Raw genomic sequence first — 57,671 nt, 5'->3', positions numbered from 1 at the left:
GTGGAATCGGGCACGATCAGGCAAATCACCGGGGTGATCGGCGAGGGCCCCAGGGTTCGTACCGTGATACCGGATAACGGCCCCAACCCGTCCAGCCATTGGCGCGGCACGATACTGGCCCAGTGGCCGGTTGCCACATGCGAAAGCAGGGACAGCACCGAATCACTCTCGATCCTGGCAGTGGCCGTCAAGCCCTGGGCGGCCAGTGCCTCGTCCAGCACCTGGCGGCCACGCATGGAGGAGTTGAGCAGGCACAGTGGCAACTCCAGCGCCAGGTTCCAGTCGACGTCACCGGCAGGCAACAAGCCCTCTCCGGCAATCAGCACATGTTCCTCGGCGTACAGCGGATGGACGAGCACCCCCTCCGGCGCATTATCCGAGGCATAGATAATGCCCGCGTCCAGTTCGAAGTCACGCACCCGCGCGAGGATCTGGGTGGAACGCAGACTGGTTTCCAGTTGCATTGAGACTCCGGGGTGGGCCCGGGTGAAAGGGTCTGTCAGATGCACGAGGGTGGAGGAAACCGCTGGCACGGTTCCCAGCCGCAGGGTCCCGACCAGACCGGCCTGCACGGCATTGACTTCCTGGAGCAGTGCCTGGTGATCAGCAAGGATACGCCGGGCCCACAGCAGGGCTTTTTGTCCCTCGGCGGTCAGTCCCTGGAAGGAATGTCCGCGGCGTACCAACGGTACCCCCAGTTCGGCTTCCAGCTTCCGGATCGCTTCGGACAGCGCAGGCTGCGAGATCCCGCAGGTCTCGGCGGCCCGGGCAAAGTGTTCCTCCCGGGCCAGCTGAACGAAGTACTCCAATTGCCGTAACATCATCCGTCCATTGCACCACAGGCGACGCCGGCGGTGCATGGCCCCATGGGGGTTACGTAGACCGCGCTACTACTTGCCCACGTATTCGAAATGCCAGGCTTCAGCATAGGGGTTACGGGTGCCATTGGCACGGTATTCCTCCAGGTATGCACGGTGCACCCAGTTGTATTTGTGCGCATTGGCTTTCAGCCACTTGTAGTACTTGCCGCGGAAGGAGTAATCGTAAGTCTCCGGCACATCGATGGCCAGACCCCAGCCGTGGTTCGAGGTACCAGGCTTCGCCGCGATGAACGGCCCCAGATCACGGTAGTAGTATTTCTGGGTATCCAGGGTCCGGTACGCCAGATCGATGTCCAGGTTCTTGCCGAATTTCTTCTTGAAGGCGGTGTTCAACCTGGTCAGATCCGCTAACGCGGGAGCGGCGATTAATGTCTTTTCGGTATCCCACGGGATGGCGACCAGCATCGAGCTGGAAATCTGGCCGTTCTTCTGCTTGAGCACCTGGGCGCGGGTGTACCCCTTGGTGTTCTTGGTGCCGGCGTTGCTACTGCGTTTCAGATCGGAGGATTTCATCCAGCCGCTGATGCCCTGGGTGCGCACGAAATACCAGCCGGAAACCTGCCCGGCGTCTTTTTCCCATTTGGCGTCACGGTAGACGATCGAGTTCTTCGGGATGTCGCTAATGCGCCGCTGTCCACCAACCGAGGCATAGATATCCGCACCGTTGGACCTGGTGAAGTAGCGGTCGGTCAGCCCGGCGCGATTGCTGGTGTACTTGCCAGTGTCCACCTCGCAGCCCTTGGAGCAGGTGGTGACGTACGTGTTGGATACCCACCCGGTTTTGCCGCCCACGGTGACCCTGTACCAGCCATTGGCTGCCTGGCTGGTGGCCTTGGCGGTCTTGCCCTTCGCCAGTTTCGTCACCACGGCGTTACTGGTGCTGCTTCCTTTGCGCACGTTCACGGTGGAGGTGGCCTTCACCCACAACGTCACGGTCTTGGTGGCATTCTTCGGTGCGGGTTTCTTGGTTACGGTCTTCTTCGGGGTACTGCTGGCGACCACGGTCACGTACTTGTTGGATACCCACCCGGTCTTGCCCGAATAGCCCACCTTGTACCAGCCGTTGGAGGCCGTGGCCGAGACGCTGAGGGTCTTGCCCTTCCGAATGGTGAGTACCACCTTGTGGCCGGTACCCGCGCCCGTGCGCATATTCAGGTTGGCCGTGGTCTTCACCTTGGTCACGGTTTTCTTATTCGCCTGCACCTGTACGGCCGTGGTGATCCCGGCGGGGGTCGAGGCGGCGGTGGAGGCCGGGAGGTTGCCCATCACCAGTACGGCCGAAAGGCCCAGGACGGTGAGCATGCGAGGCATGGCGTGCGGGAATTGCGTGGGCATGGATGGGCCTTTCAGGAAGACTTGGCCGGTCAAGACCTGCCGAGCGGTCAACAGGCAGATGACCCGAATGTCTCATCCACTGCCTTGAGTATCGCCCATGGCCATCCATTTACGCAATGACCAGCGCTTTCATGACTGAGGTCCCGTATGCCCACGGACCAGGGCAAGGCCGGGACACGAACCCGCACCCCGCCCCACCCTCGGGGCCGATCAGCCCTTCGCAGCGGCGGTGACCATCTCGGGGAAGAACTTGCCATAGCTGATACCGGCGATCGCCGCGCCCACCAACGGGGCCACGATGAACACCCAGACCTGTCCCAGTGCCTCGGGACCGGCAAACCATGCCACACCCAGGGAGCGGGCCGGGTTGACGGAGGTGTTGGAAATCGGGATCGAGATCAGGTGGATCAGTGTCAGGCTCAGGCCGATCGAAATGCCCGCAAAGCCCTGCGGCGCACGGGTATCGGTCGATCCGAGGATGACGTAGAGGAAGATCGCGGTCAGTACGATTTCGGCAATAAGTACCGCAAGCAGCGAGTAGCCATCCGGCGAGCGCTCGGCGAACCCGTTGGAGGCGAACCCCGATTCAACGGCGTTGAAACCGTCCTTGCCGCTGGCAATCGCAAAGAGCACGCCACCGGCGGCGGAACCGGCAATGACCTGGGTGATCCAATAGGCGGGAACGGCTTTCCACTCGACCCGGCCGGCAATGGCCGCACCGAAGGTCACGGCCGGATTGAAGTGACCGCCGGAAATGTGCCCGACAGCGTAGACCATGACCAGTACGGTCAGGCCGAAGGCCAGTGCAACCCCAAGGAAGCCGATGCCCATGTTGATGGAGTCGTCCGCAACGACCTTGGCAGCGAAGATCGCCGAACCGCAACCGCCGAAGACCAGAACAAAGGTGCCGAGGAATTCGGCCAGGAGTCGGGAGGTCATGGTGGGTGATGATGAGTTAGCCATAGTGATGTGCCTTTCACATTGAAGTGACTGGAACCCCACTGCCAGCTTAGGGTCTGATCTGTCCTTTTTCGATAAAGAATTGATAAATCATCCCGCCGACCACCCTGTGGTCCCTCCACCAGCGCCCAGCGCATACATATTGATTCAGGCATATAGCCTGATCGGGCACTGGTTGTCCTTCAATCCCGTGCCCGACTCACCCGGGGCCGGCAGGTCACCTACTTACCTGCGGCAAGCACACCGTCACCGTGGTGCCCTGGCCTGGGGCGCTCTGCACCTCCATGCGCCCACCAGCGGTAGTCACCGAATACTCCACCAATGCCAATCCGATATGCCCCGCCCTGTCGCGTTGATGCGGGGTGAATCCCCCACCGTCGTCAACCACCTCCAGTCGGGTACCGGTTTTATCGGTGGTCACCCGGACCCCGATCCGGCGTGGGCGGGCGTGGGCCAGCGCATTGCGCAGGAACTCCCGGGCCGCCCGGTAGAGGATGGCCGCCGTCTCGTCACCCGGAGTCGCCTCCAACTGCGTCTGCAGCGTGATCTCCACATCCCCGGTGGCCAACCTGGTGGCCACCTCCTCCAGCGCCTGTTGCAGGGTCTGGCCTGTGACGTGGATGTCGTAGAACTCGCTGAGCAGGGAGCGCAGCTGGCGATTGTCCTCACCCAGAATGCCGGCAAGGCACCGCAACAGCTCCGGATCCACTTGTTCAGTGGCTGCCTTGTCCGCCGCGGACTGCAGCACCATGGCCGCTCCGGCAAGGTCCTGGATCACCCCGTCGTGCAATCGGCGGGCCAACTGCCGGCGTTCCTCGTCCCGGGCCGTCTCGGCGTAGGCCAGCGCATCATGGCGTTCGGCGGACAGTGCGTGCAGACGGCGGAACAGCGTCATGGTCAACGGGACTAGGACCAGCGCGAGCAACAGCAGTCCGCCGAACATGATCGGCAGCTGCAGGGCCAGGGAGCGTTCGGTCATCTCCCGGGCGTAGACCGGGGTGTACACCTCCAGGCGCATGGCGTTTCCTGCACGGTCGGTGAAACCGATGAAGGTCTCACGCAGTTCCTCCGGTGTCCCGTATTCGAAACGGTGCTCGATATCATCCGGGACCGGGAGCACCACCGCTTCCCCGGCATCCAACCGTTCTGCCAGTTCCCGGGAGAAGGTACGGCTCTCCCCCTCAAGGCGGGCCTCGTCGGAGAAGACCACCAGCACCGATTCGCCTTCCACCTTCCACACCTTGAGGCGCATGACCATCCCTGAATCGAAATAGCCCTGCAGGTCCGCCAGCAGCCGTTGCCGGTCGATCTGCTCCGGGTCACCGAAATCGGTGGTGGAGACGGTTTCGGTGACCGAGGCGGCCAGGTGGCGGGCTACCGATTCGGCTACCCTGTCCGCATCCTGGCGCGTGAGCTTCCAATCGGCGATCACCACCGCGCCGAGCACCAGAACCAGCACGATAGCGGTGGTAGCCAGGTACCAGCCAAGGATCCGACGTACCGCGGAGTCGATCCGCTCCCGGTTCTTCGTTGCCATCTAGGCCACGGAGACGAGCAGGCCAAGCCGCCGCGCCTTGGCCACGGCATCCAGCTGGGATCGGCAGTTGAGCTTGGCCAGGATGGACTTGATGTGGTCACGCACCGTATGCAGGGACAGTCCCAGGCTTTCGGTGATCTGCTGGGCTCCAAGCCCGGCCCCCAGCAGTTCGAGCACCTCCTGCTCCCGCGGGGTGAGCGGACGGCCGGCATCCTCGACCCTCACCAGGTTGCCGGTCAGGACCGGCTGCTTGGTGCTGGCGTGGCGCACCGCCTGGACCACTTCGCGCAGGCTGCCGTTCTTGGTAAGGAAGCCGCAGGCCCCGGCGGCCAGGGCAGCCCTGGCCAACTGGTCGCGCGGATGGGCGGTGAGCATGATGTACCGGGCCTCGGGGCGGAGTTCACGCAACCGGGACACCACGTCGATTCCGCTGCCGTCGGGTAGCTGGACATCGATGATGGCCACCGAGAACTCATGTCGGGCGGCCACCGCCACCGCCTCGGCGACACTGCGCGCCGTCAGCCGACAGCTGATGCCCTCGGAGTCGTTCAACGCCAGCTGCAACAACTCGGCGAACACCGTGTGGTCATCGACGACCAGGACTTCATGTGTCATCTGTAACGGTCCGTTCGTTTCGTGGCGATACTGAACATTTCCCCAATTCTAGGGATTCACCCCCCTTCAGGCCAAGGATAGCCTTATCTAAGTCGACACAATCCATCACTCGCGCACGCCCAGAAAGAATTCAATGCCACCTCAACGCAAGAAGTCCCTCACCCTGACCGGATCGCTGCTGGCCGCCACCCTGCTGCTGAGCGCCTGCTCCGGATCGCCGGGTACTTCCGGTGAAGCCGACACCGATAACGGCACCGGGACCGGAAGCCTGGTGGTCTACTCGGGCCGGGACGCCGAACTGGTGGACCCGCTCATCGAGCAGTTCGAGGAAGCCAGCGGCATCGAGGTGCGGGTGCGCTACTCGGGCACCACCGAGCTGGCCGCCCAGCTGCTGGAAGAGGGCAGCCGCACCCCGGCCCAGGTCTTCCTCGCCCAGGACGCCGGTGCCCTGGGCGCGGTAAGCGCCGAGGACCTGTTCAGCACCCTGCCCGAGGACGTCACCTCGCTGGTAGCCGAGGACTACACCTCGGCCGATGGCTCGTGGGTGGGTCTGACCGGCCGGGCCCGGGTCATCGCCTTCGACAGCGAAACCTACTCCCAGGACCAGGTCCCGGGAGATGTCTTCGACCTGCTGGATGAGCAGTACCGCGGACAGATCGGGTTCGCGCCCAGCAACGCCTCCTTCCAGTCCTTCGTGACCGCACTGCGCGTCGAGGAAGGCGAGGAACGGGCCCGCGAATGGCTGGAAGGGCTGAAGGCCAACGACGCCCAGGCCTTTGCCCGCAACGGCGAGATCCTGGAAGCCGTGAACAACGGTGCCATCGGCCTGGGGCTGATCAACCACTACTACTGGGCCCGTTCGGAACAGGACCCGACCACCCTGCGCGCACAGCTGAAGTTCGGGGATCCCGGCTCGGTCTCGGCACTGGTCAACGTCACCGGGGTGGGGATCCTGCAGAACGCTGCCGAGAGCCCCGAGGCCATGGAGTTCGTGAAGTTCATGCTCTCGGAGCATGCGCAGACCTTCTTCGTGGAGCAGACCGCCGAATACTCGCTGGTTGACGGAATGCCCGGCCCCGCCGGGGTTCCGCCGCTGTCCGAGCTGGGCGGACCCGATATCAACCTGTCGGACCTGTCCTCGCTGGAGCAGACCGTTGAGCTGATCACCGAGGTGGGGCTGCTCTGAGCACCACCATCAGCCGGCACCGTAGGGGGACGTCCAGACGACGTCCCCCTACGGTGCTGTTGTCACTAGCCGCCCTGGTGGCACTGGCCACCGTCCTGCCGCTGATCCAGCTGGTCCTCCGGGCCTCGGGAACCGGATTCGAGGCGTTCACCACCACCTTGCTGCGTCCCCGGACCCTGCACCTGCTGGGCAATACGCTGGCGTTGTGCTCGGTGGTAGCCGCAGGTTGCTTCATCCTGGGGGTGCTCACCGCGTGGGTGATCGTGCAGTACCGGCTGCCGGCCCGCCGCCTGTGGTGGATCCTGGCCTGCCTGCCGTTGGCGGTTCCCTCCTATGTGGCCGCCTTCGCCTGGCTGGCCACCTGGCCCGGAATCCACGGCTTCTGGCCGCTGTGCGCGGTGATGATCCTGACCACCGTTCCACTGGTGACGATCCCGACCCTGGGTGCACTGGTGCTGGCCGACAAATCGCTGGTGGATGTGGCACGGACTCTGGGACGCGGACCGATCCATACCCTCATCACGGTGACCCTGCCGCAGATCCTGCCGGCCGCACTGGCCGGGACACTGCTGGTGGTGCTCTATACGCTCTCGGACTTCGGCGCCCCGGCCATGCTGCGCTTCGAGACCCTGACCACCGGGGTATACGGTCTGTTCACCGGCGGGTTGAACCGCACCGCCGCCGCGTCCCTGGCCCTGCTCTTGGCGGCGGTGGCCCTGGCGTGCGTCAGCGGTGAGCGGGCCTTGCGCCATCGCACCGGCAACCCGGCCCGCTCGGCACGCACCGGCAGCTACGGGACCCGCCGGCTTCCGAGCTTCACGGCGATCGTGGTCCAGCTGGCCCTGGGCGCAGTGGCTTTTGCCGCCATCGGGTTCCCGGTGCTGGCTTTGCTGCTGCGGATGGCCGATTCGGTACGCTACGCGGCCGATTGGGCCCGGCTGCTCGAGGCGACCGCCAGCACCCTGGCACTCGGCGCGGTAGCCGCCAGCATCACTGTGGCAGTGGCCCTGCCCATCGCTTACCTGGCCTCGCGCTACCGCAGCAGGGTGGTGAACCTGCTCGAGTCGCTCTCTTTCCTGGGCGACGCCCTGCCCGGGGTGGTGGTGGCCTTGGCCCTGGTCAGTCTGGCCCTGCTGCTCGGTCCCGGCGCCTACCAGAGCACCGCGGTGCTGCTGGCCTGTTATGTCGTGCTGTTCGTGCCCAAGTCCATCGGTTCCTCGCGCAGCGCCTTCGACCTCATCCCGGTGCAGACCGAGGATGTCTCCCGCACCCTGGGCCGTTCGGCGTTCTCCACCTGGGTCTCGGTCACCCTGCGCGGGGCCTGGCCGGGGATCGCCTCCGGCTGGCTGCTGGTCCTGGTCTCGGTCTTCAAGGAACTGCCCGCCACCTTGATGTTGCGGCCGATCGGTGTCTCCACGCTGGCCACCGAGTTGTGGGGCAAGACCACGCTGGGAGCCTACGGTGCCGCCGCCCCCATTGGTATCCTGTTGATCCTCGTCGGGTTGCTCCCGGCCTGGTGGCTCAGTAGGAGTGTTAAAACGGAATGAGTATGCAGCTACACGCAATCACGGCCAGCCACATCCCCGGCCAGCCGGTACTTCAGGACATCTCGTTGACGGTGGCCCCCGGCGAACTGCTGGCCGTGCTCGGCCCGTCGGGCAGCGGCAAGACCACGCTGTTGCGGGTGATAGCCGGGCTGCACCGGGCCGATGCCGGAAACATCCGGCTCAACGGCCGGGACATCACCGGCCTGCGCCCCGAGGCCCGGCGTATCGGGCTGGTCCCGCAGGATGGCGCCCTGTTCCCCCACCTGTCGGTGGCCGCGAACATCGCGTACGGCATCCGCGGGCCGCGGACCCGCAAGGCCGCCGCGGCCCACCCACGGGTCCGCGAACTGCTGGCCCTGGTGCGGTTGGAGGCGTTGGCCGACCGGATGCCGCACCAGCTGTCCGGCGGCCAGCAGCAGCGCGTGGCGTTGGCCCGGGCGCTGGCCCCGCACCCCGACCTGGTGCTGTTGGATGAGCCGTTCAGCGCGCTGGATGCCGCACTGCGCCAGCAGGTGCGCGAGGAGGTCAGCGAGGTGCTGTCCCGCAGCTCGGTGGCCGCCATCCTGATCACCCACGACCAGGCCGAGGCGCTGTCGTTGGGGGATCATGTGGCCATCCTCCATGAAGGACGGCTTGTCCAGAGCGGGACACCCCACCAGATCTATACCGCACCGCGCGACCGCTGGGTGGCCGAGTTCGTTGGCGAGGCCAATTTCCTTGACGGCTCCCAAAGCGGGCAGCTGGTGCAGACCCGGTTGGGCTTGCTACCGGTAGCCGACTCCCGGGCTACTGACGGGCCGGTGCAGGTCATGGTCCGTCCCGAGCAACTCCAGCTGGAAACCGGTGACGGCACGGGGCATCCGGCCACGGTGATCACCCAACAGTACTTCGGCCACGACCAGCTCACCCGGGTGCAGCTGGCCGGATCGAACGGTTCTCCGGCCCCGACCCTGCTGTGCCGCACCAACCGGATCCACCAACCCGGCCAGGAAGTGCTGGTTCACGCCGAAGGCCCGTTCCACCTCATCGGGTAGCGTCCGCCTGGTGGCGTACCGTTCAGGGCAGCAGCTGGCGTTCGGCCTTCCCACGAATCGAGTCACAGAGCCCGGCCGGTCGCCCTCGGATGCGGTACGGCACCCAGGGTGTCATCCAGGTGCTCAAGAATCCCCCGGGCAACCGATGCCACCAACCCACGTAGCAAGGCGGGGTCCACTCTGCAGTTTCGGGCCTCGCTGTCCCAGGATTCCGCCCCCACATGCTTTGCTTGGCCGGCCCGGCCCACCGGCATTGACAACGACTGGTCGTATTCGGGGAACATGCCCATGGGAATGGCATCGTAGAGCGGGCTGATCTCGATTCGAGTGGCCGTATGGAGCACCGAATAGTTCTCGGCGTGGGCGTCCGAATTGCCGATCAGGACGTTGAAAGCGAATAGTTTCAGGAACGCCTCGAGCAGCTTCTCCGGCTGCGGCTGCTTCCTGAGCAGGGCAACGATGCCTTGGGCATGGATCGAGTATTTCTCACAGGCCGGGCGCCCGAGGGCCTGGGTCATATCCTCGGCATGCAATCGGGCCACCAGACCGTCCGGTCCTGGTAGGCGGTCGAAACGCTCGATAACAAAGCATGAATCACCGGCAAAGGTCTCCTGCCGGGCTACGGCTGCCCGCACCCCGGCCCGCCGGGCCAGATCCAGGGTAGCTGCCTCGATCTGTTCCAAACCGGTATGCGCCAGGCTTTCGGGCTTCAGGATATGAGTTGACGGGGTCACCGAATCCGACCAGAACAGCCTCTCACCATGCCTGGCCAAGGCGAACTTGGATTGCGTTCCGGCCAACGAAAAACGTGGAATCATCCCGGTGCGCGTGTATCCGGTTCCACCATGTCGAATCTCGCGAATCCGGTCGGCAATATCGTCATTTCGCACACGCATCAGGTACGGAACGCGTTGCGCGGAGCCGTCCTCATCCGGGTGCAAGACCACGCCCCCAGGCAGGTCACCACCAATTACACATAGCAGGCCCCAAGTAGAACTACGTAGTCCTTACTATCCACGGTCTTCGTGCTTCATGGGCAGCCTTCAACTTGCCAATCAGATAGTCATGACCGAAAGTCCGATCCCCGCTAACCACGGTTTTCGCGCATCCTTATGAATCTTAGGTAGGTTTATTTGTTCTAGATAAAGTAGCCTAAGAATTATAAACTGAAGTCATGGACCCACTTCTGAACCCTTATACTCCGAATGCTGGAGCGAAACCACCAATTGTCGTTGGAAGAGATGATCAGCTGGCGAATTTCGACTTACTATTGGCTCGACTCGTTAGAGGCCGAACCGAACAGTCGATGATCATCACAGGCCTTCGCGGAGTCGGGAAGACGGTACTGCTGGGCCAATTCCGTTCTAAAGCCCTAGCAGCTAACTGGGTTACCGTTGAAATCGAGGCTTCCAAACATGAAGAAGACGCATTTCGACGCGACCTGTTCTTTAAGATTCGTTCAGCACTATTCGAATTGTCCCCGAAAGCCCGCTGGGACGATCGCTTGCGAAGAGCCGCAAGCGTATTGAAATCATTCAGTTTTACGTTTGATCCCTCAGGGAGCGTATCAGCCAGTCTCGATGTAGAAGCAGCTGATGGCTCAGCCGATTCTCATGTTCTATCCATGGACTTGACCGAATTGGTCTTGGCTATCGGGGAAGCCGCAAGTACCCGTGACCGGGGCATAGTTTTCCTAATCGACGAGATCCAGTTCCTACAACGCCCTCAGCTGGAAGCCTTGATAACAGCGATACACAAAACTGTTCAACGCACCCTCCCCGTAACTTTGGTGGGAGCGGGGTTGCCTCAGATTGCTGAGCTGGCAGGGGATGCCAAGTCTTACGCCGAACGCCTATTCAAGTTCCCTCAAATCGGTGTCTTGAACTCTCAGGACGCACAGACAGCCATTAGTCGTCCCGCGAGCGAGGAGAACGTCGAGTTTACGCCTGAGGCTCTGGCCCTTGCCGAAGAAATCACGGGCGGTTACCCGTATTTCATTCAAGAACTAGGTTCAGCGATTTGGTCAGTTGCGGAAACCTCACCAGTGACGAAGCAGGTTGTACAAGAGGCCGAACCTGCGTACGTCGCGAAATTAGATGCTTCTTTCTTCAGAGTGCGTCTTGACCGGGCAACTCCATTGCAAAGCGCCTATTTGAGGGCGATGGGAGGTTTAGGTCCCCAGCCACAGAAGGCTAGCGACGTGGCCGCTCAAATGGGGAGAACATCTGAGAATCTCGCTCCTACACGCGCCGAACTAATCAATATGGGCTTGCTCTATACCCCTGAGCATGGGTATGCCGCGTTTACCGTCCCGCACTTTGACAAGTTCATACTTCGCGCAATGCCAACTCTTGAGGTGCCGGAGAAACGGAACTCGGGTCGAAAAGCTCGATAATACGGCTACGTCTAGTGCGCAACGAGATGAAACTAATTGCGGCTGACACCTATAAGGCACGATTCGGTTGCTCCGTTTAGGCGAGTACAGTACCCCTGAATTATGGGCCCGTGAACAACAAAGCCGTGGCCTGGGAGTGCTTCCCACCGACCACGGCATTGTCGTTATATCCGGAACTATTCGGTTGATGCCTCGGCATCCGGACCCGGGATCTCCGCCACCGGGATCCCTCCGGTCGCAGCCGGTACCGCGGAGGTATCCGGATTGGCATCCACATCCTCGGCCGGACCGGAGAACTGCGACTGGTACAGCCGGAAGTAGGCACCTTGGCGGGCCAACAACTGCTCGTGATTGCCCTGTTCCACGATCCGCCCGGATTCCATCACCAGGATGGTATCGGCATCACGGATGGTGGACAGCCGGTGGGCGATCACGAAGCTGGTACGGTCGGTGCGCAGCGCCGCCATGGCGTGCTGCACCAGCAGTTCGGTACGGGTATCCACCGAGCTGGTGGCCTCATCCAGGATCAGCAGCGACGGATTGGCCACGAACGCCCGGGCGATGGTGATCAACTGCTTTTCACCGGCCGAGACGTTGGTGCCCTCCTCGTCGATGATCGTGTCGTAGCCCTCGGGCAGGGCCCGCACGAAGCGGTCCACGAAGGTCGCCTTGGCGGCCTCGATGACCTCCTCGTCCGTGGCATCCAGACGACCATAACGGATGTTCTCCATGATGGTCCCACCGAACAGCCAGGCATCCTGCAACACCATGCCGACCTTGGAGCGCAGATCGGCGCGGGACAGATGGGTGATATCCACATTGTCCAGCATGATCCGTCCGGAGTTCAGCTCGTAGAAACGCATCACCAGGTTCACCAGCGTGGTCTTGCCCGCGCCGGTAGGCCCGACAATGGCCACGGTGTGTCCCGGGTCCGCGTCGAAGGACAGGTTCTCGATCAGCGGCTTGTCCGGGGTGTAGGAGAAGCTCACGTTCTCGAAGGACACATGCCCGTCGGTGCGCTCGGGCAGCTGCTGGCGGGCATCTTCCGGATCCTGCTCCTCGGCATCCAGCAGCTCAAAGGTGCGTTCGGCCGAGGCCACACCGGACTGCAGCATATTCGCCAGGCCGGCCATCTGCGCCAGTGGCTGGGTGAACTCGCGCGAGTACTGGATGAACGCCGTGGCGTCTCCCAGGGTCATGCCACCGGAGGCCACCCGCAGGCCGCCGACTACCGCGATGCCCACATAGGACAGGTAGGAAATGAAGTTCATGACCGGCATGATCATGCCCGAGACGAACTGGGCGCCGAAGCTGGCCTTGTAGAGTTCGTCGTTGCGCTGGGTGAAACGTTCGACCATGTCGTCCTCGCGGCCGAAGACCTTCATCAGGTCGTGGCCGGAGAAGGATTCCTCGATCTGCCCGTTCAGCGCGCCGGTGTTCTTCCACTGGGCGGTGAACATCTTCTGCGCCCGGGTTCCGATGATGCCTGCGGCCACCGCGGACAGCGGCAGGGCCACCAGCGCGATCAGTGCCAGCTGCCAGGAGACCACGAACATCATGATGACGATGCCGATCACGCTCAACGCCGACTGCACCAGCTGGCTCAGGGCCTGCTGCAGCGCATTTTGGATGTTGTCCACGTCGTTGGTGACGCGGGAGAGGATGTCTCCTCGCTGACGGGTATCGAAGTAGTTCAACGGCAGCGCGTTGATCTTGTCCTCGACGTCCTTGCGCAGCTTGTGCACCACGCGCATGACCAGCTTGTTCAGCAGCCAGCCCGAAAGCCACATGAAGATCGAGGCCACGAAGTACATGGACAGCACGATCAGGATGTAGCGCGAGAGCTGGGTGAAGTCGATTCCCTGACCGGGCACGAAATCGATGCGCGAGAGCATATCGGCCTGCGTATCCTGGCCCGAGGCCCGCAACTGCTCGATCAACAGTTCCGCAGGGGTTCCCTCGGGCAGGTTGCGCCCGATCAGGCCGGCGAAGATCACGTCCATGGCACGGCCCAGCACCCGCGGGGCGATCACCGAGAGCACCACGTAGATGCCGATCATGGCGAAGACGAGGATCATGCCCAGTTTGTAGGGCGAGAGCAGCCCGACCAGGCGCTTGGCCGATGGCCAGAAGTGCTGGGCCTTACGCACCGGGGCTTCTTCCCAGGTGTCTCCGGCGGCGGCTACCGCGAATTCGTCGATTTCCTCGAGATCCACATCGGTGTCCACCACGGGAGCGGTGTTTTTCTTTGACTTACCACGCATTTAAGCCACCTCCTCCGCGCTGAGCTGTGATGAAACGATTTCTTGGTAGGTCTCCGAGGTCTCCAGCAGTTCCTCGTGGGTACCACGCGCCACGATCTGCCCATGGTCCAAGACCAGGATCTGGTCTGCCTGGGTGATGGTGGAAACACGCTGTGCCACGATGATCACCGCGGCGTCCTTGGTCGGTTCGGCCAGGGCGGCACGAAGTTTCGCGTCCGTGGCCACGTCCAGTGCGGAGAAGGAATCATCAAAGAGGTAGGTCCGCGGCTTGGCGGCCAAGGCACGGGCAATGCACAGGCGCTGGCGCTGGCCGCCCGAGACGTTGGTACCACCCTGGGAGATCCGGGATTCCAGCTGGTCCTCGCGTTCGGTGACGAAATCCTCGGCCTGCGCGATGCGCAGCGCCTCCCAGAGTTCCTCCTCGCTGGCATTCTGCGCACCGAAGCGCAGGTTGCTGGCGATGGTTCCGGAGAACAGGTACGGACGCTGCGGTACGGCCGAGATGTTCCTGGAGATCGTGTCGCGCCCCAATTCGTCCACCGGCACCCCGCCGATGAGGATCTGGCCGCGAGTCACGTCGTAGAGCCGTGGAATCAGGTTCAGCAAGGTGGTCTTGCCCGAACCGGTCGACCCGATGATCGCGGTGACCTGCCCGGGTTCGGCAGTGAAGGACAGGTTGTTCAGCACCGGTGCCTCGGCACCTGGGTAGCCGAAGGTGACGTTGCGGAACTCCACGGTGCCCGGGGTAGGCAGCTGGGTGTCGCGTTCCTCGGCCTCGGTCATGCTCGGCTCGGTATCCAGGACCTCGCCGATACGGTCGGCGGAGACCATGGCGCGGGGCACCATCATGGCCATGAAGGTACCCATCATGACAGCCATGAGGATCTGCAGCAGGTACTGCAGGAACGCGGTCAGTGCGCCGACTTCCACCTGGTTGTTATCCACCCGGTGCCCACCGAACCACAGCACGGCGGCGGTGGACAGGTGAAGGATCATGGAGATCGCCGGGAACATCAGCACAAAGAGGTTACCGACCCTGATACCCAGGTTGGTCAGCTTCTGGTTCGCCTCGCCGTAGCGTTCGGTTTCGTGACCTTCACGCACGAAGGCACGAACGACGCGGATACCGGTGATTTGCTCGCGCAACACCCCGTTGATCCCGTCGATGCGGGTCTGCATCTGGCGGAACAGCGGCATCAACTTGATGACCAGGATGCCCACCACGACCAGCACCACCGGCACCGAAACCCAGACCAGCCAGGACAGGCCGGGATCCTCGCGGATCGCCATGATCACGCCGCCGATGGACATGATCGGGGCGGTGATCATGAAGTTCAACGCCATCAGGGTCAGCATCTGGACCTGTTGCACGTCGTTGGTGCCACGGGTGATCAGGGTGGCTGCGCCGAACTTGTTCACGTCCTGGGCGGAGAAGGTGGAGACCTGTTCGAACACGGCCTGGCGGATGTCGCGCCCCAGGCTCATCGCGGTCTTGGCACCGAAGTACACAGCGGCGATGGCGGTGGCCACCTGGATGAAGGCGACCCCCAGCATGATCCCGCCGGTACGCCAGATGTAGTCGATATCGGTGTTGACCACACCGACATCGATGATCCTGGCATTCAGGCTGGGCAGCATCAGGGTGGCAATCGTGGTCGCCAGTTGCAGTACGAATACTGCAATGATCCACCCTGTATATGGTTTGGAGTGTCTCAGGATGAGCTTCAGAAGCATGTGGTTAGTCCTCGCTAGCGTCTACCCCTGCATAGCTGCGCGCTCCGTTTTACGGCACAACGAAACAAGGGCGAAAGCCAGTCTAGTAGCCTGCACCGACCGTTGGAGTCATCCTTTCGATTGATGTTTACCAATCAGTTATGATCTGCGGCACTTCCGCATGTTTCCGGGGGAGAATATCCCCTGTCGTACACCTCTTGACTACCCGGTGGTGACCTCCTGTGCGGCCCGGTTGGCGTGGTGAGCGGCAACGAACAGCCAGCATAGAACCAGCAGGTACCCGGCGCCGGCCACGGCAAAACCAGCGATCGGGGTGACCACCAGGGCGGCGAGGATTGCGGCGGCCAGCAGCGCCCAGCCGCTGTTTGCGGCACGCCGGGTGGCCGGGACTGCGGCGGCATGCCCTGCGACCCAGGCATCGTCCGAGGCCTGCGTATGGCGGGTGCGGATCCCGATCGCTCCGTTGCGGCGCAACGTTCGGCGTTGCATCGGCCCGATGAGGCACTGGGCGGTGAGGGACAGGAACAGCAACCCGAACAGGAACGGCACCAACTCGATCAGCTGCATAGTCCCCGCTTACGTTCCATGGACTTGGACACGATCATTGAACCACACCGCAGGGCGACGACACACACCCGGGATACCGGCACATCACCCGCAGGCCGGATAACCTCAGCGGTTTGCGCCAGGCCGGATCGTAACGGACGGCTGCGCATCGAAGGCCGGGTTGGGGTAGCCAGTCCATCCGGGTCATATTATTGGCCGGCCGACCGAGGAAAGGCAGCACGGATATTCCCTTCACAAATGCTGACCTCCCGTTTCTCTCCGGCTTCAGGGACTTCACGAATCCCCACGGGCACCACGGCCCTGCCCCACATGTAGTGCGGGGCAGGGCCGTGGGCTTCCTTGCTGTTATTTCACCGACCGGATGGGCACGATGCATAACGCACCGAGCACGGCGGCGATCGTTCCGGCCAGGAACAGGGCGGCGAAATTCTGCGGGTTCGCCGCGGAGGCACCGATCGCCAGCAGCGCCGGGGCCACGGCCGGAACCACCGAGGATGGCAGGGACATGGCAAGGTTCATGATGCCCAGGTCCTTGGCATGGGTCTTCGGATCCGGCAGCACATCGATCACCAGTGCCATGTCCACTGCGAAGTACACTCCTTGGCCGATCCCCATAATGGCGACCGCCAGCAGGAACATCGGGTAGCTGTTCGCGGTGGCGATCACCGCCAGGCCGATGGCGAACACCACGGCCGAACCGATGACAAAGGGCTTGCGCCGCCCGACCAGGTCCGACCACTTGGCCAGCAACGGGGCGAACAGCAGAGAAAGCCCGGTGGACAGGATGGAGGCGGCGAAGATGGAGGATCCCACCACGGCCGGATCGATTCCGTGGACCATGATCAGGTAGAAGGCCTGGTAGGAGTTGACCGAGGCCACCCCGAAGAAGATCAACATACGGCTCCACCACGCCCAGCCGAAGGCCGGGTGGCGCAAGGGATTGACCCAGAAGGTCCCCATGAATTCCCTGGCGGAAAAGGCCGGTCGCAACGACTTCTCCAACCGGGTGTCCCGCAAGGAGAAGGCCAGGACCAGCAGGCAGAGCATGGCCACGGCGGCCGGGACGAAGAACATGGCGGCGAGGTTGGGCTGGACGAGTTGGGCCAGGAACAGGCCGAGCAACGCCCCCAGGGGAAGCCCCAGCCCCAGGACGGCCGAGGGAAGACCACGGTGCTCGGCGGCGAACTGGTCCGGGACGACAGCGGAGCAGGCCACCAGGGCGCAGACCGCGCCCAGCGTGGTGAGCACGTATCCGCAGGTGAGCACCGCGGTACTGGCCGCACTGACACTCAGGTAGGCTCCGGCACCGAGCAACACGATCCCCGCGAACAGGTAGGGACGGCGCCGTCCCCAGCGGGAGGTGGTCGAGTCACTCAGCCGGCCGATCACCGGGTATCCGAGCAGGGCGAACAGGCTGCCGACCCCCACCACCACGGACAGCACTGTGGTGGCCCTTTCGTCACTGATCTCCGAGGCCTTCAGCGACAAGGTCAGGATCGCGTTGGACATCAAGGCCGCATGGGTGCTGGTCACGGCCAGGGTCAGGGCGGCAATAAACCATAGACCGGGCCTCTTGTGCGGCACCGATGTGGTACTTGCCCCGGGCGGGGCATCGATTTGGGACATGGTAGTTCTCCTATGAACTGGGATTTGCGAGGGAAAAGGTATTGCGAACAAAAGACTGGTTCTACCGCAGTGCGGGAGCCGCGGCCTTCAGTGGCACCTGGTGCCGGCTGAGGCCCGGAGGAATGGGGAATCGTCCAGTCGGGCCGACGAATTCCGCATCGATTCCCCAGGGCAGGGCAAGCTCCACTTCGGCGCGGCCGTCCTCCAGGATCCACGACACCCGGATCGGCCCGGCGGGGGTGTCCACCCGCACATCGGCCTGCTGGATCCCGAAGTCGAAGTCGGGTTCGATCCGTACGCTGCGCCATGCCGGCACGGTGGGACTGACCCCGCCCACCCGGCGGAAAATCCAGTCATCCACGCACCCCAGGGCGTAGTGGTTTAGCGAGCTCGGCCCCACGGTACCGTCGGTGGCCACCGAGTCCCAGGATTCCCAGATGCTCGTGGCCCCCTGGTCCACCGCATAGAACCAGGATGGGGTTTGGTCCTGCCAGAAGACCTGGCGGGCCAGCTCCCGGTGCCCGGTATCCCAGAGGGCATCCAGCAGGTACGGGGTGGATAGGAATCCGGTATCCAGGCGGTTACCACGTTCACGCACCAACCGGGCCAGCTCATCGCCGCAAGCCTGGCGCAGGTGCCCTGGAACCATATCCAGCCCCAGGGCCAGGGCGTGGACGCCCTGCCAGGGCAGGGGCAGCCGTCCCCGGTCATCCAGGTACTCCTGGGCGAATGCCTGCTGCACCCCGGCGGCATAGCCGGCCAGTTCCTCCTGTTCCTGGGCAAGACCCAGCACCCCGGCCATCCGGGCCGCGAGGCGTGCCGAATGGACCTGGAACATGGGGGCGATGTATTCGGAGGTGAGCTTCGGGGAGAGGGTAATGGCCTCGTGTTTCGGCAGCCCGGTTTCGAAGGTGCTGGGCGTGAGCCAATCGCCGAAGTGGCTCCCGGTATTGTGCAGCCGGCGGTGGTTCTCCCGTTGCCGGGCGCTCAGCTGTTCGCCGGCGAGCCGTTCGGGGATCCCGCCGCGCAGCGCTTCCTCCCGTTGCCAGTGGACCCAGGCCCTGACAGCCGGATAGTTCTCCTCAAGGACACGGATGTCCCCGTAGCGTTCATAGAGGGTCCACGGCACGATGGCCACCGCATCGCTCCACCCGGCGGCGCTTTCGATGGCCCCCAATCCGCCCTCATCCACCGATTCGATATCAAAGGGCGAGCGCGGTGAAATGATCGGGATCCGGCCATCGGGCAACTGGTCGGCCCGCAGGTTCTGCAACCAGCGGGACAGGAACGGGGCGACCATGGCGTTGTTGGCCGCCGCCGGGGCGAAGACCTGGATGTCCCCGGTCCATCCGGCGCGTTCACGCTGCGGGCAGTCCGTGGGAATCGACAGGAAATTGCCGCGCTGGCTCCACACCACATTCGAATGCAGCTGGTTCAGCCTGGTATCCGAGGTCTGCAGCGAACCGGTTTGTTCCAGGTCGCTGGCGATCACCACGGCCACCACCTCACCCCGGTCCAGGGTGTCGATCCCGGTGATCCGCGCGTAACGGAAGCCGTGGAAGGTGAATTCGGGTTCCCATTCGAATACCTCGTCACCCGCGGATATGAAGACATCCCGTTGATCCTTGTTCGGGCCGGTGATATTGCTGAACCAGCTGCCATCGGCGGCCAGGGTCTCGCTGTGCTCCACCGTGACCTGTTCCCCGGCCGGCACATCCCGCAGCTGCAGACGCAGGCGCCCGGCGATGACCTGCCCGAAATCCACGAGCATGGCCCCCGGCTCGGGTTGGATCCGCACCGGCTCCAGCGTGGTGACCCGGCGGACGGGTTCTCCGGCAAAGGGGACCAGCCCGGGGCCGGCCGGACCGCGGTCCACGACCTGCTCCCAGCCCGAGTCGTCGAACCCCGGCCGATTCCAGCCGTGATCAAGTTCCCTGGCATCGAATCGTTCCCCGATGAACAGGTCCGCGTACCGCCAGGGGCCGTCACTGCTGCGCACGGTCCGGTCGGAGGTGATGATGCGCGAGCTGCCATCGGCGAAGTGCAAGTGCAGCTGCCAGGTGATGCTGGTGCGCTCACCGAACTGGGCGCTGGAGCCGGTCAACCCGATGCGTCCCGCCCACCACCCGTCGGCCAGGGCAGCGGCCAGGGTGTTCTTCCCGGCCTGCAGCAGCGCGGTGACATCGTAGGCTTGCACGCTCAACCGGGTGAAATAGCTATCGAATCCCGGGGCCAGGACCTCCTGGCCGACCCTGGCGCCGTTGATCCATGCCGTGTAACTGCCGCGAGCGGTCGCATAGAACCGGGCCCGGGTCGGGGCGGCAGCCAGGTCGAACCGCTGGCGGAGCAGGCGTACCGGGCGCAACCGCTCTGCGGGCGGTGTAGCCGGCTGCGCGCCGCGCAGGGCCTCGCCAAAGGAATAGCGTTCGCGCGTGGTGGGCTGCTGCACCGGCTCGATCCAGGAGGCCGTCCAGCGATCCGTGTCCACCGCAGTGCCGAAGGTGGAGGTGCCCACCGCCTGCTGCTGCCGCGACCAGCTGGTGACCTTCCAGTGGTAGTCGGCATCCGGTGACAGGGTGCGCCCGGCGTATTCGACCAGCGCGGTCTGCGGGCTGGCCACCCGGCCCGAATCCCAGAAAAGTTCCCCTGCCGCATCGTGGACTTCCACCCGATAGTCGGTCTGGGCATGGTCGGCAATCCAGCTGAAGCGGGGAGCGCCGGTGGCGATCGCCAGCGGCTGCGACAGGTATTCGACGCGCAGGCGGCGGCAAGTCGGTTGGTTCATGGGGTTTCCTTCAGGCAACGGGAGGTGATGCGGGTAACAGAAAGCCTAAGCCCTGAAAACCTTATATGCAAGGTTTTTGTTTCAGGCAGTCCGGTAGCATGGGCATGTGAGTCAAGGAACAACCAAGCGCGGCAGCTACTCCGTGGGACGCAAGCGGCGCGGGCACATCATCGATGTCGCGGCACAGTACTTCGCCAGCCAAGGGTATTCCAATACCTCGCTGGCCGAAATCGCCCGCCAGGTAGGACTGACCACCCCGGGCGTGACCCACCACTTCCCCACCAAGCAGCACCTGCTGCTGGCCATTGTCGAGCAACGTTTCGACGTTGCCGAAAGCTTCGCTGCGGCATCCGAAGGCCCCCTGGACGGCACCCGGACCCTGGGCCTGCTGCTCGAACTGACCCATCTGTTGATCGCCCAACCCGGACTCATGGAGTTGTTCGTGCGCGTTTCGGCCGAGGCCGCCGACCCCGACAGCCCGGCCCACGAGCTGTTCGCCGAACGCTACGAGCGGGTCACCGCCCAGATCGCGGCGCTCTTCCAGGCTGAGGCGCAGGCCGGCTTCCTGCGCACGGACATCGACTACCATGCGGTGGCCCGTGAATGCATCGCGGTCAGTGACGGCCTGCAGTTGCAGTGGGTAGTCAGCCGGGGCAAGATCGACCTGGTAGCCCAGATCAACACGCATCTGCAGCGGCTCGGCGACTCGCTTCGACCCTAGCCGCCCCGGGCCGGATATCGACCAGCCGGAAGGATCCGATATGAACATCACCGTCCTGCACCTGCGCAGCTTCCTGGTCCTGGCCCGGGAACTGCACTTCGGGCGTGCCGCACAGCGGCTGAACATCAGCCCCTCGACGCTCAGCGAACAGATCGCCATGCTGGAAAAGCGCCTGCAGATGAAGCTGTTCACCCGCACCTCGCGCACCGTGGAACCCACCGGAGCCGCCAGCGAACTGATCCCGCTGGCCGAGAAGGTCATCGGTTCCATGGACGAGCTGCTGCACTGGGCCAGCTCGGCGCGGCCGGCACGTGAGCTGCGCGTGGGCGTGATGGTTTCCAGTCCGCACTTCCAGCAGGTCATGGCCGAAGCTTCCCGGGCCATGCCTGATATCAGCTGGACGATCCACCAATTGGGATTCGTCGGATGCGACGAGGCGCTGGCCGGCAACACGGTGGACTGCGCGTTCGTGGGCACCCTGGATGAGAACCCCACCGGCGACTTCCAGGCCCTGCCACTGTGGCGGGATAACTGCATGCTGGTGCTTTCCCAACACCACCGGCTGGCCTCCAGGGACTCGGTCCGCTGGGAGGACCTGCGCGGCGAGAAGTTCATCGGCGCCCCCGACAGCCGGCAAACCACGTCATGGCTGGCGCCCTTGGCCACCGCGATCCCGGGCCAGTACAGCGTCCTGCCGTTGGCCAGGAATTTCGAGGAAATCCTGGATTACTGCGCCGCAGGCCTGGGCGTCAACATCTGCGCCCAGAGCGCGGCGCAGATCTATGCCCGCCCCGCCTTGCGCTTTGTTCCCATCGGCGACGCCCCGCAGATCACCACCCATCTGGTGGTTCCCGCCGCCGGCAGCACCCCGGCAGTCGAGGAATTCGCACGGCTGGCCGTGCGGGTCAGTCACCAGCCAACCTGATCATCCGGATTCCCCGAACGGTGATCCGGAGAATCCCGCTGGCCGGAGTGTGATCCACGGCCCAGTATGGATGCCATGAGCACTTTCCGTCCCGCCCCCACCACGCGGCTTCTCGAAGGCATCACCTACTCGAGACCAGCAGGTAAAGACCTGCTGCTGGATCTCTACCTGCCTGGTACCGGGGAACAGCCCTACCCGGTGGTCATCTGGTTGCACGGTGGCGGCTGGTTCACCGGCGACCGGACCCTGGCCCCGGATCTGGCACTGCATGCCGGGAGCATGCAGTGCGCCATCGCCTCCATCGAGTACCGGCTTTCGGGTACGGACGCCTTCCCCGCGCAGCTTGAGGATGTCCACCAGGCGGTGCGATTCCTGCGTGATGAGGCCGGGCGTTTCGGGCTGGATCCGCAGCGTATCGGCCTGTGGGGCGCCTCGGCGGGCGGACACCTGGCCGCCCTGGCGGCGCTCACGGCGGAGCACCCGGTCTACCGCAACGAGCACCCGGAGGCGGAAGCCGCCCGGGTGCAGGCCGTGGCGGTGTCCTACCCGCCGGTCGACCTGGCCGCCATCGTTGCCCAGGCCGCCGGGCGGCAACGCGGTTGGGAACAGACCCCGGAAGGACGGTTCCTGGGCCACGACCCCGCCACGCCGCTCGGGGCCGAGCTGGCGCGCCAGGCGAATCCGCTGAGCTGGGTCACCGGTAGCGCCCCGGCATTCCAGATCTCCCACGGCACCGGCGACCTGCTGGTTGGGCCCGACCACTCGGTGCAACTGCACCAGGCATTGCTGCAGGCCGATGCCGACAGCGAACTGTATCTCCTGGACGGCTTCAAGCACGGCTTCCTGAACCCGCCCGGGCGACTGGATGTCCAGCTGGCGTCGGTCATGGATGACGGTCGGCTGCAGGCGGAGGAGCCGGTGGCCGCCATACATTACGCCTCCGGGTTACCCGGGGACGGGGCCGCGCACACCTTCGGCTTCGCCCGTGTCCACGAATTCTTCAAGCACCGGCTATCCACCCTCCCAACGAAAGCGAAACTCCTGTGACTACCACCGATCTCGACCTAATCCATGGCGCGGTACCGCTGGTCAACCAGCTGCCCGGCGAACCCCTGCCCTACTACATGGCTTCCGGGGAAGGTGCCCGCTATGAGAAGGACGGGCAGCTCTACACCGTAGTGGCCCGTTCCCAGGACACCGGCGGGGACTTCGAGGCCGCCTTCATCCTCGGCCCGCGCGGCGCCGAAACCGCGGCCCATGTACTGACCGGCCAGCAACGCTCCTATGTGGTGGCCGCCGGCAGCCTGGAGGTGTGGATTTCCGGGGCCGGACGCATCCTGGCACAGGGGGATTCCTTCCACGTGCCGCCCGGCGCCACGCTGTCCTACCGTTTCCTGAGCCACATGACCAGGCTGTTCATGTTCTGCGCTCCAGCAGGTGCACTGGAACAGCTGTTGGGGACCGACACCCAGGTGCAGGCACACATCTACCAGAGCGCCGCGGCGAAGAACCTGTTGCTCCCCTCCGGTTCCGGTGCCCAGCCGTTGGAAGCCGAACGGGACGCGGATCATCTTCCCGAGGGGGTTGAGGGGTACTTCCTGTCCGCGGGTTCCGGGGACCACCGCGGTTGGCCCGATGCGTTGAACACCTATCTGGCGCGTGGCCGCAATACCGGCGGACGCTACTTCGCGGTCAGCACGCTGGCCGCCCCGCAGCCCTACATCATCCGCCACTTCCACAAGCAGCATACCGAGAACTTCATCTGCCTTTCGGGCAGGGTCTGGCTTTGGGTCAACGGCCAGGAGCTGCTGCTGACCGCCGGGGACTTCCTGCATGCCCCGGCCGGAACCATCCACAGTTTCGCCATCGCCGCGCACAACACCCAGATGCTGGGCATGCTCACCGGGGACATCTTCGAGCCGTTCTTCGACGTGACCGGTGTGGCCGGCGCAACGAACGTCTACACCGAGGGGTTGATCGACCCGTCGGTGGTCATCCAGGGCATCAAGCAGCATGCCGAGCTGGACCTGGTGGTGACCGGCCCGCCGCCGGAGCGTGTGCGCGCCACCGGCATCTAGGACTGGTGCCCCGGGGACGGCTACGGGGATTCGGCCCAGCGCAACACACGCAGGGCCCGCAGCGTATTCCAGCGGCTGGGCTCGCCGTGGGGTGCATCCAATTCCAGGTAGACCTCCCCGGGCCAGGTGATGCCGGCGATCCACCGGCCGTCCGCTCCGCGCCGCGATTCCAGTTCCTCCAGGGCCGGGTGCAATCGCGGGTCGGCCGGGCCGCCGGCATCCCGGAAGTAATCCAACGCCCGCAGGATGTCGTAGAACCAGTACGGCGGGAAGGAGAAGTTCAGGTAGCGGCCCACGGCGATTTCGCCGGTGCTCTTGCGCCTGAATAACGAGCGCTCCAGCAGGTATCGTTCACCGTCTTCACGTGCCGCGGCCACTGCCGGTTCCGGGTCGGTGACGGACCGTTGGTACTCCAGCAGGCCTTCCAGCACGCACAACGTCGAATCGAAGGACGAGACAGCGGAGTGCGGGGCCTGGCAATTCCATCCGCCGTCGGGCAGCTGTTCATCGACCAGCCGCTGGACCAGCCTGGTGGCTCCGTCCCCGAGGACTCCGAAGTAGGCGTTCTGTGCCAGCACTCCCCCGTTGATGCACGGCTCGACTTCGCCGTGGAAATAGGGCAGGTCATCCCACAGGTGCCAGGTGACCGAGGACCGCACCCGCTCCACGGCCTCCAGCACCAACGGGTCAGCCGGCAGCACTCCAAGTCGGCGCAGGCTGGCCAGTGTCCAGAGCACGGACTTGCGACTGCCGTTCTCTCCCCATTCATCGCCGTTCCAGTACCCGTCCTGTCCCTGGTGGGCCAGCAGCGTCGCCCCGTACCCCTCGCGGGCTATCCGGGATCGCTCGGTTTCCACCTCATTGGCGGGAGCATCCAGCAGATCACGCATGACCTGCCAGCGGAGCGCGGGATCCGAATCGAGCAACCAGTCGGTGGTTTCCATGCGGCATATTCTCGTCCCTTTCGCCCGCCACCGCTAGGGGTACTGCCCGGTTTCCCTGTCCCGGTGCCGGCCGCGCAGATGCACAGGCCGCCGGGTATCTGGATACCCGGCGGCCTGTGTGTCAAAAAACCTCCCGCGTTTAGCGTCCGGAGATCTTCACCAGCTTGTGGTTGATGAACTCGTCCATACCGTACTTGCCCAGTTCACGCCCGATCCCCGAGCGCTTCACGCCGCCGAAGGGCAGCTCCGCGGCACTGCCCGAGGGCTCGTTGATGGCCACCATGCCGGTTTCCAGCTGCCGGGCGATCCGGTCGGCGCGATCGGCGTCCTTGGTGTGGATGGAAGCGCCCAGCCCGTAGTCGGTGTTGTTCGCCAGGGCAACGGCTTCCTCCTCGCCGTCCACCTTGTACAGCACGGCCACCGGTCCGAAGAGTTCCTCGGTGAAGGCCCGCATCTCTTCGGTGACCCCGGCCAGGACAGTGGGTTCAAAGTAGGCCCCATCCCCATCCACCGGCTTGCCACCGGCCAGCACGGTGGCGCCCTTGTCAATGGCGTCCTTCACCTGGGCGGCCAGCCCGTCGCGGGCGGCAGCCGAGGACAGCGGGCCGACAAAGGTCTCGGCCTCGGTTGGATCCCCGACCTTGATGGTCGCCACCTGGTCCACCAGGGCCTTGGAGAACTCCTCGTAGACGGAGGAGTCCACGATGAAACGCTTGGCGGCGTTGCAGGCCTGGCCGGTATTGCCGAAGCGGGCACGCATGCCCATCTTGGCCGTGCGGGCCACATCCGCGTCTTCCATGACCAGGAACGGATCCGACCCACCGAGTTCGAGTACGACCTTCTTCAGGTTGCGTCCGGCGATCTCCGCCACGGCGGCACCGGCACGTTCCGACCCGGTCAGCGAGACCCCCTGGACCCGGCGGTCGGCAATGATGTCGGCCACCTGGTCATTGCTGGCGAAGATGTTCACATAGGCACCGGCCGGTGCGGAGGCCTCGGCAAAGATCTGTTCCATGACAAGCGCCGACTCGGGGCACTGCGGGGCGTGCTTGAGCAGGATGGTATTGCCGTTCATCAGGTTCGGCGCGGCAAAACGGGCGACCTGGTAGTACGGGAAGTTCCACGGCATGATGCCCAGCAACACGCCCACCGCTTCCTTGCGGACCAGTGCCTTGCCGCCGCTGGCCACCTCCAGTTCCTCGTCTGCAAGGAATTTCGGGCCGTTCTTGGCGTAGTAGCGGTAGATCGAGGCAACAATGCCGATCTCCCCCTGGGCCTGGCGAATCGGCTTGCCCATTTCACGGGTGATGATGGCCGCCAGCTCGTCGGCGCGGGCTTCGTAGATGTCGGCCACACGCTCCAGCAGGGCTACCCGCTCGGAGATCTCGGAGGTCGACCAGCCGGTGAAGGCCTGGTGCGCCAAACCGATGGCTTCCTGGATCTCGGCGTCGGTGGCCGTCGGGTAGGTCGCTTCCACGACTCCGGTGGCAGGGTTGGTCACAGCGTAAACAGACATGGTACTCCTTGGCACAGGTGAAACCGCGGGTTCACCGTCGAACGGGGTTCCCTCCCAGCTTGTCACGGATCACAGCCCGGCAACAGCGTCGTGCACACCGTGGGCCGGTGTTCTTGCTGGGCGAACGCCCTATCCGATCCCGGCCCCGGCGGCTTCGGCCGCCAGCTGGATCTGCTGGGCCAGTGCCACATCCCGGGCGGTCACCTTCGAGCCCGCGTCATGGGAGGTCAGCGCAATATGCAGCGTGTCGTAGCGCCAGTCGACATCCGGGTGGTGGTTGGCCTGCTGGGCCAGCTCGGCAATCCGGGCAAATAAGTCGATGGCCTCTGCGGCGGTGGGGAACGACAGCCGTGTGCGCAGGCTGTCGTCCTCGTGCCGCCACCCGGGCAGGCGCCGCAGGTTCAGCTCCAGTTCTTCGTGGTTCAGCACCTCATCAGGGGACATGGTTCTCCTAGGCATATCAATGGGCTACCTCCAGTCTGCCACCGCTCGGCCCGCAGGGATACGGTTACCGCCCGATCGGCCCGCCCCTAGACGATATGAGTTGTAGGGCTCGGCAGGTCTGGTCAGAGCTGGAACCTCCGCTTCATAATGATTGAACGCTCTACGGCGTAGCGTGGATCACCAACATGATCACCACGAACCCGTGGATTTCCTCGGGTCTGTGGCGCCACTGTTGTGTTGGTGCCGACAGATGAACAAGGAGGTTCCAGCTATGTACCAGCGTACTTTCATCGGCATGGACGTGCATGCTCGTAGCGTGAAAATCTGTGCCATCACCCCGGACACCGGCGAAGTGCAACGCGCAGCCTTGGCCATGGACCCAGCCGGTGTCCGCCACTGGATCCTGACCCATGGTGGTGAGATCTCCACCCTCCGGGCAACCTACGAGGCCGGACCGACAGGGTACGGCCTGGCCCGCACATTGACTGCGGCCGGGATCGAGTGCGTCGTCGCGGCCCCGTCCCGGTTGATCCGGCCTTCCGGGGACAGGGTGAAGACCGATGCCCGGGACGCCGAGCACCTGGCCCGGCTGCTCTCCTTGGGCCAGGTCACCGAGGTGCGGGTCCCGGACCCGGAAGAAGAAGCGGCCCGGGACCTGGTGCGGCTACGCGAGGACGCCCGGATGGATTTGATGCGTTCCCGGCACCGCCTCTCGAAACTATTGCTGCGCCACGACTTGCTCTATACCGGCGGCAGGGCCTGGACCGCGGATCACCGGGCCTGGCTGGAGGCGATCAGTTTCGATATCCCGACCCTGCAGCTAACCCTGCACGAATCCATCGGGATGCTCGACACCGTCATCGAACGCAGGGACCGACTCGATGCACAGATCGAGCTGATGGCCACGACCAGCCGTTACGCGCCGGTGGTCACCGCGTTGGAGTGCCTGCGCGGGGTCGGCACCCTGACCGCGTTCGGGCTGGCCGTCGAGATTGGGGACTGGACCCGGTTTACCGGGAACAGCATCGGCGCTTACCTGGGGCTGGTGCCCAGTGAGCATTCCTCGGGGCAGACCCGCTGCCAGGGACCGGTGACGAAGACCGGGAACAAGCATGCGCGCCGGTTGCTGGTCGAGGCTGCCTGGCACCACGCCCGCCCGTACTACGAGCCCAGCAGCACCCTACGCCGGCGATGGGATGCCGCGACACCGGAAACCAGGGCCCGGGCGCACCGGGCGAACCAGCGGCTGCACCGGCGATGGGAAGCGTTCGAGGAACGCAAGAAGCGCCGGTGCGTGGCGAACGTCGCGATCGCCCGTGAACTGGCCGGCTGGTGCTGGGCACTGGCCGAACCCCAGCAACGCACCACAGAGGACACCGTCATGGAGTCCTGAACCATTTCCCGAGACTTCCCGTGAACCCCTGACCCGACGGAGAGGTTCGTGACAGCGTGGAAGCAACCCGCGTCGCAACTATGAACCGCGGCCGTCTGCTGCCTGCATCAGACGCTGATGGCCCGCGACGTTCGATCCTAGACCAGCGGCTCTGCTTCCCGCCGAAACGTCGTCATGCGGTAACCAACCCGCGGATATCAGAATCGACCACGTCGTCGCTGAAACACAGCACGAGTCACGACCCAGTCCGAAGAGCGAGGTCCATGGGAACCAGCAAGGCGACCACGCGCCTTTTCAGATGCGAGGTCGCCTTGCCATGCCCACCTTGACAAAACCAACTACATATCAGTTGCTGCGCCGCATTCCGCGGATGCCTACGGCCAGCCCGAGTACGGCCAGCAGCCCTGCCGCCACCCACCCCCAGAGCACCACCGGGTCCCAGAACTCGCCCTGGATCAGCGCCCGTTCGGCCTGGACTACCCAGTTCACGGGGTTGACGGTCGAGACCGCCCGCATCCACCCCGGTCCCTCGTCCAACGGTAGCAACATGCCCGAAAGGATCAGCAACGGGAAAATCAGTGTCTGTTGCACACCACAGAACAGCCATTCCCGGTCGCGGGTGCCCAGCGCCAGGGCGTAGGACAGCGAGCCGAGGCCGATACTGAAGACCGCGAGCATCACCAGCCCGATCGCCAGCCCGCCGGGATGGAACCTGAATCCGAAGGGCAGTGCGATCAGCACGATCAGCAGGGCTTGCGCCATGATCGGGGCGACTTCCTTCAGCGCCCGCCCGATGAGCAGGGAAGAGCGGGCCAGCGGTGCGACCAGGGTCCGTTCATGGGATCCGGTCATCATCTCGTATTGCAGGTTCGAGCCGACGGCCCCGGTACCGAACAGGACGATCATCACGATCACCCCGGGCACGAACCAGCGCAGGGTCTGGTCCACCGGCATCCCCGACTGCCCGATCAGCAACGGGGCAAACAACCCGAGGAACACCAGTGGCTGGACGAGGCTGAAGATCAGTGTGAACGGGTCGCGGACCACCGGCCGCAACTCGCGGACCAGCACATTCCAGGTATCGCGGCGGATCCCGCCGCGGATCGGGGTATTGGTCATTTGACTGGTCCTTCCATGGGGATCTTCGCTTCGCTTTCTTCCGGTGCGTCCGCTTCACGCAGGGTCCTGCCGGTCAGCGACAGGAACACGTCATCCAGGGTGGGCGGGACACCGGTCGCGCAGTCAACACGGATTCCGGCGGCGTCCAGTTCCCGGACCGCGGTGGGCAGCAGCCTCGCCCCATCCGGTGCGGTCAACCTCAGCGAATGGTCCTGGTGGGTTTGAACCGGCCGTCCGGCGAGCCGTTGCACCATGGAGGCTGCCGCTTCCGCGTCCCCCTGGCTGGTGAAGGTCAGCCGCAGGGCATCACCGGCGAGCTCAGCCTTCAACCGCTCGGCGGTATTGTCGGCGATCATCCGGCCCCGGTCGATCACCATGACCCGTTCGGCGTACCTGTCGGCTTCCTCCAGGTAGTGGGTGGTGAGGAACACCGTGGTTCCGTGCTGCGCCCGCACGTCGATGATGTGCTGCCAGAGGTTGGCCCTGCTCTGCGGGTCCAGGCCGGTGGACGGCTCGTCGAGGAACAACAGCGGGGGTGCGTGCATCAGTCCCAACGCGACATCCAATCGGAGTTTTTGCCCGCCGGAGAGTTGCTGCACCGAACGCTTGGCAAAGGGCGCCAGATCCAGGGACTCGATGAGCTCATCCGCCCGGCGGCGGGCCTGCGACTTGCCCAGCCCGTAGAAGGCACCCTGGCTGATCAGTTCGTCACGGACCCGCTGGGCGAAGCTGCCACTGTTCAGTTGGCCGACATATCCGATATTCCGGCGGACGGCGGCGGGCTCACGGCGGATGTCGTGGCCCGCTACCCGTGCCGAGCCGGAGGTGGGAGGGATCAGCGTAGTAAGCATCCGCAGGCTGGTGGACTTGCCTGCTCCGTTGGGTCCGAGAAAGGCCACCAGTTCCCCGGGCTGCACCGTGAAACTGAGGTCGGTGACCGCCTCGACGGGTTGCTTGTTGACGCTGAATCGCTTGCTCAGCGAGCGTGCGTCGATGATGGGTTCGTTCGTCATGGAATTCACCCTAGAATCCAATGAGGACAGATACCGTCCTCGTTATCTGTCATAGTGGTGGCATGTCCGATTCAATCTCCCGGGCGCTGGCCTTGCTGAACCTGCTGCAGATCCACCGGCACTGGCCCGGCTCCGAACTGGCACAGCGACTGGGCGTCACCGCGCGCACGGTGCGCCGCGATGTGGATCGGTTGCGCGAACTGGGCTACCGGATCGAGTCGATCCCCGGCACCGCCGGTGGATATCGACTGGAGGCCGGAAGCGCGGTCCCGCCCCTGTTGCTAACCGATGACGAGGCGGTGGCGATGGCCATCGGTTTGCGGGTGGCCGCCTCCCAACGACTGGTCTCCGGCCCGGAAACCACCATCACCGCGCTGGCGAAACTCGAGAAACTGCTGCCGGCACCGCTGCGCCGCCGGGTCTCCGCCCTCGCCCAAGCGGTGCAGCCCGCGGGCATCCACGCAGGGGCCGCAGTCTCCAGCGAGGTTCTCGGCGAACTGGCCCTGGCCTGCCGCGACCACGAACGGGTACGCTTCACGTATACCTCCGGGTCCGGCCGAGTCACCCACCGGCGGGTGGAACCCCATGCCCTGGCACCGGCGGAAAGGCACTGGTACCTGTTGTGCTGGGACCAGGACCGGGATGACTGGCGTACCTTCCGGGTGGACCGGGTGGACAACGTCCAGCACACCCGCTCGCTTTTCACCCCACGCCCGTTGACCGAGAAGGAAATCGAGGAGTTCATCCTGGTCGCCACCTCCTGGGCGCCCCAACCCATCGAGGCGGAACTCGTCATGGAGCTGCCCTACCAGCAGATGCGTGACTATTTCGGGCAGTGGGGACAGGGTGCCACACCGGAGGGACCGGAGCGGACCCGCTGGCCGGTGGGCGGCGGGGATTTCAGGGAGACCATGTACGGCATGTCCTGGGTTCCAGCCGGAGTGGAGTACCGAACCGACCTGCCCGAACCGGCACGTTCGGAACTGCGCGAAACCCTGCAGCGGATGCTGCGCGCGCTGGACGCCGAACCGCCGGCGAAACCCGGGCCCGCCTAAAACCCCTGCACGTCATTTCTTTGCCGCCCCCCTAGAAAACCATGGCACCCATCACTAGAATGAAAAATATTTACCGCTATACGAAAGTAGGATCATGATGAGCGTCGAATCCACGCAGCTTCAGGTTGGCCAGAAGGCCCCGGAGTTCACACTGCAGGACGCCCATGGGCAACGGGTCTCACTGGCCGATTACACGGGAAAGAACGTGATCGTCTACTTCTACCCCAAGGCCGCCACCCCGGGGTGCACCACCGAGGCCTGCGACTTCCGCGACAATCTGAACTCGCTGCAGGGCGCCGGCTACACGGTCCTGGGGATCTCGCCGGACAGCCCCGAGGACATCGCCACGTTCGCGGCCGACGAATCCTTGAATTTCCCCCTGCTCTCGGATCCGGATAACTCCGTGGCCAAGGCCTACGGGTCCTTTGGCGAGAAGAGCTTCGGCGGCAAGACCTTTACCGGCACCCTACGCTCCACCGCCGTGGTGGATGGCACTGGCAAGATCAGCCATGTCGAATACGGGGTGGACGCCCAAGGGCATGTGGGCCGGCTGCGCGAGACCCTGGGCGTCTAGTCTCCGGAAACGACAACCCAAGAGGAAATAGTTGATGGTGGATCATGACGCGGTGTTCGTGTCATGATCCACCGGCTACTGGACCAACGACAGGAAGTCGTCCGCGCTCAGCGCAGTGGACTGCCCCGCATCCACCTGCTCACCCAACACATCATTAAACAACCGGGTCTTCTTCTCCTGCAGGGCCAGCACCTTTGATTCAATGGTTCCCTTGGCGACCAACCGGTACACATACACCGGCCGCTCCTGACCAATCCGATGCGCCCGATCCACCGCCTGGGCCTCCACCGCAGGATTCCACCACGGATCGAGCAGAATGCAGTAATCCGCCGCCGTCAAATTGATCCCGAACCCACCGGCTTTCAGCGAGATGAAAAACACCGGGTACTGCCCCTCGGTGAACCCGTCAATGAGCTTCCTACGGTTCTTCTGGCTCGTGGACCCATCCAGATAGCCGGTCTGCACGCCCAACCGCTCGGCCACGTCCCTGGCCTTGGCCAGGAATCCGGTGAATTGGCTGAAGACCAACACCTTATGCCCCTCGGCCACCGCATCACCGAGCAGTTCGCCCAGCAGCTGTAATTTGGCGCTCGGTGCGTCCCCCTCGTCCACCAGGGAGGGATCCAGGGCCAACTGGCGCAACAGCGTCAGCGATTGCAGGATCCGGAACCGGTTCGAATCCACGTCCTCCACCAGGCCCAGGATCTCCTGCCGCACCCGCGCGAAGCGGCGGTCGTAGGCCTTGCGGTGTCCCGGATCCAGCTCCACTTCAAGTATCTGCTCGGTCTTCGCCGGCAGATCCGTAGCCACCTGCTCCTTCGTCCGCCGCATCACGAACGGGCGTAACCTGCTCTTCAACCGCGCCAACCGGGTACCGTCCCCATCCGCGATCGGTTTGGCGTAGTTGTCCTTGAACGCCTTCAACCCACCCAGCAGTCCCGGGGCCGCCAGGGACACCAGCGCCCACAGCTCCAGCAGGTTGTTTTCCACCGGAGTTCCGGTGACGACGAACTTGCACGGCACGGCCATCTGCCGTGCCTGCTTGTACCCCTTGGAGGTGTGGTTCTTCAACTGCTGCGCTTCATCCAGCACCAACACTGAGAACTCCACCTCATCAAAACTCTCGAAATCCAGCCGGAATACCCCATAGGTGGTGATCACCAACTGCGGATCACCGGCTACGTCCAACGCCTCGGTGACACTCAACCCGCGCTTCTTACTGGTCTCACTGATCAGCACGGTATCCATCTCCGGAACGAAACGCTGCGCTTCGTTGTACCAGTTCCCGGCCACCGAGGTCGGGGCGACCACCAGGAACTTCTGCTCAGGGTTCTCCAACCGGGCAGCTTCCAGGGCCGCCAACAGCTGCACGGTCTTGCCCAGCCCCATATCATCGGCCAGCACCCCGCCCAACTGGTGGGTGCGCAGGAAATGCAGCCAGGACAACCCTTCACACTGGTAATCGCGCAGGGTCGCGGTAAACCCCGCAGGCAGCACCGGGGTCTGCAGCGGCTGACCCGAGGTCAGCTGCCGCATCGTGGCCAACCACTCATTCTGCTGCGCCTCGATAATCCCCAACGCCAGCAGCTCCTGCCACCAATCAATGCCCAACTTGTGCATCCGCACCCCCTCGGCCCGCACATCGGCCAACTCACCGGCTTCGGCAATCAGCGCGCGCAGTTGGGAGAATTCGGGTCCGTCGATGCGGATCACTTCGTGGTTTTCGAGTTCCAGGAACATCTCGTCGTTATTCAATGCGGCGAACAGCTGCACGAAGGGAATCTGGCGGTTTCCGTGCTGGACGGTGATGTCAAGGTCGAACCAGTCGTGTTTCGTTTCCCCGGCGTTGACCGAGATCTGGGCCGTTCCGTCGGCGATCCAGTATCTGGGAACCGCTTCCGCCGTTTCGATGACGTGTACGTCGGGGTGCTCCCGCAACAGCGGAAGCACATGTAAAACGAAGTCGATCGAGCCATTACGGTCCAGTTCCATGCCGGGAAAGGTGCCGGCGAATGGTTCACCCAGTGGCTGGGACTGGCCGAATTTCTCCGAGATGCTTCCCAGGATGGATTCTTCCACTTCCCGCTGGCGGCGACCGTGGTCGGCGTAATGCCACTGGTGCGAGATCTTCATATGCACCTGGGATGATTCCACCCTCACCTGCAGTACGGGTCGGGCAGGCTCGGGGATCCGGTAGCTGTCATCACCGGAACGCACCGGAGCGGTACGCCGCACCCGGGAGAGGAAACCGGTCTCGAATTCGGGGATCTCGGCGGCGGGGATGGTGATTTCCTCGTCTGCTTCGAGGATCGAGAGCAGCTCTTCGCTGATCGGCGGGTCGAATCGGGCAATGCCGATTTCCTGCGCCTTGGTCACTTCACCCTCCGACACAACGGCCAGGGTCGGTGGTGTGCCGAAGGGAAGGATCCGTTGCCGGTCCCCTCCGGGCCCCACGAGCCGGGCGGTGAGTTCCAGACCCTGCCCTTTCTGCCGCAAGTCCACGAAGCCCTGGGCCGGTTCCTCAGGGAAAGTCACCGGCTTGCGTGCGGAGGCGGCATTAACCATGGCGACACCGGTGGCCCTGATCTGTTCCAATATCTTGGCCAGATCATGACCCGGTAGCCCGGAGATCGGTAGCCAGTCGGAATCCGTCGCATAGTGGTACATGTATTCGGGGTCGCGCTCGCCCAGGCGGTACAGATCGGCCATGGCCTCACGCTGCGCCGGCTCGAACCGCCGATCGGAGAACAGGTCGCGCCAGCTTACCCCGGATTGCACCCAGGCGGTGCGCACCCCGGGACGAGCCGGGCGAGCGGAGATTTCCGTGCGGGTGCGCCCCCAATATCCCTTGCGAGTCTCCACCTTGAGCAGCAACCCCAGCTTCTCGACCTCGGCCGGGGTGTCCTGTTCAACCGGAGGCAGCAGCATGTTGAGGGTACGTTTCCAGGGAGATACGGCAGGGGCATCCTGTCGGCCCATGTGGCCCAAAGGCGGCCGTCGTTCCGAGGTGACCATGAAGTCATCCCCGTATTCGGTCAGTTCCAGCAGCATCGCCACCACGTGGTGGCAAAGGTGGCCCGATCCATCGAGTTCACACTCGGTTTTCAGCCTCACCCGGCTGGCTTCATCAAGCACCAGGGTCGCTGCCACGGCAAAGCCATCGACCCAGCCATCCACCCGGCTGGTTCCGGCCTGATAGGTTTCCTCGGCGATCTCCACCTCGTCATCCATCACCAGCCCGGTCGCCCTGGCCAGGGTCTCGGAGGTGGCCATCATCGTCAGGATGTCCTTGGTCAGGCGGTATTCCATGTTCACCATTCAGGGCCGGGGAGCAAGTGGGCTCGGGATGCCGGCAACAAGCCGGTTTTCCCGATGCCCTGCCCATGATACCGGGGCGGTTCGACAGAAAAGGGTCTCATCCTGTCCGGTCTGCGCCACTGCGTGGATTACCAGGACCCGATCCTGCCCAGTTCTTGCTGCCCTTGGGCCAGGTACCGGGCCATCTCATCTTCCGGCACCATCGAGCCTCCGGTGCACCACACCAGGTGGGTGGCGTTGACCAGCCCTGGGATTTCTGCGAAGTCAGGATGCCCGAAAACGCGCCAGGGCAGTAGCAGTCCTGCGGTCGCCGAGGGTTCCACCCGGATGCCCTCGCAGCTATCCAGTAGTGCGGTCAGGGCCTGCATCTTCTCGTCGGTGACCGTGCAGTACCCGTCGATGACATCGGCCAGGGCGCGACCCACCAGCTCGGAGGGGCGGGCTACCGCCAACCCGTCGGCGGTGGTCTTCCCGTCCAAGCCCAGATCAAAGGCCGAGATCTTCTCGTGCAGGCCGGTGCGCACTCCCAGGGTGACTGCCGGGCAGTTCGCCGGTTCGGCGAAATAGCAGTGGACGTTATCGCCGAAGACGTGCTTCAGTCCGAAGGTCACCCCGCCGGGGCTGCCTCCCACACCGCAGGGCAGGTACACCATCAGCGGGTGTTGCCCATCCACGGTGATTCCCAGTCCCCGCAGTTGGCCTTCGAGCCGCCGTGCCGCCACCGCATATCCGGCAAAGAGCGGCAGCGAGTTCTCGTCGTCGACAAAGTGCACGGTGGAATCGGCGGCGGCTTCGGCCCGCCCGGCGTCCACGGCCTGGCTGAAATCCCCCTGGTGTTCCACCACGGTGACCCCGTGGGAACGCAGCAACTGCTTCTTCCAGTCCCGGGCGTCGGCGGACATGTGCACCGTGGTGCGAAGGCCCAGTCGTGCAGCGGTGATGCCGATGGACAAGCCGAGGTTGCCGGTGGAACCCACCATGATGCCGTACCTTCCCAGGACGGCCTGGACGTCCTGGTCCGCGAAACGCGTGTAGTCGTCATCGGGTGAGATGACCCCGGCCTCCAGCGCGAAGCGTTCGGCCACCTGCAGCACCTCGTGGATCCCGCCACGGGCCTTGATCGATCCGGCGACCGGCAGCAGGTCGTCGCGTTTCAGCCACAGCTTGCCGCCCAGTGCCCGGCCCAACCGGGTGTCCAGTTCCGTCTGGAGCCGGGGAAGCCCATGAACCGGGGATTCGAGGATGCCGTGGTTTATCCCGGTCTCCGGGAATTCACGGAGAATCCAGGGCGCGAAGCGTTGGAACCTGTCACTGGCATCATCGATGAGCGCAGGATCCAGGCCGCTGTTGGACAGTGCCTGCGCGGTGGGTGTCCGGCTCTGGCGGAACCAGGTGGTTTCCTTGCCGGCGGCCATCGCCGCGATGACCGGGTCTTCGAATATCCCCTGCATCCCAGGTTCCATGTTTGCGCACCCCTTGTTGCTCGACAGCGACTGGCATTCCCTGCTGTCAGTGTAGCCCCGCCACCGGAGGCCGATACCGGGCCGGACCGAACCGCTACATCCCCAGTCCGAGGATCTTCTCCACCGCGTCCAGCGGTGTCACCCGCCACGTGAGATGTGGCAGGTCGGCCCAGTGTTCAGGCTGCAAATCCCGACCACGGGCGTCGAAGTCATCCTGGACGATATCCAGGGCCTGCAGCCGATCCTCGAACCAAGCCACACGTCCGCGTAGTTCGGCTTTCTGCCGTACACGGGTCACCGCGCGGGGGATAAATTCGTGGACCATGACATACACCTCCGGGGTGAACCCCACGGATTGCCATGCCCGCACGTAGTCGCGCCAGGGCTCATTTCGCTCCACCTCGCCACGCAGCAACCTCACTGCCCGTTGCCGGCGTGCGCGGTACAGCGCCATACCCGTGCTCCTGCCCACGGGTTGCCAGTAATCGTTCAGCGCCGCATCCCATCCCAGCTGCAGACGTTGTTCCGCATCGGGTTCGGCACCCTGGATGGACATCGGCAAACCGTATTTGTCGACAGGTACTTCAATCGGATCAAGGTAGGTTGGCCGGCCGTTGGCATCTCGATTGAGAACGATCTGCCCATAGGCTTCGTGGGCCGGTCGTTTCTCCAGTGGTTGGGTTCCATGAAGTTCCTTGCTCCAGGCTTCAAAGTCCGCGGATTCCCCGTGATGGTTCAGTTCCATGGTGGCTGGCATTCCTTCCGGATATTGGGAGGAGCCCTAATGGATCATGATTCATTTCCACTGTGCTGGCCTCACCGACTTGCCTGCGGGCTGGTGCCCGCAAGCCGGTTCTTCCCCTGGGGCACCCCACTCGATGAGGAGGGTTGCCGCGCAGCCAGCCAGGTACTTCACGCTGCGTCTCTTGAACCTGGAAACAGCATAGGACAGCACCCCGACAGTTTGGTTCTGCCGGTATCCGATAGCAATGAGCGGACCCCGCCGGTTTTTCCTGGCCCGGCGCATGGGCGGATGGAACCGACGGGGTTCAAAGGGAATATCAGGCGCGTGGATTCACGATGATCTTCACATGCTCCTCGTTGTTGTTGATCAGTTGGTCGAAGCCCTCGTCGACCAGGCCATCCAGGCCGATCCGTCCGGTAATGAACGGGGCCAGCTCCAGCTTGCCGGACTGCACCAGGGCGATGGTGTCGGGGTGGTCGCTGGCGTAACCGATGGTGCCGCGCAGATCGATTTCCTTGAGTACCAGCTTGGGCATATCGACTTCCGGTTTGTGACCCCAGATCGAGACGTTCACAATCACCCCACCGGAGGCCACCGCGTCCAGCAACATGTCCAGGACCACCGGCACCGAGGAGCATTCGAACCCCACATCCGCGCCCTTGCCACCGGTCAGGTCCCGGACCTTTTGCGCCACGTCGCCGTCCCGCGGGTCGAAGACCTCATCGGCGACCCCGGTTTCCCGTGCCTTGGCCTTCCGGGCCTCGGACAGCTCGGAAATGTAGACGGTCAATCCCTTGGCCTTGAGCACCGCGGCGGTCAGCAGGCCGATCGGCCCGGCTCCTCCCACGATGGCCACCTGACCGGATTTGGCCCCGGAGCGCACGAACGCATGGTGGGCCACGGATAGCGGTTCGATCAATGCCGCCTCATCCAGGGGGATGTCACCGATCGGGTGCACCCAGCGGCGCTGGACCACGATCTTCTCGGCCAGTCCGCCACCGCGGCCACCGAGACCAATAAAGTTCATGTCCTTGGACAGCTGGTAGGGCTGGCCCTTGGAGGTGTCCACGTCATCATGGATGATGTACGGTTCAACCACCACGTTCTGTCCGACTTCAAGATCGGTGACCCCTGCGCCCAGCGCGGTGATGGTTCCGGAGAATTCGTGGCCCATGGTGACCGGGGCCGATTCCCCGGAGATCGGGTGCGGGTGGCCGGCCGGCGGAATGAAGATCGGCCCTTCCAGGTACTCGTGCAGGTCGGTGCCGCAGATGCCGCACCAGGCCACGTCAATGGCCACGGTGCCAGGCCTCAGCTCGGGCTCCTCGATGTCCTCGATGCGGATGTCTTTTTGGTCGTAGTAGCGTGCTGCCTTCATGGAATCTCCTCAAGGATCAAACGTGGCACAGCTGAATACTGCCTCGCTGCATTGCACTTCCCACGCTATCGGCTCCGGCAGCCAAAGACACCCCCTGCCGCGAATTCGAGGGAACTCGGGCTGTACAGGTGCAGTTCCGCAGTCTGGTGACAAACCTCTGCCGGCCACCCTGCGCGGAACCGGACCCTGGGCCGCACCCGATCCACCGCGCCCCGGACCATCGAGTGCAGCCAGTACAGTCCCGGGGTGGATCCGGAGACCCTCCACGACCGGAGGCAACGTTCGGTATCGCACCCTCGTGAGGACTCCGCGTGGGCGAACATCGCCGAGCGGTGGCTCATGATGGAGAACCACGGCAGCTGCCCGGACGTGTTTCCGGGTTGCGCTCACCGGTCGGCCGGCAGCCGATTACCCGGCGCCCTGCAAATCCCGGTGGCGCATGAACGGGTCGCCGTCCACCTGCTCGTCATCCTTCTTCAGCGTGAAGTAGGCGTAGACCCCGGTGGCCAGGACCACCGCGGAAATCACCAGGAATGTGGGCTGGTAGCCGATGCGGTCGTGCAGCATGCCCAGCGGGGTGGAGAGCAGCACGTTGCCGATCTGCGCCGAGACCTGGAACCCGACCATGTACAGGCTGGCGGATAGCGCCGGGTTGAAGTGCAGGGTGAAGTAGCGGAAGATCGGCAGCACAAACAGCGGGGTTTCAATGGCGTGCAGCATCTTGATCGCCGAGACCAGCACCGGGTCGTCAACCAGGGCACAGCCCAGGATGCGCAGGAACATGATCACCACGCCCAGCAGCAGGGCCGAGCGCACCCCCACCCGGCGCATGAGCAGCGGGATCACGCCCATCATCGCCGCCTCGACGAAGACCTGCACCGAGTTGAGGATGCCGTACACCCGCTGCCCGGTTTCCTGGCTCTCAAACAGGCTCGTGTAGAAATCGGGGAACATCTGCTGGTCGAAGACGGTGTAGAAGGACCAGGAGAAGGTCACGAAGACGATGACCAGCCACAGGCTGGGAAGCCGCAGCAATCCCACCATGTCACGCAATCCCGGGGTTCCTGCCCCGGAGAGCCGTACCTGCCCCGCAGGATTGGCATCCGGTTGCCGCCCGGTGGGCCAGAGGGCCAACACCAGCACATGGACCAGTCCGATCACCGAGCCGACCCAGAAGTTCAGCATCGGGTTGATGGTGAACAGGAACCCGGCGGCCAACGCGACGATGGCGTAACCGAAGGAGCCCCACATGCGCGCCTGCCCGTATTCGAATCCGAAGCGGCGGCTGTAGCGTTCGGTCAGCGCCTCGAGCAGTCCCACACCGGCCAGGAATCCCACGGAGAGGAACACCGCGCCGAGGATCGCACCGAGCATGAAGTTCGATTCGAGCAGCGGCCGGTAGACCCAGACGGCGAACGGCCCCATCAGGGCGGTGACGGTGGCGATCACAAAGGCCAGGTGCCTTCTGATGCCCAGCTTGTCCTGGGTGGCGCCGTAGATGAACATCAGCACCAGGGTGACCAGTGAGTTGATCGAGAAGACCGTGCCCACCTGGGCACCGCTCAAGCCCAGGCCGGAGCCCTCGCTGGTGAGCCAGATCTGGAAAAAGGACCACCAGATGCCCCACGAGGCAAAGAACAACAGCATCGACAGCGAACCTTGCAGGTACGCGGGATTCTTCAAGGAGGTAAGGGTTGGGTTCATGACCGGTTCCTGGGGGTTATGCGGAAGGGGAGGACAGGTGCCGACCGGCGGCATTGGACAGTTCCTCGGCCCACGGCGGGTTCGCACCGGTGCGGGCCACCGTCAGCGCGGCCGAGCACAGCGCCTGGGTCACGGCCCGGCGCACCTGTACCGGGTCCAGTGGTTGCCGCGCATGCAGCGCGGCCACCAGTGCGGGGCTGTCCAGGACCGCGTGCAGCAGCCCGGACATGAACGCGTCCCCTGCCCCGATGGTGTCACGCACGGTGGCCGGGATGGCGGGCAGCTGCGACAGGGTTCCCGAACTCCAGCACAGCGCCCCGCGTTCCCCGCAGGTGAGTACCACCAGGGCCGGCCCGAGGCCGGCCACATGTGCCAGCACCTGGTGTTCTTCCAGTTGCGGGTAGAGCCACTGCGCGTCCTCGTCGCTGAGCTTGACGATATGGCTTAACGACATCAGGTGTTCGATCCGTTCCAGGGCCGCAGGGCGGTCCCCCACCAGGGCAGGGCGTAGGTTCGGGTCATAGCTGCGCAAGGTCCGGGTATCGGCCTGGGCAAAGGCCCGGAGGATCTGTTCGCCGGAAGGCTCGATCCATGCGGCAATGGAACCGGCGTGTAGCAGCTGCGGGGCATGCTGCATCTCCAGGGGCGGCAGTTGCTGCTGGATCGTGAAGCTGTAGTGGGCGTTGGAGTGTTCATCCATCTCCACCACGGCCACGGAGGTCGGACGCTCGGTGACACTGCCTTCGGCTACCGCCACCGAGGAGGCGGCCAGGTGTTCTGCCACCAGCCGGCCATTCGTGTCGGTGCCGAATTCCGTGTGGAACCGCACCTGGTGTCCCAGGCGGGCCAGTCCAACCGCCACATTCAGTGGCGAACCGCCCGGGTGTGCCTTCCCGGCCACCACGTCCACCAGGGACTCGCCCATCACGATCGCACTCATGCCAGCAGTCCTGTCCCAAGTACGGTGTCGCCGCTGCTATCCAGTGCGGTGACCCGGATATCGGCATGATGCCCCAGGTCCAGCGCCGCATGGTGGGCCACGTTTTCTCCGGTCAGTTGGTCGGTGAGCGAGCGCAGACCGCCGGCAGCCAGGATCTCCACCGACCCGTGGTCCAGCAGCAGGTCCACCTCCAGTGCCTGGCCGGGCTGGGGTAGCGGCATGCGCTGGGTCGAGGCGTACAGGTCATGGTCCACCAGCCCGCCCGGTCGCTCATGGCGGATCTGCCCGACTTCCACGTGCACGGTGCTGATCAGGCTTCCATCTTCACGATAGAAACGCACGGTGCTGGGGGTCCCGTCCTGCGGGAGCTGCGACATATCCAGTTGCAGGTTGATCAGCGTCGGGGAGCCCAGATCCAGCCGTAGGCTGCTTCCGGCCCGGCCCTGCAGGCCCCGGCGTGCCGCGGTTTCACTCGCACCGGTGAGAAGACGCTGGCGGATCTGCACGGCGCCATCGGCGCGAACCAGGTCCAGGGTGCGTGCCGCGCTCATGGAACCGCGCCACCCGCCGTGCGGCAGCTGGCGGGCGTAGTCCCAATTGCTCATCCAGGCCAGCAGTGTGCGCTGGTTGTCAGGTAGTCCATGGAAGGAAACCCCGGCGTAGAAGTCCCGTCCCCAGTCCAGCCAGAAACCGGCGCTCAGCTGGTCGTAGTCGGTGCCCGGCCACGCCGGTCGCGGGCTCTCCGGGATGAAGTGCGTGCCGTCGAAGTCGCCGATGAAATATTGGGTGCCCGAGCCTCCGGCCACACCGCCGGGGTTCAGCGATACCAGCAGCACCCACTTCTTCTCCCCGGTGCCCTGCACTGGCAGTTCGAACAGGTCCGGGCATTCCCAGACCCCTCCCATGGCGGCCTGCGGCCCGAAATCGGAGAGCAATTCCCAGTCGATCAGGTTCTCCGAACGGTAGAAGACCACCTGGTGGTCTGCAGCTTCCACGGCCACCATGACCCAGTAGTTCCCGGCCGGCCCCGCGTAGCGGAAGACCTTGGGATCCCGGAAGTCCCTGGACCCGCGGTCAAGTACCGGGTTTCCGGCGAACTTGGTGAAGCTCATGCCGCCATCGGTGGAGTAGGCCAAGGCCTGGGACTGGTTGCGCCCATCGGTGGCCGCGGCGGTGTACAGGGCAATGACCGGTGCGGTTCCACCCACGCCCAGCCCACTGGTGTTGTGCTCATCCACCACAATGGAACCGGAGAAGATATCGGCTTGGTCATCGCACAGGATCGCCACCTCGTGTTCTTCCCAGGTGACCAGGTCACGGCTGGTTGCGTGCCCCCAGGACATGTTCCCGTGGCCAATGCCGTACGGGTTGTACTGGAAGTACAGGTGGTAGACCCCCTCATGGTAGAACAGTCCGTTGGGATCGTTCATCCAATGGGAGTGCGGCGCGAAATGCCTCGCCGGCCGCTGAAAGGTTGTCTGTCTCTGATCGCTCACGCTGTTCCTCCACGCTGATGACAGTCGGTGCTAAATGCATTTAGCACCAAACTGTAACACCGCCTTTCGGCGCAGGGCAATAGGCTAGGCTCGAAGACAACGGATCCGTGGAATGAAAGTAGACGTGAGCACACCGAAAACCAGACGAGTCACCCTGGCCGACGTCGCGGCCGCCAGCGGGGTGTCCAAGACCGCGGTGAGTCTCATCCTGAACAACCGCCCAGACTCCCGGATCTCCGAGCAGACCGCCGCACGGGTCCGACAAACCGCCAATGACCTGGGCTATCGCCCAAACCTGGCCGCCCAGTCCCTGCGCTTTGGCAAGACCCGCACGCTCGGCTTCATTTCCGAACAAGTCACCGTCACCCGATTCGCCTCCGGGATGATCACCGGGATCCTGCGAGCCGCCAAGCAACACGATCACACGGTGCTGATGGCCGAGACCTTCGGCGAGGAACCCGAACTGCGCCAAGCCATTGCCCAGATGAGCCACCGCGAAGTCGACGGGCTGATCCTGGGATTCATGGACTCTCGCCTGCGCGAACTGCCCGGGCTGGAATCGGAAGTGCCCGTGGTGCTGGTCAACGGCCACGACACCCAGCCGCGCACCTGCATCATGCCCGATGAATTCGCTGCCGGATCCACCGTGGCCCACCGCCTGCAACAGGCGGCGATCACCCGGGTCGCACTGATCGGCACCCACCGCCGCGCCACATTGCACCCGGAAAGCTATCCGAGCATCACCCGCCGCTTTGCCGGACTGACTCAGGCGCTGGCCGCGGAGGGAATCGGTATCACCGGGCAATGGGAGCTGGAGGACTGGAACCCGTCCGACGGGTTCACCGCCACCCGAGCCATGCTCGCCGGCAACCAGCCACCCCAGGCACTGATCTGCGCCAACGACCGGGTGGCCATGGGCGCCTATCAGGCCTTGGCCGAGCACGGGTTGCGTCCCGGAATCGATATGCCGGTGATTTCCTTCGATGACGAGGATATCGCCGCCTATCTTCGTCCGGCGTTGACCACCGTGCGCCTACCCTACGAACAGATGGGTGAAAAAGCGGTGGAACTGCTACTTGGGGGCCAGCTCACCGCCGACGAGCATCTGGTTCCCATGCCGCTGATCGAGCGGGATTCTCTCCCGGCACGCCGTTAGCTTCAAATGAACTGGGCCTCCGACGTGAAAGCGTGACAGCCAGCCCATGTCCGTAAGGCAACAACTCCTGCCTGAGCAGGACAGCCTGACGATCCCGCCAAGGGCCAACGGTCCGGTTGTTCCCGAAGGGGTGGAAGGAAACGTGGCCCCTGACTGCACCCGCGCAGACGACTGGACGCCGACGCACCCACCCCGGAGCGTGTGCGTGAATTGCACCAAAAGACCCCTTGACCTGAAACCATTCCCGGTCAAGGGGTCTTTCGCGACAATCTGCATCCAGCTTCCGGCATTTCCAGCCACTTTCACGGCGATATATCCGTGGTTCGGCTGATACCCGCCTAGAGGAAGGGAACCACGAGCACCGCAAGGGTGACAACAGGGCCGATGACCACCATTGACAATCCCCAGATCGTCAGATTCCGATTAACCCGAGGTCGATGCTCCTCGACGGTTGAGGCGACAATAGTCGCGCCGGTCGTACCGAATGGCGCACAGTCGACTAGCGATGCAGAAATGGCCAGAGCGTAGATGAAATAGGTCGCTTCCAGCCCACCTCCAGGCACCAGCAGCGGTACTGCAAGGGGGATCAACGCGCCAATGATCCCGATGGTCGAGGCGAAAGCGGAGACCAGAGCGGCAATAACGCAAATGACCAGGGCCGCCAGGAGCGGTTGACTCACCGATCGGGCAAGCTCGCCCAGTTGATCAATCGCACCCAAGCGGGTCAAGACACCGACATAGGTGATGATGCCGCCCAGCAGGAGTGTTGTGCCCCAGTCAATGCGGGTCATGGCCTTGCGACCGACATCCGGATCGATGAGCGCAATGACCACGGCAATCGTCAAAGCGACGACTCCGAGATTCACATCCACATCGAGCATGGTCAGAGTGAAGAAGCCACCGACCAGGACGAAAATCGAAGCTATGACCAGACCCTGCATCGCAGTCATCGGTTCCTTGGCCGGGGCAGCCTCCAATTGCGTCGGCACACGGGTCAGCGTCTGCGTTCCCACGCTACCGCGCACGCCAGCCGAAGGCCGGCCACCTGCCCCATCGTCCACGACCGGCTTCGTCGAAGCACTGGCCGCCTTGGAGGCCTCGCGGGTTCGCTCGATCAGTTCCCGTCCGCCGAAGAGGAAGAAGGCAACGGTCACCACCAGGACGTTGATCCCAATGGACAGTGCAAACATGAGCCCAGCGTTGTAAGGAAGGTTGGCCTGCCGAGCGACAGTTTGCACGGTGATTCCGACGATACTGGTCGGCGCCAAGGCACCGCCAACGATAGCCGAGCTCATGGCCAGGCCCATGAGGGTCGAATTGATCCTATGGCTATGCGCCAGTGCCATCGCGATAGGGACAACGGCGAAGGCAGCGTGGGAGGTGCCCATGCAGGCCACCAGGGTGGCAATGGCCCACAACGCCCAGGGCAGCAGGGCAACACGGTTGCCGATCAGTCCCAGGGAACGATTGACCAGCCAGTCGATGGTACCGGTTTGATGCGCCAACCCGAAGAGATACGTGATACCAACCAGGATCACCAGCGCGTCGACGGGAAACCCTCCCAGCACGTCGTCCAGGCTCTCCCCAACGACCCCAATGCCGATCACGAAGGAAGCAACCAGGGCCAGGGCGCCCATATGGACATTGCGGATAGAGGCAATGGCGAATACCGCCGCCAAGCCGATCAGTGCGATAATTTCGGGGCTCATACCGTGACCTCTGCTACGACCGCCGGGTTCTGAACCGTGCGGGAAGTGGGCGTCATCATTGAGTCACTCCATTCTTGGTTGTTTCGGTAATCGATGCACCGGCGAGATAAAGCTGCAACGCCCGCGGATCGATGCCGCTCACGTCATCAAGCGCGATGAGCTCGCCGGCCGCTATGCTCCGGGTCAGGGTGGTACCGTCCAATAGGTAGAATGGCGCTGCACCGGGGGTGGGTGCCACCATCACCGGGGCCACCCCGGTGATTTCATGATGGTGGCCGGCTACGGCCAGACTGGTTCCAGCCGGGAGGTCCTCACTGGCCCGCGCCGCAAGCAGGATGCCAGGTTTGGCCGCAGGCACCGACCTGCGATCCATCGCTGCATGCACCGTCAGCGCTGTCTCCACGCCCATGTAGTGGTACGGCCAGTAGATGCAGGCGTAGCGCCCGTCGCGGCTGATCACGTGCCCCTTGCCGCGCAGGATCTCCCAGGTCACCGGGTCGCCAGTGCGCACGATGGCGAACACGCCCCCGGCAAAGCTCGCTTCCCCGGGCAGACGCAGTGCCGAAAACACTTCCAGGACGCCTTCCTGGCGCAGCAGTCCGCCGTCCTTCTCCATGGCATAGATATCGGCCAGCTCATTGATGCGCGCCACCGGGTAGTGCATTGTTTCAACATCCGCGGCGAAACCAGTTCGCAGACCCACCACGGTCATTTCGCAAGCATCCGCTGCCGCAGAGCGCTTCAGCTGTGCCACGGCTTGCGCCCGGCGTTCCAGCAGACCGACCACATCTTTGTCCAATTCCAACAGTTCGCCAAGTTCCGGAGCGTGCAGGAGCTCACCAGCCTGCTCCACGTATCCCGTGGTGGGATCGAAGCACAAGTCATACTCGCCAGCCTTGCCGATGGCGACGATATCCAGCCCGACAGCGGCTACCCAATCAAGCAGACGCAGGAGGTTGGCAGGCTGGTCCCCGTCACCAGGAAGGTAGCTCAGGCCCTTGCGCGCGGCGAGCGCGTTCAGCTCAACACCGGCGACCGTATCGACTTCCTTGCTAACCATCACCACATGCGTGTCGTTTTCTAGAGCCGTCTGCGCATATGCCGAGCCGTGCCCGACATGTCCGCAGGCCTCGACCAGCACGTCGATTGAGGACCAGTCTAGGGCCGCCATGCCCGCGGCCAGGACAATCGCGCCGCTGTCGGAAATCCGCCGGGCATCTTCCGGATGCTGGGCGACCACTGCATCCTGCGGTGCAATACCCAACTCGGCGAGCATGTCACGCAGTCCGTCAATATCGGGGTCCACAAGGACTGCCGGTCGAATTTCCGGCGTACTTGAAAGCTGTGCCAGGAATGTGCGCCCGTAGCCGCCGTTGGCCCCGGTCAGCGCAATGCTGATGGGAGCCCGGTCGCGGGCAGAGTGGGAAATGATCACGATGGGGTCCCATTCGTCGTGTGCACATTCGACCTTCGAACGTGCCGAGAATCACTCTGCCACAGATTCTAAAATCTTCCAAGATTGCATCAGATATTAACATTGTGGTGTTATTGAAGTGTTGCGGGCGATTCCCCGCACCTCCATCGGCCTTCGTGGCCAGGAAAGGATGACCGTGCTCGGAATCATTGCCGATGACTTTACTGGTGCCACGGATGTTGCAACTATGCTGCGCCGCTCAAAGCATCAGGTAGCCGTGGTCATTGAAGATGGCGATCTACCGGCGGAACAGCTATCGAGGCTGGATGCCGTGGTCATCGCACTGAAAACCCGCACCGCCCCGTTGGATGAGGCGGTGACTTCCAGCAGGAATGCCCTGCAAAGACTGCGCGCGTGGGGCGCCACCCGGTATTACGTCAAGTACTGCTCCACCTTCGATTCGACACCCCGGGGGAATATCGGCCCCATTCTCGATGCCCTCTGCAACGATCTGGGTGTCACGCGCTGTATTGCTGTACCTTCCCTGCCAGCCAATGGCCGCACCGTGTACCAAGGCCATCTCTTTGTCGGATCCGAACTGCTAGAGGATTCTTCAATGCGCGATCATCCCCTGACGCCGATGACCGAGTCCAAGGTGGCATCCTTGCTACAAGCGCAATCCACCCACCCTGTGGGTGAAATATCCCTACCCACAGTGCGGCAGGGGCCCGCCCGCCTCCGCCAGGTGCTCGCTGCCTCGACGGACCGGTATGTGGTCATCGATGCCATCGACGATACGGACTTGCGGACCATTGCCGCAGCGACCGCCGGAGACACACTCGTTTCCGGAGGATCGGGTCTCGCTCTGGGGATGAGCGGGCCGGGCACACTAAATGACTCTTGGACGCCTCCGCCTTCCGGTCGGGGCGCCATCCTCTGCGGGAGTGTTTCGCGCGCTAGCCTGGCGCAGGTCGCGCACGTTTCCAAAACGCAGCCAGTGAGACAAGTTGACATCAGTACCGCGCTGGCGGATCCCGAAGGCACCGCCGTGCGGCTGGCCCTCTGGGTGTCCGACCAACCGGCCGGCAGTACCCCGGTGATCTGCGCCGCCCGCAGCCTGCGCGACGTTCGGCAGCATGTCGATGGCACCGAGGTGGCACCAGCAGTGGAACAGGTCATGGCGTTACTGGCCCGCAAGCTTCTCACCCATGGAATCACCGCGCTGGTCGTAGCCGGTGGCGAAACTAGCGGTGCGGTGGTACGCGAGCTAGGAATCGGGGTCCTGCATATTGGACCGGAACTAGCACCCGGTGTCTGCTGGTCCACCGCAGAGGTGGAAAAACGGCCTATCGCTCTCGCCCTGAAGAGCGGGAACTTCGGGCACGAGGATTTCTTCAGCACCGCATGGGAGTCCCTGGCATGAGCATCCTCGAACAACTCATCAACGCCGGGCGGAAGCTCGTCGATCTGGGCTTGAGCCCCGGCTCCAGTGGTAACCTCAGCGCCCGCGAAGGGGATCGTATCCTGGTCACCGGTACCGGGGCATCCCTGGGCCAGCTCAGCGCCTCGGATTTCGCCGAGGTTTCGCTCGACGGTGAGCATCTGGGCGGTGCCAGGGCCTCGAAGGAAACGCCCCTGCACGTTGGTTTCTACCAACGCAGTGAAGAACACCGGTCGGTGATCCACCTGCACTCGCCGCAGGCGGTCGCCCAATCGTGCCGCGAGCCATGGGCAGCCCACAACGCGATCCCACCATTAACGCCGTACTACGTCATGAGAGTTGGGCAAACCCCGTTACTGCCTTATCGACATCCGGGCGATGCCGCCTTGGGCGAAGACCTCCGCTCGGCTCCTTGGCCATTACAGGCCGCCCTGTTGGCCAATCATGGTTCCGTGGTGGCGGGCCGGGATCTTGACGAAGCGATCGACCGCGCCGTCGAAGTGGAGGAGGCCTGCCGGATCGCCTTGCTGACTGAACGCCACGACAGACGAGAACTCACCCCTGTACAAATCCTGGAGTTGGCCACACGCTGGAAATCACCGTGGAGTGGCACCACTGTAGAATGAGTGTGGAGGAAACATTGACCAGGACGACCTCACTCATTCCGGAACAGCGCCGGCAGAAGATTATCGAGCATCTGCGTACCGCAGAGGTGCTCAGTTACCGTCAGATAACCGAATTGCTTGGTATCAGCCAGATGACGGCGCGACGCGATGTCGCCACACTGGCCAAAGAAGGCCGGGTGGAGGCCACTCAAGGCGGCGCCGTGGCCGTCCCCACCGCCCGGCTCCTTGCCGAACCTCACCGTTCGGTCAAGGAAGTCGCCGACCTACCGTCCAAGGCCGCCATCGCCCGGGAAGCAGCCAAACTTGTGGGCGATTCAATGACGATATACCTCGACGCGGGCACAACAGTCCAGGCGATACGTCCGTACCTGCAGGAGCGCCAAGACCTGACCGTAGTCTCCAACGACTTGGCCACGATCGCCGCGTTTCTTGACCACCCGAGCGTCGACCTGATCTGCGTGGGCGGTCGGGTCGACCGCGACAACCAGTCAACTATCGGCCGTTTGGCTTCCCTGACGCTGGCAGAATTGTCGCTCGACATAGCGTTCCTCTCCTCCAGCTCGTGGGATGTCCAAAGAGGCATCACCACTCCCGTCGAGGCGAAGATCGATCCGAAGCGCGCAGCTATGGCTTCGGCCTCCCAAAGCGTGTTGCTCACCGATAGCGGCAAATTCGGCCGTTACGCGAAATACCGAGTTGCACCCTTGGATGGCCTCACAACGATTATCAGCGACTCCGGACTTGGTGACGAGGCTGCGTCGCAAGTTGGTGCCCTAGGCATCAACTTGATCCGTGCGGAGTTCGGGGATGAAGAGTCCGCGGAATGACCCTGGGCCCAAAAGGAAATCCGATTTATCAGGCGATCCGCCGCTGACCGGGTGTCTGTACGCTACACGATCCAAGTCGATTCGTTCACCAAATCTGCCGACAGCCACAGCATCGTATCGGTTCCTCGCCTATGGGGATCCGAAACCGCACCGCGGGATCCGACTCAGTCATCCTTGGCGGCATATACATAGGACCGCAGGTCATCCAGGGTCTGCTGCATGTGCTGGTCCATGGCCTCACGGGATCGGGCGGGATCCCCGGTTTCCAGTGCGCGCAGGATGTTCTCATGCTGCCCGATGGCATGTTGCTGGATATCCGGCAACGCACTGGTTTCGCGCCGCCGTTCGGACAGCACCCGCCGCAAGGGCTCGAACAGGGCCGGGACGAAGGCGTTGCCCGAGGCCCTGAGGATCACGTCATGGAAGGCCAGATCCTCGCGGACGAAGTCGTCCACCTCGGCGTCCCGGTGGGCTTGCCGCATTCCATCCAGATGCTCCCGCAGTAACTGCAATTCCGCGCCGCTGATTCGGGTTGCCGCCAGTTCGCAGGCTCCGGTTTCCAGCATGCGGCGAAGCTCGATCAGTTGCACCGCCGCCTCTTCTGCCCCGGTGCCCACGCTGGTGGCCCGGAGTACCGCATCCAGCGAGCTCCACTGGCTGATCGGGTTCACATAGGTGCCGCGTCCGCGTTCCACACGGATGATGCGCTGGGCCAGTAGGGTCTTTATGGCCTCACGCACGGTCATGCGGCTGACCTCGAGGGTTGCGCTGAGCTCCAGTTCACCGGGAATCGGGGAATCGGCTGGCAACTGGCCGTCAACGATCCGGTCCAGCAGGTTATCCGCCACCTCGGTCACCAGTGATTTCCGGGCCACGTCCCCTCCATTTCCCCTAAAAGCGGCAACGGTGCGCACTACCGGCTTTACAAGCCAAGTTTACGCATCCATGACCCTTGCGCGAATTCACGAATCATGTGACACTAATTCTCATGACAGATGTCTGACATCTTACATGGTGAGATGTCAGGCCACAGACAAAGGAGTCCCAGCCCATGCTTGAGTCCAGTTTGCTCGCCAACTACCCCGCTGAGCCGGTTATTTCCCCCGAAACGGTGGCTGCCAGCGCCCGCGCTACTGGCCGGGTTCTCGTGGTTCTGGATGACGATCCCACCGGCACCCAGTCCGTGAGCGACCTGCCGGTACTGACCCGCTGGGAAGTCGAGGACTTCACCTGGGCCTTTGGACTGGAAATCAACGGCGAGCGCCCGTTGGCCGTCTACGTGCTGACCAATTCGCGCAGCCTGGATGCCGGGGATGCCGCCGTACGCAACCGCCAGGTGGTCACCGCAGCGCAGCAGGCCGCAACTGCCGCCGGACTCAGCATCGGTTTTGTCAGCCGTAGCGATTCGACCCTGCGCGGCCATTTCCCGCTGGAAACCGACGCCATCAACGAAACCCTCACCGCACTGGATGCCACTGCGGCCGTGGACGCGGTGCTCATGGTGCCCGCCTTCGGGGATGCCGGTCGTATCACCGTGGGCAGCGAGCACTACATGCGCACCGGTCACGGCGAGGTGGCCAAGGTCAGCGAGACCGAGTTCGCCAAGGACGCGACCTTCGGATTCTCCACCAGCTACCTGCCGGATTACGTGCAGGAAAAGACCAACGGCCGCATCCCGGCCGACAAGGTGCTGGGCCTGGACCTGGACGACATCCGTTCCTCGGCCGGGCACATTGCCGCCAAGCTCTCCACGACGGCCAACGCGCAGGTGGTATGCGCCGACATTGTCACCGAAAACGACCTGCGCTCCCTAGCTCTGGGGCTGGAAGCCGCGGAATCCGCCGGCAAAAAGGTGCTCTACCGTGTGGGGCCACCGTTTGTCCGGGCCCGCATCGGGCAGGCCGAACGGGCCCCGTTGACCCGTGCGGAAATCTTCACCGGGGACCAGCCTGACGGACGGACCCGCGGCGGGCTGATCGTGGTCGGTTCGCATGTGGGTGTCACCACCCGCCAGCTGCAGGACCTGACCGCCAACCACCGCAGCGCCCGGATCGTGGAACTGGATGTTCCCACCATGCTGGATGCCGAGGACGAGAAGTCCTATCTCGCTACCCTGGTCGAGAAGATCAGCCGTTCACTCACCGACAGCGACGTGATCGTCCATACCTCGCGCACGCTGGTCAAGACCGATGACGCGGACGCCTCCCTGGAGATCGCCCGCCGCGTCTCGGCGGCCGTGGTGTGGGTGGTGAACCGGATCGTCCATTCCACTCCCCCGCGCTTCGTCATCGCCAAGGGCGGGATCACCTCCTCGGATGTGGCCGCCCACGGCTTGGAAATCCGCAAGGCGATCGTGCGCGGACCGATGCTGCCGGGCATTGTCTCGCTGTGGCAGTCGGTGGACGGCCCGGCCAAGGGCATCCCGTACATCGTCTTCGCGGGCAACGTCGGTGACGACCAGTCATTGACCGCCGTGACCCGCACCCTGAGCAGCACCTTCTAACGACCAACAAACGATTCAACGGAGAATACTGATGAGCACTACCACCACTGTCGCCGTCCTGGGCCTGGGCGCCATGGGCCTGCCGATGGCCACCCGACTGTCCACCGGCCTGCAGGTCAATGGATTCGATATCTCGGCCGAGCGCATGGAGCTTGCCGCCCGGGCAGGAATCACCACCTTCGCCTCGGCCGGCGAGGCCGTGGCCGGTGCCGACGCCCTGCTGCTGGCGGTGCGCAATAGCGAACAGCTGGACGCGGTACTTTTCGGTCAGAACGGTGTGGCCGGCCAGTTGAAGAACGGTTCGGTGGTCATCCTGACCTCCACTGTGGGCCTGGACGCGGTCCCGGCCACCGCGGCCCGCCTGGCCGAGCTGGGTGTCGGGCTGGTAGACGCCCCGCTCTCCGGCGGGCCGGTCCGCGCCGGAGAAGGAGATCTGCTGATCGTCGTGGGTGCTGCCCCGGCGGATCTGGCCAAGGCCCAGCCGGTGCTGGACCTGCTGGCATCCACCCTGAGCATCGTGGGCGACAAGCCCGGTGACGGCCAGGCCCTGAAGACCGTGAACCAGCTGCTGTGCGGTGTGCACATTGCCGCGGCTGCCGAGGCCATGGCGCTGGCGGACAAGCTCGGCCTGGATCAGGCCACCACGCTCGAAGCGCTGCAGGCAGGGGCCGCGAACTCGTTCATGCTGGGAAACCGCGGGCCGCGCATGCTGGAGGCCTACATCGAGGAAGGGGCCGAAGTGCTCTCGCGCCTGGATATCTTTGTCAAGGACATGGGGATCGTGACCACCGCGGCCCGCGCCGCGCACCTGTCCACCCCAGTGGCCTCGGCCGCCGAGCAGCTGTACCTGCTGGGCGAAGCCCACGGGTTGGCAGCCGCCGATGACTCGGCAGTGATCAAGGTCGTCGCCCCGCAGGCAGCCAACTAACCACGGATTCGGCGGGGAATTCCCCGCCACGTCAAAGGAGACGAATAACTTTCATGAGTCCGCTTATCCTCCTGCTGATCGCAGTGGCCGGTGTGGCCCTGCTGCTGGTGGGCGTCATCAAGTTCAAGATGCCACCGTTCATCACCCTGCTGGTGGTCAGCATCCTGGTGGCCCTGGCAGCCGGGATCCCGATCCAGGACGTGGCCGGGCTGGTCACCGATGCCATGGGCAGCACCCTGGGCAGCGTCGCGGTCCTGGTGGGTCTTGGTGCCATGTTGGGAAAGACGATCGAGGTGTCCGGCGGAGCCGAGGCGTTGGCCGGACGGTTTACCAGGATCTTCGGACCCAAACGGGTAATCGCCGCCTTGACCACCGTGGCCTTCTTCCTGGCCATTCCGGTGTTCTTCGATGTGGGTTTCATTGTCATGGTGCCGATCATCTACGGCTTCGCCAAGAGCATCAACGTTGATCCGGTCAAGGTAGGTCTGCCGGTCGGTGCGCTGATGCTGGCCATCCACGTGGTGGTTCCCCCGCACCCGGGTGTGGTGGGCGGCGCGGGTATCCTGAACGCCGATATCGGCTGGGTGACCATTTTCGGGCTGCTCTTCTGTGCCCCGATCGGCGTGCTGGGATACTACCTTTCCAAGCGCCTGACCCGCCGTGACATCACCATGCTGCCGGCCACCGCCGAACAGTTCCGCAACTTCGGCCAAGCAAAGATGCAGGATTCCGGGGGCAGCACGGCCGTGAAGGTGAAGGCGCCTTCGGCCGGCATGGTGATCTCACTGATCCTGCTGCCGATCCTGATGATCATGATGGGAACCGTGGGCGGTTCAATCGTGACCGAGGAAACCACCGTGGCCCATGTGCTCGGCTTTGTCGGTTCGCCGATCATCGCGTTGCTGGTCACCTTGCTGCTGGCCTACTACCTGCTGGGGGTGCGGCGCGGCTGGAGCAGCGAGCACACCGGGCAGGTCATGGACTCGGCCCTGGGGCCAGCGGCCACTGTCATCCTGGTGACCGGCGCCGGTGGCGTGTTCGGCAAGGTATTGACCGAATCCGGGATCGGTACCGTGCTGGCCGAATCCCTCAGCGCCGCCGGATTGCCGCTGATCCTGATGGGCTTCATCCTGGCCGCGATCTTGCGTGCCTCGCAGGGCTCGGCCACGGTCGCCATCATCACCACGGCTGGCCTGCTCACCGCGGCGGTGGATGCCGGAGGCTACTCCGCGATCCAAATCGCACTGATCCTGATCGCCATCGGTTTCGGCGCCTTCGGGCTGAGCCATGTCAATGACTCCGGTTTCTGGATCGTGACCCGGTTCCTGGGGCTGAGTGTCTCCGACGGCTTGCGCACCTGGACCGTGATCACCACCGTTCTGGGCGTGGCCGGCTTCCTGCTCACCGCCATCGCCTACATGATCGTTACCTCGATAGGAGTCTAGGAATGCTCGCTCGCATGGACACCATGGTGCAGGATGCACTCAAGGACGGTCACGCCGTCCCGGCCTTCACCTGCTACGACTTCACCACCGCCCTGGCCGTGGTGGAGGTAGCCGAGAGGCTGGGGCGTGCGGTGATCCTGAATGTGGCACCGAAGACCGCCGGGAACCCTTCCGGGCTGCGGCTGGTCTCGGCCTTGCGGCAGTTGGCGGAGCAGGCCACCGTACCGGTGGCCGTCCAGCTGGATCATGCCACCGATGCGGAACTGATCACCGAGGCCGTCAAGGCCGGTGCCAACGCGGTTCTGGCCGATGGTTCGGCCAGCGATTTCGAGCAGAACATCGCTTTCGTGCAGCAGATCCGCGGTCTGCTGGGTCCGGAAATGGTGATCGAGGCGGAACTCGGTGCGCTGGCCGGCAACGAGGACCAAGCCTTCGAGCAGAGCGCAGCCGGCCTGACCGATCCGGGACAGGTGGCCGGGTTCGTGCAGCGTAGCGGTGCGGACCTGCTGGCGGTCGCCATTGGCAATGTCCATGGTCGCTACAAGGGTGAACCGAAGATCCATTGGGACGTGCTGGAGACCATCCACCGGGTTTGCCCGATTCCGCTGGTCCTGCACGGTGCGTCGGGAATCGCCGCGGCGGACCTGTCCCGGTCCATCGGGCTTGGTGTCGGGAAGGTCAACCTGAATACCGAGCTGCGCACCGCTGTACTCAAAACTGTGGAGCATCAGATCGCTGACCGCCGTGCCGAAGGACAGAACCTGCTCGGCCTGCTGGGCGACTGGGATGAAGCCGTCCAGGCGATCGCCACAGAGACCTTCACCTCATTGCGCACCTCCGTGGCCTAAGGACGCGAAGTACCGGGGCAGGGCATCCAACGTGGATGCCCTGCCCCGGCGGGTTGCTCATACCCGACCTTCAGTATTCCTTCTCACTGAAACGGTCGTAGGGTTTGGCCCGGAAGCCCGAGTTCTCGCCCAGGTGGATGTAGATGTGGCCCTCGATTTCATCATCGTCCACCAAGGCCACCCAGCCCCGGCCATGAACCGGGTCGCCGTCATCATTGCCTTCCCAGGTGAATTCGACACCGGGATGTCCATTCCATTCAATCGGGCGGCAATCCATCCAGCCATGGGCCGCGATAAAGGCAAACTCCCCATGCATCCCCTTGGAAAACGTGATGAAACTGGGCTCCAGAGCATCGATTTCCTCGCGATCCCAGTTGTCCATCTCGATAATCCGCCACCGGCCGATCAGCTTGTCGGTGGCGTTTGCACGCCTGTTCATCATGGGAATTAGTCTAACTACGCTCGGTGACGCCAGGACATGGTTTCGAGGGAACTACCTGGCGGGCTATCCGCGTCCTGCCTCGGTACAGATACACAGACGATTTCCCTGATAATCGGTTGCCACCACCCAGGCCGGTGAATTCTCGTAATCCAGGTCGGCATCCGTGGTCTTGAGTTTTTCCAGGACGTCACCGCTGTGGCTATGCGGCACCGTCACGTCAAGGTGGAAGCGGTTGTCACTGGGCGTCTCGGTTTCCTGGAACCAAATGGCCGGGCCGCGCCCATGGGGATCGGTCAGGCTGCCGTTCGGCTCCTCCCGGTAGCCCAAGGCGGTACGCCAGATACTGGAAATCTGCCTGGGGTTGTCGGTATCGATGCAGATTTCCACCGTCCGCACCAGATTCAGGTCCACCCCAGCACCCAGGGATTCTGCCTGCTCGGAAATCCGGCCAGCCAACAGGGTGTCGCTGGTCGTGACCCCGCCGGAATCATGCGATGCCAGGGTGAGGAACAAGGTGTCATATCGCCAATCCACATCGGGGTGGTGATTGGCTTCCTCTGCCAGGGATCCTATGGAGGCAAGCAGCTGGAGCGCGGATGCTGCCGAGGGGCACTTGTAGACCGTGCGCAAGGCACCCAAGCCATAGCGCCAGGGCGGGAGCTGGGACAGGGTGTTCTGGATTTCTCCGTCGTTGAGGACTTCTTTCCTGGTCATCGTTGCACCTTTCGCTGGTGGTGGTTGGCGGTGCTCCTGGCACCTGCGCCGCCTCCGTACGTCACAGCTTGACGGGAACCGGCACGGAAAAGAAGAATCTGGAGGAAGTTCGAAGGAAGGAACGGAGCCCTCGGTAGACTTGACGATTCCGCCCATCTGGTGCTGGGCGTTCACCAATGGCAAACCGAACTAACTCCAGGAAAAATCGGCGCTTGTGACTGATCCGTGGGTCGCCGGGCCCCTTAAATAGCAGCGCACGCCGCTTCTCGTATAGGTTTTAGAGCGTCTAAACCATCAAACCAAACACAAGAAAACGGCGTGCAACA

The 57,671-nt window shown here is 63.8% G+C and carries 47 protein-coding genes and 1 riboswitch (1 of these 48 running past the window's edge); of the genes, 19 read left to right on the top strand and 28 right to left on the bottom strand.

From position 1 onward, the window contains the following. The 5 genes from OK351_RS07990 to OK351_RS07970 form a co-directional block, all read right to left on the bottom strand. Window positions 1-824: the 5' portion of a LysR family transcriptional regulator gene (locus OK351_RS07990; protein WP_265157670.1), read on the bottom strand. 70 nt of this gene lie to the left of the window's left edge; 824 of the gene's 894 nt are visible here — the first part of the coding sequence; its start codon is at window positions 822-824; its stop codon lies beyond the left edge, outside the window. Window positions 825-890: 66 nt separating this feature from the next. Continuing rightward, window positions 891-2,216, bottom strand: coding sequence for an SH3 domain-containing protein (locus tag OK351_RS07985; RefSeq protein WP_265157668.1), 1,326 nt, complete (start codon window positions 2,214-2,216; stop codon window positions 891-893). Between the two features lie 210 nt (window positions 2,217-2,426). Then, window positions 2,427-3,179: an aquaporin Z gene (gene aqpZ / locus OK351_RS07980; RefSeq protein ID WP_265157665.1), complete on the bottom strand. Its 753-nt coding sequence runs from the start codon at window positions 3,177-3,179 to the stop codon at window positions 2,427-2,429. A gap of 214 nt (window positions 3,180-3,393) precedes the next feature. Then, window positions 3,394-4,713: a sensor histidine kinase gene (locus OK351_RS07975; RefSeq protein WP_265157663.1), complete on the bottom strand. Its 1,320-nt coding sequence runs from the start codon at window positions 4,711-4,713 to the stop codon at window positions 3,394-3,396. Next, the gene (locus OK351_RS07970) at window positions 4,714-5,328 is read right to left on the bottom strand and encodes a response regulator transcription factor (protein WP_265157661.1); all 615 of its coding nucleotides are present in this window, start codon (window positions 5,326-5,328) and stop codon (window positions 4,714-4,716) included. It abuts the gene before it with no gap. A 133-nt stretch (window positions 5,329-5,461) separates the two neighbouring features. Between OK351_RS07970 and OK351_RS07965 the strand changes: the two genes are divergently transcribed. The 3 genes from OK351_RS07965 to OK351_RS07955 are packed head-to-tail and all read left to right on the top strand — an operon-like array spanning window position 5,462 to window position 9,095. Next, complete coding sequence (locus OK351_RS07965) at window positions 5,462-6,514, top strand: iron ABC transporter substrate-binding protein (protein ID WP_265157659.1); 1,053 nt, start codon at window positions 5,462-5,464, stop codon at window positions 6,512-6,514. Between the two features lie 59 nt (window positions 6,515-6,573). Then, window positions 6,574-8,061 carry an ABC transporter permease gene (locus OK351_RS07960; RefSeq protein ID WP_265157657.1) on the top strand — a complete coding sequence of 496 codons (1,488 nt, stop codon included), beginning with the start codon at window positions 6,574-6,576 and terminating at the stop codon, window positions 8,059-8,061. A 2-nt stretch (window positions 8,062-8,063) separates the two neighbouring features. Further along, window positions 8,064-9,095: an ABC transporter ATP-binding protein gene (locus OK351_RS07955; protein WP_265157655.1), complete on the top strand. Its 1,032-nt coding sequence runs from the start codon at window positions 8,064-8,066 to the stop codon at window positions 9,093-9,095. Window positions 9,096-9,157: 62 nt separating this feature from the next. Here OK351_RS07955 and OK351_RS07950 read toward each other — a convergent pair whose 3' ends face one another. Beyond that, window positions 9,158-10,042 carry a HipA domain-containing protein gene (locus OK351_RS07950; protein ID WP_265157653.1) on the bottom strand — a complete coding sequence of 295 codons (885 nt, stop codon included), beginning with the start codon at window positions 10,040-10,042 and terminating at the stop codon, window positions 9,158-9,160. A 227-nt stretch (window positions 10,043-10,269) separates the two neighbouring features. On the opposite strand from OK351_RS07950, the gene OK351_RS07945 reads away from it, so the two are divergent. After that, complete coding sequence (locus OK351_RS07945) at window positions 10,270-11,490, top strand: ATP-binding protein (protein WP_265157651.1); 1,221 nt, start codon at window positions 10,270-10,272, stop codon at window positions 11,488-11,490. A gap of 176 nt (window positions 11,491-11,666) precedes the next feature. Here OK351_RS07945 and OK351_RS07940 read toward each other — a convergent pair whose 3' ends face one another. The 5 genes from OK351_RS07940 to OK351_RS07920 form a co-directional block, all read right to left on the bottom strand. Beyond that, window positions 11,667-13,754 (bottom strand): ABC transporter ATP-binding protein, encoded by a 2,088-nt coding sequence (locus OK351_RS07940; RefSeq protein ID WP_265157649.1) that lies wholly within the window; start codon window positions 13,752-13,754, stop codon window positions 11,667-11,669. Further along, window positions 13,755-15,488 (bottom strand): ABC transporter ATP-binding protein, encoded by a 1,734-nt coding sequence (locus OK351_RS07935; RefSeq protein WP_265157647.1) that lies wholly within the window; start codon window positions 15,486-15,488, stop codon window positions 13,755-13,757. Between the two features lie 201 nt (window positions 15,489-15,689). Beyond that, window positions 15,690-16,055 (bottom strand): SdpI family protein, encoded by a 366-nt coding sequence (locus OK351_RS07930; RefSeq protein WP_265157645.1) that lies wholly within the window; start codon window positions 16,053-16,055, stop codon window positions 15,690-15,692. A gap of 345 nt (window positions 16,056-16,400) precedes the next feature. Beyond that, complete coding sequence (locus OK351_RS07925) at window positions 16,401-17,681, bottom strand: MFS transporter (RefSeq protein ID WP_265157643.1); 1,281 nt, start codon at window positions 17,679-17,681, stop codon at window positions 16,401-16,403. Window positions 17,682-17,742: 61 nt separating this feature from the next. After that, entirely contained in the window at window positions 17,743-20,466 is a 2,724-nt protein-coding gene (locus tag OK351_RS07920) for an alpha-L-rhamnosidase (protein WP_265157641.1), read from the bottom strand. A 106-nt stretch (window positions 20,467-20,572) separates the two neighbouring features. On the opposite strand from OK351_RS07920, the gene OK351_RS07915 reads away from it, so the two are divergent. From OK351_RS07915 to OK351_RS07900, 4 genes are all read left to right on the top strand, one after another. Further along, entirely contained in the window at window positions 20,573-21,187 is a 615-nt protein-coding gene (locus OK351_RS07915) for a TetR/AcrR family transcriptional regulator (protein WP_265157639.1), read from the top strand. Window positions 21,188-21,227: 40 nt separating this feature from the next. After that, window positions 21,228-22,112 carry a LysR family transcriptional regulator gene (locus tag OK351_RS07910; RefSeq protein WP_265157637.1) on the top strand — a complete coding sequence of 295 codons (885 nt, stop codon included), beginning with the start codon at window positions 21,228-21,230 and terminating at the stop codon, window positions 22,110-22,112. 75 nt (window positions 22,113-22,187) lie between these two features. After that, the gene (locus tag OK351_RS07905) at window positions 22,188-23,159 is read left to right on the top strand and encodes an alpha/beta hydrolase (RefSeq protein WP_265157635.1); all 972 of its coding nucleotides are present in this window, start codon (window positions 22,188-22,190) and stop codon (window positions 23,157-23,159) included. Next, a complete protein-coding gene (locus OK351_RS07900; protein WP_265157633.1) occupies window positions 23,156-24,190 on the top strand; it encodes a cupin domain-containing protein in 1,035 nt (344 codons plus the stop codon). Before OK351_RS07905 ends, OK351_RS07900 begins: the two co-directional genes overlap by 4 nt. Window positions 24,191-24,210: 20 nt before the next feature. Here the strand turns inward: OK351_RS07900 and OK351_RS07895 are convergent, their stop codons facing one another. The 3 genes from OK351_RS07895 to OK351_RS07885 all read right to left on the bottom strand — a co-directional run bounded on the left by OK351_RS07895 (window position 24,211) and on the right by OK351_RS07885 (window position 27,094). Then, the gene (locus OK351_RS07895; protein WP_265157631.1) at window positions 24,211-25,134 is read right to left on the bottom strand and encodes a hypothetical protein; all 924 of its coding nucleotides are present in this window, start codon (window positions 25,132-25,134) and stop codon (window positions 24,211-24,213) included. Window positions 25,135-25,273: 139 nt separating this feature from the next. Next, window positions 25,274-26,650: an NAD-dependent succinate-semialdehyde dehydrogenase gene (locus OK351_RS07890; protein WP_265157629.1), complete on the bottom strand. Its 1,377-nt coding sequence runs from the start codon at window positions 26,648-26,650 to the stop codon at window positions 25,274-25,276. Between the two features lie 129 nt (window positions 26,651-26,779). Then, a complete protein-coding gene (locus OK351_RS07885) occupies window positions 26,780-27,094 on the bottom strand; it encodes a 4a-hydroxytetrahydrobiopterin dehydratase (RefSeq protein WP_265157627.1) in 315 nt (104 codons plus the stop codon). 271 nt (window positions 27,095-27,365) lie between these two features. On the opposite strand from OK351_RS07885, the gene OK351_RS07880 reads away from it, so the two are divergent. Beyond that, entirely contained in the window at window positions 27,366-28,487 is a 1,122-nt protein-coding gene (locus tag OK351_RS07880) for an IS110 family RNA-guided transposase (RefSeq protein WP_265157625.1), read from the top strand. A gap of 345 nt (window positions 28,488-28,832) precedes the next feature. On the opposite strand, the gene OK351_RS07875 is transcribed toward OK351_RS07880, so the two are convergent. After that, complete coding sequence (locus OK351_RS07875; RefSeq protein WP_265157623.1) at window positions 28,833-29,606, bottom strand: ABC transporter permease; 774 nt, start codon at window positions 29,604-29,606, stop codon at window positions 28,833-28,835. Continuing rightward, the gene (locus tag OK351_RS07870; protein WP_265157622.1) at window positions 29,603-30,619 is read right to left on the bottom strand and encodes an ABC transporter ATP-binding protein; all 1,017 of its coding nucleotides are present in this window, start codon (window positions 30,617-30,619) and stop codon (window positions 29,603-29,605) included. The genes OK351_RS07875 and OK351_RS07870 overlap by 4 nt, the downstream gene beginning before the upstream one ends. Before the next feature lie 62 nt (window positions 30,620-30,681). Here OK351_RS07870 and OK351_RS07865 point away from each other — a divergent pair, with 62 nt between their 5' ends. After that, window positions 30,682-31,674 (top strand): helix-turn-helix transcriptional regulator, encoded by a 993-nt coding sequence (locus OK351_RS07865; RefSeq protein ID WP_265157620.1) that lies wholly within the window; start codon window positions 30,682-30,684, stop codon window positions 31,672-31,674. Window positions 31,675-31,768: 94 nt separating this feature from the next. Further along, complete coding sequence (gene bcp / locus OK351_RS07860) at window positions 31,769-32,248, top strand: thioredoxin-dependent thiol peroxidase (protein WP_371931399.1); 480 nt, start codon at window positions 31,769-31,771, stop codon at window positions 32,246-32,248. A gap of 75 nt (window positions 32,249-32,323) precedes the next feature. Here the strand turns inward: bcp and OK351_RS07855 are convergent, their stop codons facing one another. From OK351_RS07855 to OK351_RS07825, 7 genes are all read right to left on the bottom strand, one after another. Further along, complete coding sequence (locus OK351_RS07855; protein WP_265157618.1) at window positions 32,324-35,557, bottom strand: DEAD/DEAH box helicase; 3,234 nt, start codon at window positions 35,555-35,557, stop codon at window positions 32,324-32,326. 137 nt (window positions 35,558-35,694) lie between these two features. After that, window positions 35,695-37,017 (bottom strand): D-serine ammonia-lyase, encoded by a 1,323-nt coding sequence (locus OK351_RS07850; RefSeq protein WP_265157616.1) that lies wholly within the window; start codon window positions 37,015-37,017, stop codon window positions 35,695-35,697. A 106-nt stretch (window positions 37,018-37,123) separates the two neighbouring features. Further along, the gene (locus OK351_RS07845) at window positions 37,124-37,774 is read right to left on the bottom strand and encodes a hypothetical protein (RefSeq protein WP_265157614.1); all 651 of its coding nucleotides are present in this window, start codon (window positions 37,772-37,774) and stop codon (window positions 37,124-37,126) included. Between the two features lie 70 nt (window positions 37,775-37,844). Then, window positions 37,845-37,961: riboswitch (SAM riboswitch) on the bottom strand. Window positions 37,962-38,090: 129 nt separating this feature from the next. After that, window positions 38,091-39,152: a 2,3-butanediol dehydrogenase gene (locus tag OK351_RS07840; protein ID WP_265157612.1), complete on the bottom strand. Its 1,062-nt coding sequence runs from the start codon at window positions 39,150-39,152 to the stop codon at window positions 38,091-38,093. Window positions 39,153-39,560: 408 nt separating this feature from the next. Further along, entirely contained in the window at window positions 39,561-40,856 is a 1,296-nt protein-coding gene (locus tag OK351_RS07835; RefSeq protein ID WP_265157610.1) for an MFS transporter, read from the bottom strand. Between the two features lie 16 nt (window positions 40,857-40,872). Next, window positions 40,873-41,796 carry a carbohydrate kinase family protein gene (locus tag OK351_RS07830; RefSeq protein WP_265157608.1) on the bottom strand — a complete coding sequence of 308 codons (924 nt, stop codon included), beginning with the start codon at window positions 41,794-41,796 and terminating at the stop codon, window positions 40,873-40,875. Further along, window positions 41,793-43,292 (bottom strand): glycoside hydrolase family 32 protein, encoded by a 1,500-nt coding sequence (locus tag OK351_RS07825; protein ID WP_265157606.1) that lies wholly within the window; start codon window positions 43,290-43,292, stop codon window positions 41,793-41,795. Before OK351_RS07825 ends, OK351_RS07830 begins: the two co-directional genes overlap by 4 nt. 124 nt (window positions 43,293-43,416) lie before the next feature. Between OK351_RS07825 and OK351_RS07820 the strand changes: the two genes are divergently transcribed. Continuing rightward, entirely contained in the window at window positions 43,417-44,448 is a 1,032-nt protein-coding gene (locus OK351_RS07820) for a LacI family DNA-binding transcriptional regulator (protein WP_265157604.1), read from the top strand. Between the two features lie 338 nt (window positions 44,449-44,786). Here OK351_RS07820 and OK351_RS07815 read toward each other — a convergent pair whose 3' ends face one another. Together OK351_RS07815 and OK351_RS07810 are read right to left on the bottom strand one after the other, a co-directional pair. Then, window positions 44,787-46,157 carry an SLC13 family permease gene (locus tag OK351_RS07815; protein WP_265157602.1) on the bottom strand — a complete coding sequence of 457 codons (1,371 nt, stop codon included), beginning with the start codon at window positions 46,155-46,157 and terminating at the stop codon, window positions 44,787-44,789. 55 nt (window positions 46,158-46,212) lie between these two features. Continuing rightward, window positions 46,213-47,592 (bottom strand): homoserine dehydrogenase, encoded by a 1,380-nt coding sequence (locus OK351_RS07810; protein ID WP_265157600.1) that lies wholly within the window; start codon window positions 47,590-47,592, stop codon window positions 46,213-46,215. A gap of 175 nt (window positions 47,593-47,767) precedes the next feature. On the opposite strand from OK351_RS07810, the gene otnK reads away from it, so the two are divergent. From otnK to OK351_RS07795, 3 genes are read left to right on the top strand one after another with little or no spacing between them, the layout of a single operon-like run. Beyond that, window positions 47,768-48,994 carry a 3-oxo-tetronate kinase gene (gene otnK, locus OK351_RS07805; protein WP_265157598.1) on the top strand — a complete coding sequence of 409 codons (1,227 nt, stop codon included), beginning with the start codon at window positions 47,768-47,770 and terminating at the stop codon, window positions 48,992-48,994. Beyond that, window positions 48,991-49,638, top strand: coding sequence for a class II aldolase/adducin family protein (locus OK351_RS07800; RefSeq protein ID WP_265157596.1), 648 nt, complete (start codon window positions 48,991-48,993; stop codon window positions 49,636-49,638). Before otnK ends, OK351_RS07800 begins: the two co-directional genes overlap by 4 nt. A gap of 2 nt (window positions 49,639-49,640) precedes the next feature. Next, window positions 49,641-50,465, top strand: a complete 825-nt coding sequence (locus OK351_RS07795; protein ID WP_265157594.1) for a DeoR/GlpR family DNA-binding transcription regulator — start codon at window positions 49,641-49,643, stop codon at window positions 50,463-50,465. Window positions 50,466-50,629: 164 nt separating this feature from the next. Here OK351_RS07795 and OK351_RS07790 read toward each other — a convergent pair whose 3' ends face one another. Continuing rightward, window positions 50,630-51,340: a FadR/GntR family transcriptional regulator gene (locus OK351_RS07790; RefSeq protein WP_265157592.1), complete on the bottom strand. Its 711-nt coding sequence runs from the start codon at window positions 51,338-51,340 to the stop codon at window positions 50,630-50,632. A 176-nt stretch (window positions 51,341-51,516) separates the two neighbouring features. On the opposite strand from OK351_RS07790, the gene OK351_RS07785 reads away from it, so the two are divergent. Genes OK351_RS07785 through OK351_RS07770 form a run of 4 tightly spaced genes read left to right on the top strand, consistent with a single transcriptional unit; the run spans window position 51,517 to window position 56,189 of the window. After that, complete coding sequence (locus OK351_RS07785) at window positions 51,517-52,968, top strand: four-carbon acid sugar kinase family protein (protein ID WP_265157590.1); 1,452 nt, start codon at window positions 51,517-51,519, stop codon at window positions 52,966-52,968. A gap of 31 nt (window positions 52,969-52,999) precedes the next feature. Continuing rightward, a complete protein-coding gene (locus OK351_RS07780) occupies window positions 53,000-53,896 on the top strand; it encodes an NAD(P)-dependent oxidoreductase (protein WP_265157588.1) in 897 nt (298 codons plus the stop codon). 53 nt (window positions 53,897-53,949) lie between these two features. After that, window positions 53,950-55,341 carry a GntP family transporter gene (locus tag OK351_RS07775; protein WP_265157586.1) on the top strand — a complete coding sequence of 464 codons (1,392 nt, stop codon included), beginning with the start codon at window positions 53,950-53,952 and terminating at the stop codon, window positions 55,339-55,341. Window positions 55,342-55,343: 2 nt separating this feature from the next. Then, window positions 55,344-56,189, top strand: a complete 846-nt coding sequence (locus OK351_RS07770; protein WP_265157584.1) for a class II fructose-bisphosphate aldolase — start codon at window positions 55,344-55,346, stop codon at window positions 56,187-56,189. Between the two features lie 70 nt (window positions 56,190-56,259). Here OK351_RS07770 and OK351_RS07765 read toward each other — a convergent pair whose 3' ends face one another. Together OK351_RS07765 and OK351_RS07760 are read right to left on the bottom strand one after the other, a co-directional pair. Beyond that, entirely contained in the window at window positions 56,260-56,631 is a 372-nt protein-coding gene (locus OK351_RS07765; protein ID WP_265157582.1) for a hypothetical protein, read from the bottom strand. A gap of 63 nt (window positions 56,632-56,694) precedes the next feature. Then, window positions 56,695-57,345 (bottom strand): 4a-hydroxytetrahydrobiopterin dehydratase, encoded by a 651-nt coding sequence (locus OK351_RS07760; RefSeq protein ID WP_265157580.1) that lies wholly within the window; start codon window positions 57,343-57,345, stop codon window positions 56,695-56,697. Window positions 57,346-57,671 lie beyond the last annotated feature (326 nt).

Origin of the sequence: Glutamicibacter sp. MNS18 (genome assembly GCF_026107515.2) — a bacterium.
GTDB lineage: Bacteria > Actinomycetota > Actinomycetes > Actinomycetales > Micrococcaceae > Glutamicibacter.
This window is presented reverse-complemented; position numbering and strand designations above follow the sequence as displayed.

Coding starts and splice junctions, on each gene's coding strand:
- OK351_RS07945 (WP_265157651.1), top strand. CDS start 10,270: ATGGACCCACTTCTGAACCCTTATACTCCGAATGCTGGAGCGAAACCA.
- OK351_RS07765 (WP_265157582.1), bottom strand. CDS start 56,631: ATGATGAACAGGCGTGCAAACGCCACCGACAAGCTGATCGGCCGGTGG.
- OK351_RS07970 (WP_265157661.1), bottom strand. CDS start 5,328: ATGACACATGAAGTCCTGGTCGTCGATGACCACACGGTGTTCGCCGAG.
- OK351_RS07855 (WP_265157618.1), bottom strand. CDS start 35,557: ATGGAATACCGCCTGACCAAGGACATCCTGACGATGATGGCCACCTCC.
- OK351_RS07870 (WP_265157622.1), bottom strand. CDS start 30,619: ATGACGAACGAACCCATCATCGACGCACGCTCGCTGAGCAAGCGATTC.
- OK351_RS07965 (WP_265157659.1), top strand. CDS start 5,462: ATGCCACCTCAACGCAAGAAGTCCCTCACCCTGACCGGATCGCTGCTG.
- OK351_RS07940 (WP_265157649.1), bottom strand. CDS start 13,754: ATGCGTGGTAAGTCAAAGAAAAACACCGCTCCCGTGGTGGACACCGAT.
- OK351_RS07835 (WP_265157610.1), bottom strand. CDS start 40,856: ATGAACCCAACCCTTACCTCCTTGAAGAATCCCGCGTACCTGCAAGGT.
- OK351_RS07910 (WP_265157637.1), top strand. CDS start 21,228: ATGAACATCACCGTCCTGCACCTGCGCAGCTTCCTGGTCCTGGCCCGG.
- OK351_RS07830 (WP_265157608.1), bottom strand. CDS start 41,796: ATGAGTGCGATCGTGATGGGCGAGTCCCTGGTGGACGTGGTGGCCGGG.
- OK351_RS07840 (WP_265157612.1), bottom strand. CDS start 39,152: ATGAAGGCAGCACGCTACTACGACCAAAAAGACATCCGCATCGAGGAC.
- OK351_RS07985 (WP_265157668.1), bottom strand. CDS start 2,216: ATGCCCACGCAATTCCCGCACGCCATGCCTCGCATGCTCACCGTCCTG.
- OK351_RS07905 (WP_265157635.1), top strand. CDS start 22,188: ATGAGCACTTTCCGTCCCGCCCCCACCACGCGGCTTCTCGAAGGCATC.
- OK351_RS07895 (WP_265157631.1), bottom strand. CDS start 25,134: ATGGAAACCACCGACTGGTTGCTCGATTCGGATCCCGCGCTCCGCTGG.
- OK351_RS07955 (WP_265157655.1), top strand. CDS start 8,064: ATGCAGCTACACGCAATCACGGCCAGCCACATCCCCGGCCAGCCGGTA.
- OK351_RS07780 (WP_265157588.1), top strand. CDS start 53,000: ATGAGCACTACCACCACTGTCGCCGTCCTGGGCCTGGGCGCCATGGGC.
- OK351_RS07800 (WP_265157596.1), top strand. CDS start 48,991: ATGAGCATCCTCGAACAACTCATCAACGCCGGGCGGAAGCTCGTCGAT.
- OK351_RS07775 (WP_265157586.1), top strand. CDS start 53,950: ATGAGTCCGCTTATCCTCCTGCTGATCGCAGTGGCCGGTGTGGCCCTG.
- OK351_RS07925 (WP_265157643.1), bottom strand. CDS start 17,681: ATGTCCCAAATCGATGCCCCGCCCGGGGCAAGTACCACATCGGTGCCG.
- OK351_RS07770 (WP_265157584.1), top strand. CDS start 55,344: ATGCTCGCTCGCATGGACACCATGGTGCAGGATGCACTCAAGGACGGT.
- OK351_RS07865 (WP_265157620.1), top strand. CDS start 30,682: ATGTCCGATTCAATCTCCCGGGCGCTGGCCTTGCTGAACCTGCTGCAG.
- aqpZ (WP_265157665.1), bottom strand. CDS start 3,179: ATGGCTAACTCATCATCACCCACCATGACCTCCCGACTCCTGGCCGAA.
- OK351_RS07930 (WP_265157645.1), bottom strand. CDS start 16,055: ATGCAGCTGATCGAGTTGGTGCCGTTCCTGTTCGGGTTGCTGTTCCTG.
- OK351_RS07785 (WP_265157590.1), top strand. CDS start 51,517: ATGCTTGAGTCCAGTTTGCTCGCCAACTACCCCGCTGAGCCGGTTATT.
- OK351_RS07845 (WP_265157614.1), bottom strand. CDS start 37,774: ATGGAACTGAACCATCACGGGGAATCCGCGGACTTTGAAGCCTGGAGC.
- OK351_RS07975 (WP_265157663.1), bottom strand. CDS start 4,713: ATGGCAACGAAGAACCGGGAGCGGATCGACTCCGCGGTACGTCGGATC.
- OK351_RS07880 (WP_265157625.1), top strand. CDS start 27,366: ATGTACCAGCGTACTTTCATCGGCATGGACGTGCATGCTCGTAGCGTG.
- OK351_RS07875 (WP_265157623.1), bottom strand. CDS start 29,606: ATGACCAATACCCCGATCCGCGGCGGGATCCGCCGCGATACCTGGAAT.
- OK351_RS07935 (WP_265157647.1), bottom strand. CDS start 15,488: ATGCTTCTGAAGCTCATCCTGAGACACTCCAAACCATATACAGGGTGG.
- OK351_RS07850 (WP_265157616.1), bottom strand. CDS start 37,017: ATGCAGGGGATATTCGAAGACCCGGTCATCGCGGCGATGGCCGCCGGC.
- bcp (WP_371931399.1), top strand. CDS start 31,769: ATGATGAGCGTCGAATCCACGCAGCTTCAGGTTGGCCAGAAGGCCCCG.
- OK351_RS07890 (WP_265157629.1), bottom strand. CDS start 26,650: ATGTCTGTTTACGCTGTGACCAACCCTGCCACCGGAGTCGTGGAAGCG.
- OK351_RS07815 (WP_265157602.1), bottom strand. CDS start 46,157: ATGAGCCCCGAAATTATCGCACTGATCGGCTTGGCGGCGGTATTCGCC.
- OK351_RS07885 (WP_265157627.1), bottom strand. CDS start 27,094: ATGTCCCCTGATGAGGTGCTGAACCACGAAGAACTGGAGCTGAACCTG.
- OK351_RS07920 (WP_265157641.1), bottom strand. CDS start 20,466: ATGAACCAACCGACTTGCCGCCGCCTGCGCGTCGAATACCTGTCGCAG.
- OK351_RS07760 (WP_265157580.1), bottom strand. CDS start 57,345: ATGACCAGGAAAGAAGTCCTCAACGACGGAGAAATCCAGAACACCCTG.